Annotated in this window: 41 protein-coding genes; 27 read left to right on the top strand and 14 right to left on the bottom strand. The window is 74.6% G+C overall.

The genetic code is table 11. From position 1 onward, the window contains the following. Both AB0D08_RS24205 and AB0D08_RS24200 read left to right on the top strand, forming a co-directional pair. Positions 1–1,573: polymorphic toxin-type HINT domain-containing protein (locus AB0D08_RS24205; RefSeq protein WP_359891508.1), on the top strand; the 1,573-nt coding region annotated here is incomplete at its 5' end. Next, positions 1,573–1,968, top strand: coding sequence for a hypothetical protein (locus AB0D08_RS24200; RefSeq protein ID WP_359891505.1), 396 nt, complete (start codon positions 1,573–1,575; stop codon positions 1,966–1,968). The genes AB0D08_RS24205 and AB0D08_RS24200, both read left to right, overlap by 1 nt. A 241-nt stretch (positions 1,969–2,209) precedes the next feature. On the opposite strand, the gene AB0D08_RS24195 is transcribed toward AB0D08_RS24200, so the two are convergent. After that, on the bottom strand, positions 2,210–2,839 hold the full coding sequence (locus tag AB0D08_RS24195; protein WP_359891502.1) for a uridine kinase: 630 nt from the start codon (positions 2,837–2,839) through the stop codon (positions 2,210–2,212). A 146-nt stretch (positions 2,840–2,985) separates the two neighbouring features. Between AB0D08_RS24195 and AB0D08_RS24190 the strand changes: the two genes are divergently transcribed. The 6 genes from AB0D08_RS24190 to AB0D08_RS24165 all read left to right on the top strand — a co-directional run bounded on the left by AB0D08_RS24190 (position 2,986) and on the right by AB0D08_RS24165 (position 8,234). Further along, the gene (locus tag AB0D08_RS24190) at positions 2,986–3,492 is read left to right on the top strand and encodes a phosphohydrolase (RefSeq protein WP_359891510.1); all 507 of its coding nucleotides are present in this window, start codon (positions 2,986–2,988) and stop codon (positions 3,490–3,492) included. 152 nt (positions 3,493–3,644) lie between these two features. After that, positions 3,645–3,815 carry a hypothetical protein gene (locus tag AB0D08_RS24185; protein WP_158515678.1) on the top strand — a complete coding sequence of 57 codons (171 nt, stop codon included), beginning with the start codon at positions 3,645–3,647 and terminating at the stop codon, positions 3,813–3,815. After that, entirely contained in the window at positions 3,812–4,123 is a 312-nt protein-coding gene (locus tag AB0D08_RS24180; RefSeq protein ID WP_359891499.1) for a dsRBD fold-containing protein, read from the top strand. Before AB0D08_RS24185 ends, AB0D08_RS24180 begins: the two co-directional genes overlap by 4 nt. Before the next feature lie 173 nt (positions 4,124–4,296). Next, positions 4,297–6,102, top strand: coding sequence for a serine/threonine-protein kinase (locus tag AB0D08_RS24175; RefSeq protein WP_359891497.1), 1,806 nt, complete (start codon positions 4,297–4,299; stop codon positions 6,100–6,102). A 13-nt stretch (positions 6,103–6,115) separates the two neighbouring features. Then, positions 6,116–7,549, top strand: a complete 1,434-nt coding sequence (locus AB0D08_RS24170) for a hypothetical protein (protein ID WP_359891494.1) — start codon at positions 6,116–6,118, stop codon at positions 7,547–7,549. A 370-nt stretch (positions 7,550–7,919) separates the two neighbouring features. Continuing rightward, on the top strand, positions 7,920–8,234 hold the full coding sequence (locus AB0D08_RS24165) for a hypothetical protein (RefSeq protein ID WP_033826319.1): 315 nt from the start codon (positions 7,920–7,922) through the stop codon (positions 8,232–8,234). Between the two features lie 87 nt (positions 8,235–8,321). Here the strand turns inward: AB0D08_RS24165 and AB0D08_RS24160 are convergent, their stop codons facing one another. Next, positions 8,322–8,690: a hypothetical protein gene (locus AB0D08_RS24160; RefSeq protein ID WP_359891492.1), complete on the bottom strand. Its 369-nt coding sequence runs from the start codon at positions 8,688–8,690 to the stop codon at positions 8,322–8,324. Positions 8,691–9,416: 726 nt separating this feature from the next. Between AB0D08_RS24160 and AB0D08_RS24155 the strand changes: the two genes are divergently transcribed. Beyond that, entirely contained in the window at positions 9,417–9,944 is a 528-nt protein-coding gene (locus tag AB0D08_RS24155) for an EF-hand domain-containing protein (protein ID WP_033826317.1), read from the top strand. Positions 9,945–10,106: 162 nt separating this feature from the next. Here AB0D08_RS24155 and AB0D08_RS24150 read toward each other — a convergent pair whose 3' ends face one another. The 3 genes from AB0D08_RS24150 to AB0D08_RS24140 all read right to left on the bottom strand — a co-directional run bounded on the left by AB0D08_RS24150 (position 10,107) and on the right by AB0D08_RS24140 (position 13,295). Continuing rightward, positions 10,107–10,871 (bottom strand): hypothetical protein, encoded by a 765-nt coding sequence (locus AB0D08_RS24150; protein WP_051814510.1) that lies wholly within the window; start codon positions 10,869–10,871, stop codon positions 10,107–10,109. 116 nt (positions 10,872–10,987) lie between these two features. Then, complete coding sequence (gene dacB / locus AB0D08_RS24145) at positions 10,988–12,661, bottom strand: D-alanyl-D-alanine carboxypeptidase/D-alanyl-D-alanine-endopeptidase (protein ID WP_359891488.1); 1,674 nt, start codon at positions 12,659–12,661, stop codon at positions 10,988–10,990. 349 nt (positions 12,662–13,010) lie between these two features. Then, positions 13,011–13,295 (bottom strand): hypothetical protein, encoded by a 285-nt coding sequence (locus tag AB0D08_RS24140; RefSeq protein ID WP_033826316.1) that lies wholly within the window; start codon positions 13,293–13,295, stop codon positions 13,011–13,013. Between the two features lie 145 nt (positions 13,296–13,440). Between AB0D08_RS24140 and AB0D08_RS24135 the strand changes: the two genes are divergently transcribed. Genes AB0D08_RS24135 through AB0D08_RS24125 form a run of 3 tightly spaced genes read left to right on the top strand, consistent with a single transcriptional unit; the run spans position 13,441 to position 17,339 of the window. Next, entirely contained in the window at positions 13,441–15,792 is a 2,352-nt protein-coding gene (locus AB0D08_RS24135; protein ID WP_359891485.1) for an FHA domain-containing protein, read from the top strand. Between the two features lie 9 nt (positions 15,793–15,801). Further along, positions 15,802–16,326, top strand: a complete 525-nt coding sequence (locus AB0D08_RS24130) for a hypothetical protein (RefSeq protein ID WP_033823207.1) — start codon at positions 15,802–15,804, stop codon at positions 16,324–16,326. Continuing rightward, positions 16,323–17,339, top strand: a complete 1,017-nt coding sequence (locus tag AB0D08_RS24125) for a serine/threonine-protein kinase (RefSeq protein WP_359891483.1) — start codon at positions 16,323–16,325, stop codon at positions 17,337–17,339. Before AB0D08_RS24130 ends, AB0D08_RS24125 begins: the two co-directional genes overlap by 4 nt. Positions 17,340–17,346: 7 nt before the next feature. On the opposite strand, the gene AB0D08_RS24120 is transcribed toward AB0D08_RS24125, so the two are convergent. After that, the gene (locus AB0D08_RS24120) at positions 17,347–18,606 is read right to left on the bottom strand and encodes a streptophobe family protein (protein ID WP_033823209.1); all 1,260 of its coding nucleotides are present in this window, start codon (positions 18,604–18,606) and stop codon (positions 17,347–17,349) included. Positions 18,607–18,972: 366 nt separating this feature from the next. On the opposite strand from AB0D08_RS24120, the gene AB0D08_RS24115 reads away from it, so the two are divergent. After that, positions 18,973–20,097: a DUF6777 domain-containing protein gene (locus tag AB0D08_RS24115; protein WP_359891479.1), complete on the top strand. Its 1,125-nt coding sequence runs from the start codon at positions 18,973–18,975 to the stop codon at positions 20,095–20,097. Between the two features lie 55 nt (positions 20,098–20,152). Here the strand turns inward: AB0D08_RS24115 and AB0D08_RS24110 are convergent, their stop codons facing one another. Both AB0D08_RS24110 and AB0D08_RS24105 read right to left on the bottom strand, forming a co-directional pair. Beyond that, a complete protein-coding gene (locus AB0D08_RS24110) occupies positions 20,153–21,037 on the bottom strand; it encodes a lysophospholipid acyltransferase family protein (RefSeq protein ID WP_359891478.1) in 885 nt (294 codons plus the stop codon). Continuing rightward, on the bottom strand, positions 21,034–21,876 hold the full coding sequence (locus tag AB0D08_RS24105) for a GNAT family N-acyltransferase (RefSeq protein WP_359891475.1): 843 nt from the start codon (positions 21,874–21,876) through the stop codon (positions 21,034–21,036). Before AB0D08_RS24105 ends, AB0D08_RS24110 begins: the two co-directional genes overlap by 4 nt. A gap of 315 nt (positions 21,877–22,191) precedes the next feature. Between AB0D08_RS24105 and mptB the strand changes: the two genes are divergently transcribed. From mptB to AB0D08_RS24085, 4 genes are all read left to right on the top strand, one after another. Then, positions 22,192–23,625, top strand: a complete 1,434-nt coding sequence (gene mptB, locus AB0D08_RS24100; protein WP_359891473.1) for a polyprenol phosphomannose-dependent alpha 1,6 mannosyltransferase MptB — start codon at positions 22,192–22,194, stop codon at positions 23,623–23,625. Positions 23,626–23,753: 128 nt separating this feature from the next. Next, complete coding sequence (locus tag AB0D08_RS24095) at positions 23,754–25,055, top strand: glycosyltransferase 87 family protein (protein WP_359891470.1); 1,302 nt, start codon at positions 23,754–23,756, stop codon at positions 25,053–25,055. A 389-nt stretch (positions 25,056–25,444) separates the two neighbouring features. Then, positions 25,445–26,191 carry a peptidoglycan-binding protein gene (locus tag AB0D08_RS24090; RefSeq protein ID WP_359891467.1) on the top strand — a complete coding sequence of 249 codons (747 nt, stop codon included), beginning with the start codon at positions 25,445–25,447 and terminating at the stop codon, positions 26,189–26,191. A gap of 67 nt (positions 26,192–26,258) precedes the next feature. After that, positions 26,259–26,936, top strand: coding sequence for an SIMPL domain-containing protein (locus AB0D08_RS24085; RefSeq protein WP_033820047.1), 678 nt, complete (start codon positions 26,259–26,261; stop codon positions 26,934–26,936). 43 nt (positions 26,937–26,979) lie between these two features. Here the strand turns inward: AB0D08_RS24085 and AB0D08_RS24080 are convergent, their stop codons facing one another. After that, on the bottom strand, positions 26,980–27,639 hold the full coding sequence (locus tag AB0D08_RS24080) for a zinc ribbon domain-containing protein (protein WP_033820046.1): 660 nt from the start codon (positions 27,637–27,639) through the stop codon (positions 26,980–26,982). Between the two features lie 210 nt (positions 27,640–27,849). Here AB0D08_RS24080 and AB0D08_RS24075 point away from each other — a divergent pair, with 210 nt between their 5' ends. Then, on the top strand, positions 27,850–28,122 hold the full coding sequence (locus AB0D08_RS24075) for a hypothetical protein (protein WP_359891463.1): 273 nt from the start codon (positions 27,850–27,852) through the stop codon (positions 28,120–28,122). A 29-nt stretch (positions 28,123–28,151) separates the two neighbouring features. Here AB0D08_RS24075 and AB0D08_RS24070 read toward each other — a convergent pair whose 3' ends face one another. Continuing rightward, positions 28,152–28,883: an FCD domain-containing protein gene (locus AB0D08_RS24070; protein ID WP_199520316.1), complete on the bottom strand. Its 732-nt coding sequence runs from the start codon at positions 28,881–28,883 to the stop codon at positions 28,152–28,154. A gap of 262 nt (positions 28,884–29,145) precedes the next feature. Here AB0D08_RS24070 and AB0D08_RS24065 point away from each other — a divergent pair, with 262 nt between their 5' ends. From AB0D08_RS24065 to AB0D08_RS24045, 5 genes are read left to right on the top strand one after another with little or no spacing between them, the layout of a single operon-like run. Continuing rightward, positions 29,146–30,693 (top strand): amino acid permease, encoded by a 1,548-nt coding sequence (locus AB0D08_RS24065; protein ID WP_051812213.1) that lies wholly within the window; start codon positions 29,146–29,148, stop codon positions 30,691–30,693. Further along, on the top strand, positions 30,690–32,048 hold the full coding sequence (locus AB0D08_RS24060; protein ID WP_359891461.1) for a glutamine synthetase family protein: 1,359 nt from the start codon (positions 30,690–30,692) through the stop codon (positions 32,046–32,048). The genes AB0D08_RS24065 and AB0D08_RS24060 overlap by 4 nt, the downstream gene beginning before the upstream one ends. Further along, the gene (locus tag AB0D08_RS24055; RefSeq protein ID WP_359891458.1) at positions 32,045–32,746 is read left to right on the top strand and encodes a gamma-glutamyl-gamma-aminobutyrate hydrolase family protein; all 702 of its coding nucleotides are present in this window, start codon (positions 32,045–32,047) and stop codon (positions 32,744–32,746) included. The genes AB0D08_RS24060 and AB0D08_RS24055 overlap by 4 nt, the downstream gene beginning before the upstream one ends. Then, positions 32,743–34,116 carry an aldehyde dehydrogenase family protein gene (locus AB0D08_RS24050; protein ID WP_033820042.1) on the top strand — a complete coding sequence of 458 codons (1,374 nt, stop codon included), beginning with the start codon at positions 32,743–32,745 and terminating at the stop codon, positions 34,114–34,116. The genes AB0D08_RS24055 and AB0D08_RS24050 overlap by 4 nt, the downstream gene beginning before the upstream one ends. Next, complete coding sequence (locus AB0D08_RS24045; protein WP_033820041.1) at positions 34,113–34,889, top strand: 3-oxoacyl-ACP reductase; 777 nt, start codon at positions 34,113–34,115, stop codon at positions 34,887–34,889. The genes AB0D08_RS24050 and AB0D08_RS24045 overlap by 4 nt, the downstream gene beginning before the upstream one ends. 91 nt (positions 34,890–34,980) lie before the next feature. Here AB0D08_RS24045 and AB0D08_RS24040 read toward each other — a convergent pair whose 3' ends face one another. Both AB0D08_RS24040 and AB0D08_RS24035 read right to left on the bottom strand, forming a co-directional pair. Continuing rightward, entirely contained in the window at positions 34,981–35,346 is a 366-nt protein-coding gene (locus tag AB0D08_RS24040) for a hypothetical protein (RefSeq protein ID WP_033820040.1), read from the bottom strand. A gap of 150 nt (positions 35,347–35,496) precedes the next feature. Next, entirely contained in the window at positions 35,497–39,231 is a 3,735-nt protein-coding gene (locus AB0D08_RS24035; RefSeq protein ID WP_359891454.1) for a SpoIIE family protein phosphatase, read from the bottom strand. Between the two features lie 195 nt (positions 39,232–39,426). On the opposite strand from AB0D08_RS24035, the gene AB0D08_RS24030 reads away from it, so the two are divergent. Together AB0D08_RS24030 and AB0D08_RS24025 are read left to right on the top strand one after the other, a co-directional pair. Further along, on the top strand, positions 39,427–40,377 hold the full coding sequence (locus AB0D08_RS24030; protein ID WP_359891451.1) for a pseudouridine synthase: 951 nt from the start codon (positions 39,427–39,429) through the stop codon (positions 40,375–40,377). Positions 40,378–40,566: 189 nt separating this feature from the next. Next, positions 40,567–41,067: a DUF1877 family protein gene (locus AB0D08_RS24025; RefSeq protein ID WP_033820038.1), complete on the top strand. Its 501-nt coding sequence runs from the start codon at positions 40,567–40,569 to the stop codon at positions 41,065–41,067. Positions 41,068–41,083: 16 nt separating this feature from the next. Here the strand turns inward: AB0D08_RS24025 and AB0D08_RS24020 are convergent, their stop codons facing one another. After that, on the bottom strand, positions 41,084–42,673 hold the full coding sequence (locus AB0D08_RS24020) for an ATP-dependent DNA ligase (protein WP_359891449.1): 1,590 nt from the start codon (positions 42,671–42,673) through the stop codon (positions 41,084–41,086). 140 nt (positions 42,674–42,813) lie between these two features. Here AB0D08_RS24020 and AB0D08_RS24015 point away from each other — a divergent pair, with 140 nt between their 5' ends. Next, on the top strand, positions 42,814–43,026 hold the full coding sequence (locus tag AB0D08_RS24015; protein WP_033824128.1) for a DUF6480 family protein: 213 nt from the start codon (positions 42,814–42,816) through the stop codon (positions 43,024–43,026). An 88-nt stretch (positions 43,027–43,114) separates the two neighbouring features. After that, a complete protein-coding gene (locus tag AB0D08_RS24010; RefSeq protein ID WP_359891445.1) occupies positions 43,115–44,629 on the top strand; it encodes a M1 family metallopeptidase in 1,515 nt (504 codons plus the stop codon). Between the two features lie 25 nt (positions 44,630–44,654). Here the strand turns inward: AB0D08_RS24010 and AB0D08_RS24005 are convergent, their stop codons facing one another. After that, on the bottom strand, positions 44,655–45,860 hold the full coding sequence (locus AB0D08_RS24005; protein WP_359891442.1) for an NAD(P)/FAD-dependent oxidoreductase: 1,206 nt from the start codon (positions 45,858–45,860) through the stop codon (positions 44,655–44,657). Positions 45,861–45,927: the final 67 nt, after the last annotated feature.

Here is a 45,927-nt window from a genome sequence, read left to right as displayed (position 1 = left end):
CCTCAACCCCGACCCCCTCATGCTCGCCGACGACCCACAACAGTGGAACGGCTACGCCTACAGCAACAACAACCCCATCAACGCCTCCGACCCCACGGGTCTGGCGCTGGAGGAGTGCGCTTCGGGCTTCTACCGTTGCTCGCACGGCGGCACCCAGGTCGAAGGCCCGGGCAACGGCGGCGGTGGCGGTGGCGGGCTCCCGGGCGGGTGCAGCGCCTTCGCCTACACCTGCGGCACCGGGGCCATGGGCACCAGTGACTGCGCCACCAACTGGCACCCGCCGTGCGCGCCCATCACCAACGGCAACCTCGGTACGGTCGTCATCGTCAACGAGCGCCCCGGCAGCCACCACCCCAGCAAGAGCGGTGACGGCGGCGGTGGCGGCAGCGGCGGCGGTGGCGGGGGCGGCGGCAACGGCCGCGGCACCAAGAAGTGCGGCAGCTGGCTCTCCCTCGACGGCGCCGGATGCCACATCAGCAACGGCGCCAAGCGGACCCAGAACTTCACCACCGACCACCCGGCCGTCCGCGCCATCGTGGTCACCACCGTAGAGATCGCCGCAGGCACCATGTGCTACGCCGGCGGCGCCGCAGGCGCCCTCGAAACCGGCGGAGCCACCGCCGTCGCAGCCGTCGCAGGCTGCGGCGCAGCCGTCGGAGCCCTCGGCTCCGGCCTGGACAACATGCTCGACGGCAACGCCGACCACTCCCTGAAGGGCCAGGCGCTGGCCGAAGTCGGCGGGGCGATCTCCGGAGCCGAAGCAGCGCTCACCGACGGCCTGATGGGCCCGAAGGGCGTCCCGTGTAACAGCTTCCCGGCCGGGACCCAGGTCCTGCTCGGCGACGGCAGCACCAAGCCGATCGACCAGCTCACCACCGCCGACCAGGTCACCGCCACCGACCCGCAGACCGGAGCCACCGGCCCCAAGCAGGTCGTCGCCACCATCACCACCCCGGACGACCAGGAGTTCACCGACCTCACCATCTCAGCCTCGAACGGGGACCGGGCACCGCCCGCGACCCTGACGTCCACCCAGCACCACCCCGCCTGGGACCTCACCACCAACCGCTGGACGGACGCCGCCGATCTCACCACCGGTGACCAACTTCGCCAGCCCGACGGCACCACCGTCACGGTCGAATCGGTCCACAACTACCGCACCACCCCGAAGACGGCCTACAACCTCACCGTCGACGACGTTCATACCTACTACGTCCTGGCCGGCAACACGCCGGTCCTGGTGCACAATTGCCCCACGGGGCTGCCCGCGACGGTTGTGAATCTGCCTGAGGTCGCGGCTCCCAAGCCACTGAAGCCAGCCCAGGTGGAGCAGGCATGGAAGGACTTCCTGGGCGACGGGCCTTACACGAATATCCATCCTCGGACGGGCCAGCCGGACGCCAACCGGCTGGTATCTGCGGACGGTCGTCGCAGCATTCGGATGGGAGACCACGAGATGAACAGCAAGCCCACGAAGTTCCACTTCCATATGGAGACGTGGGACTGGATCTCCCCGCTGAACGAGTGGAGGGTCGGTAATACGATGGTCCGTGTTCCGCTGGGGTTGAAGTAATGAGAGTACAAATCACCAGGGTTCTGGAGGCTACGCCGGGCTTGGTCGAGTTCCGTTGTGAGCTCGGGAGAGCCGTGGGCGCCTGGATGGGGTCGACGGCTGCCCGCCACGGAGAGTTCGACGTCGAGATCGAAGTTCAGGAGGAGATCAGCACCTGGACTGTCCTGGACGCACCCTCTCCTGGCTCCATCGTCGGCGGTGCGGGAGACGCGTCGCAGATTTCCATCACAGGGACCGTTGTGGACATCGGTGAGGCAGACGATCCGGTCGTCGGGATCAGGCTCGGGCCCGACGTCCTCCTGATCGAGGCGCCGGATCGGAAATGGGAGGTCTCAAGAGGAACCGGGGTGCTGCTGAACGTCCATGCTGTTCAGCTTTACCCGATCGATCTCTGATCGTGACGGACCCAGAATGAGATGAACAATCCAGGAGACCTCTCCCTGCGCGGGGAGAGGTCTCCTGCTGTCCGGCGACGGGACAGCTGTGGTGCGGCAGCTGCACGGTGTCGTAGAGGTGACGCCGTCGCCGAAACTTCAAGTGCCGGTGGCGATGGTGCCGTCCGGCTCGGCGCAGCCGTCGGTGGTGTGGCTCTGGGAAGGCTCGGACCGGCAGCCGCCCCGGCGAAGGCCGTCGGGTTCAGCGCTCGACCAGCGCCGGGTGTCTCGGGTCGTCCACCCGGACGGTGAGGTCGGCCAGTTCGGCCGGGCCGGTCTCCTCCCGGTAGCGGGCGAAGGCGGGCAACGTCCACCGGTCCGCCTCCGGGGTGTGTCGGGCCAGTGCCGCGTCGCCCATCGCCAGATGCACCGTCAGCTCGAACGGCAGCCAGCGCCCCAGCAGCAGCGCGCCGTCAAGCACCAGCACCCCGCGCGGCGGCAGTTCCACGTAACCGGCCCTGGTCGCCCGGTCGTTGACCGCGTCCCAGAGCGAGGGCAGCACCTGGCCGGTGCCGCCCGGCTCCAAGGGGTCGAGCACCTCGCGCAGCAGCCCGCGGTCGTCCAGCCACAGGTCGTGGAAGGCGTCGGCGTCGTGGTGGCCGTACTCCAGCCGGATCGAGGCGGGCCGCAGGAAGTCCGCCGCCGACACCCGCAGGACCGGCCGCCCGAGCAGCCGCAACGGTTCCACCAGGGCGTCCGCCAGCGCGCCGGGCCGCGCGGCCGGTGCGCCGTCGACGGCCACCCGTACCCAGCTGCCGTCGTCGGGCAGCGCGTTGATGCGGTCGGTCAGCAGCCGGGCCAGCCGTTCGGGGGAGATCGGTGTCACCTGCACCCCGCCATCCTGCCCGATCGGGGATCCGGCCATCGGTCCGGATGCTCCGGCTATATTGCGGCCAGGCTGACAGCCGTTCATCCGATGGGGGAGTGCCCGTGTCCGTACCTGTGCCCGCGTCCCTGCCCGTACCGGTACCCGTACCCGTGCTCGACCTGGCCGGCGTCGAGCGGCTCGCGGCCGAGGCGCACGCCGGCCAGACCGACAAGATCGGTGTGCCGTACGTGGAGCACGTCCGGGCCGTGGCCGCGGGGGTGGCCGCGTTCGGGACCGGCCTGCAGATGGCCGCGCTGCTGCACGACGTGCTGGAGGACACCCCGCTGACCGCGGAGGACCTGCTGCGTGCGGGCGTGCCGTTCGGCGTGGTGGCGACCGTCCGCCGGGTCAGCCGGACCGCCGGGGTCGCCTACCACGCCATGCTCCAGCAGATCGTCACCGACCACTCGGCCACCCTGCTCAAGATCTCCGACAACGCGCACAACTCCCGGGCCGACCGCGCCGCCGGGCTGCCCGCCGCCGACCGGGAACGGCTCGCCGAACGCTACCGGGCCGCCCGCCGCGTCCTGTGGCCCGCCGCCGCCTCCGAGGACGTCCGCACCATCGTCTCGACCGTCAACCCCGACCTGCTGGCGGAGCTGGACGGGCGGGCCTGAGCGGCACCCCTGGTCCGACCCCGGCCAGCACTGGCCCGCCCGCACGGGCAGGAGCAGGCTGGAGGCAGGAACGCGCCCGGCCGGCCGCGGGCACCGTCACGGCGGCGGCCCCGCCGCGCAGGGCGCCCCGCACCCGGACCAGGGAGCCTGCGATGTCCGACATGCAAGACAGGATGAACGACAAGGCCGAGCGCGACACCGAGAACGTCCGCGCCGCCGACCCGGAGGAAGGCATCACCTCCTACCAGAACGCCCACGCGCAGGAGATGGCCCCGGCCGAGGGCGACCCGATGGAGGAGACGCAGGAAGGCGGCAGGTCGTGACGGCCGGCTCCGCCGCGGCCCCGGAGCCCCACACCGCCGACTGGCAGGTCCGGCTCACGGTCACCGAGACGGGCGACCACACCCGGGCGCACGCCGTCCTGGACACCGGTGGCCCCGGCGGGACCGGCGGTACCCGGCTGGAGGCGGACGCCGAGGCCCACCGCAGCCCGCACGACCCCGCCGCACCCGTGATCGGCGACGAACTCGCCGCCGGGCGCGCCCTGCTCGAGCTCGGCCACCGCCTGGTGCAGGCCGGCTCGGTCGCCGCGGAAGCCGCCGAATCGGCCCGCCGCCGCGACGGAGAGTGACCACGAAGCATCCTTGCCGCCGTAGCGCACCAGGGCGGTCGCATCGAAAAACAGTACGCGAAGCACTGGAATCGTGACCTATCATCGCCCGCGGGCCGGAACCCACCGGCCCGCGGCTGCGTCACCCTCGGTGTCCGCAAGCCCATGCGGACCAGACCTCCGGGGGTGGACAGGTGGACGAAGCGATAGGCGCGACCGGCCCGGCCGATGCGCAGCACGACGAGCCCCAGCGGCCCGACGGAACCGAGCCGAAGGACGGCACCGCCCCGCAGGACGGAACCGAGCCGCAGGCCGGGCCCGACCAGCAGTGGGAACTGCCGGACTACGAGCACCTGCGCGAACTCGGCGCGGGCGCCGCCGGCCGAGTCGTCCTCGCCCACCACCGGGCCACCGGCACGCCGGTCGCCGTCAAGTACCTCTCCGGCAGCAGCGCCGACCACCGGGGCTTCCGCGCCGAGGCCGAACTCCTGGGCGGCCTGCGCTCCCCGTACATCGCCCAGCTGTACGAGTACGTGGAGAGCCCGCAGGGCGCCGCCATCGTGATGGAGCTGGTCGACGGCATCTCGCTGCGCGACCTGCTGCGCGCCGAGGGCGCGACCGCCCCCGAGGCCGCCCTCACCGTCCTCAAGGGCTCGCTGCTCGGCCTGGCTGCGGCGCACGGCGCGGGCGTCATCCACCGCGACTACAAGCCCGCCAACGTCCTGGTCGCCGCCGACGGTTCCTCCAAGCTGGTCGACTTCGGCATCGCCGTGCGCAGCGGCGCCACCGGCGCCATCGCCGGTACCCCCGCGTACATGGCCCCCGAGCAGTGGGCGGGCGAGCCCGCCGCCCCGGCCACCGACGTGTACGCCGCCACCGCGACCTTCTTCGAGTGCCTCACCGGCGCCAAGCCGTACGCGGGCACCACCCTGATGGAACTCGCGGTCCAGCACACCGAGGCCCAGATCCCGGCCGAGCAGGCACCCGAGGCGCTGCGCCCGCTGATCCGTGCCGGACTCGCCAAGACCCCGCAGGAGCGGCCCGACGGCGCCGCCCTGCTGGTCGAGCAGCTGGAGGAGGTGGCCGGCGCCGCCTACGGCGAGGACTGGGAGGAGCGCGGCCGCCGGCAGCTCGCCGCCCTGGTCGCCCTGCTGCCACTGCTGCTGCCGTTCGGCGGCGTGCAGGCGGGCGGCGGGACCTCGTTCGCCTCCACCACGCTCGCCCCGCCCGGACCGGGCGGCCCCGCCGGGCCGAACGCGGCCGGGGTGGCCCGCTTCGGGCGCCGCGCCAAGCTCGCCAGCGCCGCGACCGGCGTCGTCCTGGTCGCGGGCGCGATGGCCGGGGTGGCCGTGGCCGGTGCCCAGGGCGCGGCCGGGACCACCGATGTGGCGGCCCCCCGGGCGACCACCACCCTCGGTGCGGCCACGCCCACCGGCGACCCGGGCCCCGTGACACCCGCGTCGGCCCCGCCGTCCGACTCGGCCTCACCGTCGGCGTCCACCTCCGCTTCGGCGTCCGCCTCGGCGAGCCCGTCGGCCACCCTCGCCGCACCGCCGTCGCCCGGCAGTCCGGCCACGCCCAAGGTCACGCCGACCCCGTCGGTCACCAAGCCGACCACGGCGCCCCCGGTCACGGTCACCCCGCCGCCGCCCACCAGCGCGACGCCGACCGTGACGGTCGCGCCGCTGCAGGTGTACTCCAGCACGATGAAGGCCTCCTGCAGCGGCCTGTACGCGGCGAGGGCCGACGGCACCGTGTCGACCAACGGCACCGGCCCGGGAACGGTCACCGTGACCTGGACGGACGCCAACGGGAAGGTGGTCGGCACCCAGTCGACGCCGCTGCCCGCCGGGAAGACCACCGTGGCCTTCTCGTCGACCCAGTCCTTCGGCACCGCGTCCACCCTGACCGCCAGGGTCGCCACCTCGCCGGCCGCCCCGCGGGGCAAGGGTGCCGCACCCGCCACGCTCTACTCCTTCAACTGCAACCCGCCCCGCTGAGAGCAGGACCGGCATGACCACCCAACCTCCGGCCGAGCCGGACCCGACCGCCCGTCCCGGCCGTCCGGGCGACGAGCGCCCCGCCGAGCCCGCGGCGGCGGCCTTCACCCTGGGCCCGGTCCGCCGCACCAAGCCCGCCAAGCCCGCCGAGCCCGCCGAGCCCGCCGAGTCGGCCGAGCCGGCCGCGCTGGCCGAGCCGGCCGCGCTGGCCGAGCCCGCGCAGCCGGCAGCACCGGCGGTACCGGCAGCGCCCCACGCACCTGAGGCGGCTGCCGACGTCCCGGACCACACGGTGCAGCTGGTGGTCCCCGCCGGCGCCCCGGACCACACGGTGCAGCTCGTGATGCCCGCAGCGGGGGAGCCGGCCGCGGCGGCCGCTCCGACCGGCGGGCCCGAGCACACGGTCCAACTGGTGATGCCGCCCTCCGGCCCGACCGGTCACCCCGTGCCGGCCTCCGCGCCCGCCACCGGTCCCGATGCCACGGTGCAACTGCGCACGGAGCAGACCGCAGGCCCGGCAGCGGATCCGGAGTCGACCGTCCGGCTTCCGCCGAAGTCGTTCGTCGCGGATCCGGAGTCGACCGTTCGCCTTCCCCCGAAGTCGATCGTCGCCGACCCGGAGTCGACCGTCCGGCTCCCGCCGAAGTCGTCGGCGGCGCCGGGCGCGGAGGAGCTGACGGTCCGTCTCGACGAGGCGGGCATCGCGTCCACCGTGCGCCTGCCCCAGCCTCCCCCGGGATCCCAGGCTCCCGGACCCGACCGTACGGTCCAGCTCAAGGCCCAGCCGCAGCCGCAGTTGGCGCCGGGCTCCACGCCGTCGCCGATGTCGGGGCCGATCCCCGCGGGCAGTGCCACCTTCCTCGACCCCGAGGTCTGGTCGACCCCCGCCACCGAGCGCACCACGCCCCAGCCCGCCGACCCGGTCGAACCCGGCCCGGGCCAGGACGGCGCCACCCCGCCGGACGGCCTGCGCCGCTTCGGCCCCGGTGTGCCGCCGCAGGCCGCCGCCGTCTGGCACGGCGAGACCCAGCCGCCGGCCGCCGAGCCGCCGCGCAAGCGCCGCCGCCGGTGGCTGCTGCTCCCGCTGCTGGTGATCCTCGCCGTGCTGGCGTACCTGGCCTGGCAGCGCTACGGCCACCCGGTGGTGGTGAAGGCCGTCTCCGTCCAGGCCGACGCGAGCGGACTGACCTGCGACGGCACCCAGGCGATCACCGGGACCCTGGAGACCGACGGCGGGAGCGGCGAGGTCACCTACCGCTGGCTGCGCAGCGACGGTACGGACTCCGGCGAGCTCACGCAGGAGGTGCCGAGCGGCCACCACTCGACCGAGGTGGTGCTGCGGTGGTCGTTCCACGGACAGGGCAGCATGGACGCGACCGCGACTCTTGAGGTTCTGTCACCGGGATCGCAGACCTCGGCCGCCTCCTTCACCTACACCTGCCGCTGACGGCCCACTCCCGGACCGCCCCGCTGTCACCCTGCGCCACGCAGGGTGGCCGGGGCGGTCCGCGGTTCGTGCGTGGTGGAGCGGTCGGCGTGATCCGCCGTCATCAGGGGAACCGCCGCAGGTGACGGAATGTGCACGGATTCGATCCGGGGCCCGTTCATCCGGTGATTCCAAGTCCTGGAGGCGCGTATTCCGGCGGCCTTCAGGAAGTGGCAATTCCGGTGCGGTCGATGAATGCGCAACAATTCCCGCCGGAATTTTCCGCCTGCTTGCCGTCGGGCCGGCCGCTCGCGTATGTACCATGAGAAGCAGGGTTGTTGGGCCCATGAACTCCTTGGACGATTACGGACGCAGGAGGAGTGTGGAATCAATGGCGATCTCACATCGGCAGTTCTTCCGCCAACTCAAGGGCAGAGTCCCGATCAACGTGAATCTGAGCGGATTCGACATCACTCGCAGATCCCCGATCCTGGTCACCGCTGCCCCGTGCAGTCTGGGCAGCGGCTTCTTCGACCCGGACATCAGGCTGAACGTGCACGGCCCGGAGATCCGCGTGACCAACGTCGTCCCGCACGGACCCGAGCCCGAGACCGGCGGTGTCGAGTTCATCCTCGACGTCGACGACCTGACGGATGTGGCCGTCACCATCACGGTGTTCGAACCGTGGAGCAGCTTCTCGATCTGACGAGCCCGGGAGGTCCACACCGCGTGGCTCGGTGAGCGGGCCCGGCCGGGCCCGGTACCGCGTCGCGCGGTCCTCCGGCCGTAGCCGTCAGGGCACCGGCCACTCGACGGCGCCGCGCCGCACCACCACCGGTCCGGCGAGGGTGCTCTCCAGCGACCGCAACTGCCCGACCACCACCGGGCCGGGGATGCCCGTGAGTTCGGCCAACCGGCACAGCAGGCCGCCCAACGCGTCGAACTCCCCGGCGCCCACGTCCCGGTGAGCCGTCATCGCCCAGCCGTCGGCCGCCGCTGTCAGCGCACCCCGGTCCGCCAGCAGCGCCGGTGGCCCACCGTGCGCCTCCTCCACCTCGAGCGCTTCGGCGAGACCCAAGCAGCCGCGCAGCTCGGCCAGTTCGCCGTCGCACAGAGTGCCCGGCAGGCGGATGGACAGCGTCAGCTCGTACGTGTCGCTCACGCACCGCAGCCTAGCGCCGCGCGACGGCCGCCCGCCGGGGAACGCCGGGACGATACTCGGCAGCGGATCAGGCGGTCAGTGGCTGCCCGACAGTTGGCACACGAGGCGGCCGGGTTGCTGCGGATCGGTCCCGGTGTGGCCGGGCCGGACCGGGACCGCGTTCGGCGCGGGCACGGCGGACCGGGTCAGGGCCCGGCACTGTGCCACCTCGGCGGGGGCGACGGTCGCCGCACCTGCGGGGTGAGCCCCGAGGGTGAGCCCGAATCCGCCGATCAGCAGGGCTGACAGGGCGGCAGTTCGGGCGCGGCGGGGACGGTGGGGGCGGTCGAGCGGCATGACACTCCTCGGTCCTGGCGGCCGGGCAGGGGCACCCGGCATCACTCACAGTTGCCATCGTGCGCGGTTCCGTTACTCAGCGCCACCAGTACGCGCCTGGTCGAGCGAATACGAACCATCCCGTCGGGGGGTGCCCTCTGGTCGGACTCGTCGGGGCGGGTGCCTCGATCCGGATGGTCGGATCAGCTGTCGATCGGACTACTCCGCCCTGTCGGTGGCGTTCCTTGACCGCATTGTTCGTGGCCGAAAGGATGGCGTCGGGCCGGAAGCGACAGCCGCTCCAGGGGCAGGTCCGGCCCCGCGGACCCACCCCGACTCCTCCTTCCGGGTGCCCGTACCCTCCGCGCACCGGGTGCCGACTCCCGACTCCCCTCGGAAAGGCGCAGGCCGATGGCAGGCAGCATCCAGGAGCGCAAGCTCCACCGTCAGTTCGAGCTGCTCGATCTGGACGGCAACGGCTTCATCGAGCAGAAGGACGTGGCGGAGTTCGTCGAGCGGATCACCGAGGCCGCGGGCGCCGAGGGCACCCCGCAGGGCGAGGCAATGCGCCAGGGCGCCGAGCGGCTCTGGCAGCAGTTGCAGCAGGCCCTGGACACCGACGGCGACCAGCGCATCAGCCGGGACGAGTTCGTCAGCTCGGCCGACCTGCACGCGGTGATGACCGAGGCGATCAAGCTCGGCGCAGCGGCCTTCGACGTCACCGACACCGACGGGGACGGCCGGATCAGCCTTCAGGAGTGGATCCGGATGGACCAGAAGATCGGGGTGCTGCGCGGCGACAGCGAACAGGGCTTCAACCGCCTCGACCTGGACGGAGACGGCTATGTCAGCCGGGCCGAATACGTGCAGGGCGTCGAGGAGTTCTACCGCAGCGACGATCCGTCCGCGCCCGGCAACTGGGCCTTCGGACGGTTCTAGCCGGCGTTGCCGGTTCACCGGTCCCGGGCTCCGTCACCGGACCGGCCCGCCGGCGCGGAGCGGCCCTTCCGCCCGGGAACGGACCGGGGCGCGGTCGAGTCAGACCGTGCCCCGGACCGCGCCGGGCCGTGCCGGGCCGTGCCGGGCCGTGCCGGGTCGCGCTCAGGCCTCCTGCTGGGTCTCCCGGGCGGACTCCGACGAGGCCTGCTGCGGCACCTCTGCCACCTGCTCCGGCCCGCCCTGGCCTGCGCCCGCCGACGTGGAGGCCGTCGGCGTCGGGGCGGCCGGTCCGGCCGGGGTCGGGGAGTCGTCCGCCGGTGCCGTCTCGGGCTCGCCCTCGGCCCGCGGCGCGGGCAGTCCGGCGACGCCCTCGCCGCGGACGGAGCTGTGGAGGTCGGACTCGTCGGCCTGGTGGCCGAAGTAGGTGATCCCCGCACGGCCGCGCCAGCCGGGGTCGGCGCAGACCAGGCCCTCGGGGTAGGCGGGGTAGCCGTAGGACTCGACGTAGTCGGAGTGGCGCTGGTAGGTGCGGCGGTAGACACCGTCGCCGTTGGCCGATCCGTTGTCGTTGGTGTTGCCGGAGACGACCGTGATGGTGGTGTCGGTGTAGGCGATGCAGAGGCCGGTGTGGGTGCCGCCGGGCCCGTCGGGGTTGCCGGGGGCGCCGAAGAACACCTGGGCGCCGATCGCCGGGTAGACGGAGAGCCGTCCGCGCTTCTTGAACCAGGCGCGTCCGACGGAGCAGGAGGCGGTGTTGGGGAAGCAGGCGGCGTTGCCGGTCTCCTTGGCGACGGCTGCCACGAAGTCCGCACACCAGCTCTCGGCGGGCCGCCCCATCTCCTGGGAGAAGCGGTTCCGGTTTCCGGGCCCTTCCCGGTAGCCGATCCAGGTCTTGGCCTTGTCGATCATCGCGCGTGCGCCGGGCATGATTCCTCCAAACGGCCGGGCCCTGCCAACGACGGTCGGCAGGGCCCGGTCACGGGAGTGGTGCGCGGACGACCGTTACTCCGGACGGAGGACGGCCGGCCCGCACCCGGCGGTGCTCAGCAGCGGCCGAACAACTCGCAGTCCTCCCAACGGGTACCGCCCGGAACCTCGCTCGCGGGGGCCTCGGTCGCGGCGGGGGTCGCAGCGGAGCGCGCGGCCGGCGCACCGAAGGACTTCACGCCGGGGGTGCTCGCCGGGGCGCTCGCGGGCGCGCTGCTGGGCGCCGCGGTCGGCGTGCTGCCGGCCGGGGCGGGGTGGCCGCCGGCGAGCCGGACGGCGATCGCGTCGATCACCGGGCGGGGGCTGGTCCCGGCGAAGTTGTTCAGCATGACGGTGAACGCCAGCCGACGGCCGTCCGGGGCGGTGGCGTAGCCACTGAGGTTGTCCACGCCGCTCATCGAGCCGCTCTTGGCGTGCACGTTGTCGGCGGCGGCGGTGCCGCGCATCCGGTTGGCCAGCGTGCCGCCGACCATCCGCTCGGGGTTGCCCGCCACCGGCATCGCGTCGTACCAGGCCTTGAACCACGGCTTGTCCTGGGCGACCTTCAGCAGCCCGGTCATCTTCGCCGGGGTGATCAGGTCGTAGCGGGACAGGCCGGAGCCGTCGACCTGGCGGCCGGCCGGGGTCTCCAGGCCGTTGGCCTTGAGGAAGCCCTTGACCTGGGCGATCCCGGCGGCCCAGGTGCCCTGGCCGCCCTTGACCTTGCCGAGCTCCTTGGTGAGGTGCTCGGCCAGGCCGTTGTTGCTGATCTTGAGCATCGGGACGATCAGCTCGCCGATCGGCTTGGAGTCGTGGCTGGCCAGCGGCTGCGAGGCCTCGCTCCCGCTGGCGGCGGCGACCGGGCGCACGACCCGCACCCCGTGGCGGGCGAGCGCGCCCGCGAACACCTTCCCGGCGTAGTCGGCCGGGTTCTCCACGGTGGTCAGGAACGAGGCGGGCGCCGCGCCGACGGCTATGCTGCCGGACAGGGCCAGCTCGTTGACGCCGCGGCGGCGCTCGACGCCCGCGCTGGTGCCGCTGCCGGCCGCGCCGGTGGTGATCTTCCCGACCGGCTTGACCGGCGCCTCGGCCGGGAACAGCGTGATGGTGGCGTCGTCACCGGCCGCCGCGCCGGGGGTGACGGTGACCTTGACGGTGTCCATCGTGTACTCGGTGTCGGTGGCGACCGTCAGACCCGAGATCTGCGGGCTGTAGGAGTACGCCTCGTCGTCCCAGGCCCAGCCGGGGCCGAGCGGGGTGGAGTCGTACCGGCTGCCGTCGGCCAGCACGCGGCCGGTGACGGTGGTGATCCCGGCGGCCGAGACCTGGGCGGCCAGGTCGTCCAGGTCCTGCGGGAGCAGGCTCGGGTCGCCGCCGCCGCGCAGGACGACGTCCCCGACCAGGGTGCTGCCGTGCTTGGTGCCGGTGGTGCGGACCTCGGTGGTGAACCGGTGGTCGGCGCCGAGCAGGTCGAGCGCGGCGGCCGAGGTGACCGTCTTCATCGTGGAGGCCGGGGTCAGCAGCGCGTCCGCCTGGTGCTGGTAGACCACCTGGCCGGTGGTGGTGTCCACGACCTGCACGCCCGCCTGGGCGCCCGCGAGGCGGGCGTCGGCGAGGATCGCGTCCAGGTCGGCGACCAGCGTCGGGTCGGCCGGGGCCGGGGTGTCGGCGGCGGCGGAGCCGACCAGCAGGGAGGCAGCGATGGCGGCCGCGGCCAGAGGCAGGGCACGGCGCTTCAGCTGAGAGGGCAAGTCTGCTCCAGGTTCCGGAGTGGCGAGGGGAGCGCAACACTCCGCGCCGTGCGCCGGGACCCCGGGCACGGGTCGGCAGCTGCCCCCCGTTTGGCGTGTGCCGGACAGATCATATCCTGACAAACCATCAGAAGATCCCGGCCGGCCGACCCTCTCACCAGCTACCACGCGCCGGGCGGCCAATACGTTGCACGCCCGGCCGTCACAACCGTGGCGGCCGCACCGTCATGCTCGGGCAGGCCCGTAGCGCCCCGGTATCGGCGTCCGGCGGGCGCCGCTGCACGCGGCACCCGCCGGAACCCCCGTCCGCTCGCGCTGGCCCCCGCCCGCGGCGCAGCCGTTCGGCCGCTCAGGCCGCCGCCTGCGGGGCCACCGCCTCGCTGTCCGCCTTCACGGCCTCCACCAGCCGCTGGTGCAGCTCCCGCGCGGTCGCCTCGTCCGGCGCCGCGACCGGACTGCCCGCCACGGTGAACCAGTCCAGTGCCCCGCTGTACTGCACGGTGAGCCGCGCCTTGCCCTCGATCCACATGGTGTGCACCGTGAGATCGCCCTTGATCACCCCGATCTCCACCGTCCGCACCCCGCCATGGCCCGCCAGAATCCCCTGCGTCGTCCAGGTCGCCCAGGTGTTCACCAGCCCACTCCCATCCGGTGCCGACGCACCGCCTCGCCCTGCCCCCACAGGTACCCACCCTGCGCCGACGGGAGCCCCCTGTCACCCGGACGGTCGCATCGCGCCCCTCGGGCGGGTGGCCCGGGCCCGGACTAGCATCGTCCTTATGGCAGAGCGACAGTTCGCGCTCACCGCGCCGCAGCTGGTACTCGACGCCGACGGTGACACCCGGGTGATGAATCCGGGCCGCACGTACCACGTCGGCCGCGACCCAGCGAGCGAGATCGTCCTCAGTGATCCCCGGGTTTCCTGGCACCACGCCGTCCTGCACGTCGGGGACGGCCACTGGATGCTGGACGACGTCGGATCGACCAACGGCACCTACACCGGCGGCCACCGGGTGGCGCACCTGGATGTGGGGCCCGGCAGCGAGCTGCGCTTCGGCAGCCCCGCCGACGGCCCGCGCTGCACCCTCCAGGCGCTGCCCCCGCCGGCCCCCGCCCGCCCCCGCCCGTCCGCCCTGACCTCGATCACCGGCTCCTACCGGCCCCCGACCACGGTCCGGCCGCTGCCCGCCAAGGTGATCAGGATCGGCCGCGCCCCCGACAACGACCTGACCATCGCCGACCTCTCGGTCTCCCGCTACCACGCCGAGCTGCGCGCCCGGCCGGACGGCGCCTACGAGATCGCCGACCTCGGCAGCCACAACGGCACGTACCTCAACGGCCAGCCCGTCCAGCAGCAGATCGTCGGCGAGCAGGATCTGATCGGCATCGGCCACGCGGTGTTCTGCCTGGTCGGCGACGAACTCCAGGAGTTCGTCGACACCGGCGACATCGACCTCGACGTGGAGGGCCTGACCGTCACCGTCGGGGAGGGCCGCAAACTGATCGACGGGATCAGCTTCCCGGTCGGCCAGAAGACCCTGCTCGCCGTCGCCGGACCCAGCGGCGCCGGCAAGTCCACCTTGCTGAACGCCCTCACCGGACTGCGCCCCGCCGACCTCGGCACCGTCCGCTACGACGGCCGGGACCTCTACCGCGACTACGCCGAGCTGCGCCGGCGCATCGGCCTGGTCCCGCAGGACGACATCCTGCACACCCAGCTGCCGGTCCGCCGCGCCCTGCGCTACGCCGCCGAACTGCGCTTCCCCGGTGACACCGAGCCCGCCGAACGGGCGGCCCGGGTCGAGGAGGTGATCGGCGAGCTCGGCCTCGGCAAACGCGCCGACCAGGTGATCTCCAGCCTCTCCGGCGGCCAGCGCAAGCGGGTCAGCGTCGCGCTCGAGCTGCTCACCAAACCCTCCCTGCTCTTCCTGGACGAGCCCACCAGCGGCCTCGACCCGGGCATGGACCGCTCGGTGATGCAGATGCTGCGCGGTCTCGCCGACGACGGCCGCACGGTCGTCGTGGTCACCCACAGCGTGCTCAGCCTCGACCTGTGCGACCGGCTGCTGCTGCTCGCCCCGGGCGGCCGGATCGCGTACTACGGGCCGCCCGGCGAGAGCCTGGAGTACTTCGGCTTCACCCAGTGGCCGGAGGCCTTCGAGGCGTTCGAGAACGAGACCGAACGGGACTGGGCCGGCCAGTACCGCTCCTCCACCCCCTACCGCCGCTACATCGCCTCCGCGATGCAGCGCCCCGGCGGCCAGGAGCAGCCCGGCCCCGAGGCCCCGCCCGCCGTTCACCCGGCGCCGCCACCGCCCCAGCGCTGGCACCGCCAGGTCGGCACCCTGGTCCGCCGCTACGCCAGCGCGCTGACCGCCGACCGGACCTTCCTCGCCGTGATGATCGCGCTGCCGTTCGTGATGGGCGTGATGGCCCGCGCCCTGGCCGGCAGCGCCCTGACCGTCGACACCGCGCTCAACGCGCTGCTCATCCTGTGCGTCGGTGGCGTGCTCACCGGCGCCGCCAACGCGGTCCGCGAACTGGTCAAGGAACGGACCATCTACCAGCGCGAGAGAGCCGTCGGCCTGTCCAGATCGGCGTACCTCTGCTCGAAGATCATCGTGCTCGGCACCATCACCGTGGTGCAGGCCGTGGTGCTGACCATGGTCGCCCTGGTCGGGGTCAAGCTCAGACCCGACGGCGGAGGCGGCGTGCTGATGCCGCCACTGGTGGAGATCACCCTCGCCGTCGCGCTGCTCTCGCTCACCGCGATGATGCTCGGCCTGGTCATCTCGGCGCTGGTGAAGAAGGAAGAGGTGACCATGCCGCTGCTGGTCCTGGTCGCCATCGTCCAGGTGGTCTTCTGCGGCGCGCTGCTCCAGCTGAACGGCGTCCCGGGCCTGCAGCAGCTGTCCTGGCTGATCCCCTCGCGCTGGGCGCTGGCCGCGATGGCCTCCACCGTCGACCTGCACGCGATCGTCCCCGGCGACATCACCTCCGACCCGCTCTTCGCCCACCAGGCCTCCACCTGGCTGATCAACATGGGTGCGCTGGCCGGGCTGGCCGTGGTCTACGGCGTGATCGTGGCCCGGCTGCTGCGCCGCCACGAGCCCGCCGTGATGCGGCGATAGGCGGCGGCGATGGGGAGCCCGTACGAGTTCCGTCCCACCCACGTCGCACCCGCCGACGGACTGCAGACCTGGGCCTCGCCGGACCCCTCGCGGCCCAGCATCCGCCTCGATGCGCTGCTGCCCGTCCGGCTCGCCGGCACCGAGGGCAACTGGGCCCGGATCATCTGCTCCAACGGCTGGTCCGCCTGGGTGGACGGCCGGATGCTGGTCGCCCTGCCGCACCGCCCGCCCGGCACCGGGCAGCCGATCGGCACCACCGAGGACCCGCGCCCGCTGCTGGCCGCCCTGGAGCACGCCCTCGCCGAGTACCGGCAGCTGGTCGACGAGTTCGCCGACGGCCGGATCGACCTGGAGGCCTACCGCGCCCGCAGCCGCGGTCTGCGACTGGGCGCCGTCCTGGACGGCACCCAGGCCTGGCTGCTCGACCTCGACCACAGCCGCTGGTACTACTGCGACAGCGCCCAGCTGCAGACCCTCGCCACCGTGGACCCGGGCGGCGCCGCCGACCCGGCCGAGCCCGGGAACACCCCGTGACCACCGCCGCCACGGCCGACCTCACCGGCCACCAGCTGGCCGGCTACCGGCTGGAGAAGCTGATCGGCCGCGGCGGCATGGCCGTCGTCTACCGGGCCGAGGACCTGCGGCTCGGCCGGATCGTCGCGGTCAAACTGCTCGCCCCCGAGCTGGCCCGCAACGACGTCTTCCGCCGGCGCTTCGCCCACGAGTCCAAGGTCGCCGCCGCCATCGACCACCCGCACATCGTCCCGGTCTACGAGGCCGGCGAGGCGGACGGCCTGCTCTACATCGCGATGCGCTACGTCCGCGGCCGGGACCTGCGCGCCCTGCTGGACCGCGAGGGCCCGCTCGACGTCGAGCAGACCGTCCGGATCGGCAGCCAGGTCGCCTCCGCGCTGGACGCCGCCCACGCCCACGACCTGGTCCACCGGGACGTCAAACCCGGCAACATCCTGGTCGCCGAGGGCACCGACCACGACCACCCCGAACACGCCTACCTGACCGACTTCGGACTCACCAAGAAGTCTCTGTCGCTCACCGGCCTGACCAGCGTCGGCCAGTTCGTCGGCACCCTCGACTACGTCGCCCCCGAGCAGATCTCCGGCAAGCCGGTGGACGGCCGCTGCGACGTGTACGGCTTCGGCTGCGTCGTGTACGAGATGCTCTCCGGCGGGCCTCCGTTCACCCGGGACGACGACCTCGCCCTGCTCTGGGCCCACCTGCACGACGAGCCGCCGCACCTCAGCGAGCACCGCCCCGACCTGCCGAAAGCACTCGACGAGGTGCTGGGCCGGGCCCTCGCCAAGGCGCCCGAGGAACGCTACGAGGGCTGCCTGCCCTTCATCGCCGCCCTGCGCGACGTGTCGCGCGCCCCCCGGGCGGCCGAAGCCCCGGCCGCCCCCGCCCCGGCCCCCACCGCGGTCGTCTCGCAGCTGATCCCGCCCGAGGCGGTCCCCTCCGCCGGGCCGGACCGGCCGGCGCCCGCGCCGCCGCTCTGGGCCTGGCCGGTCTTCGGCGTCCCCGAGCGGTAGCCGGACCCTACGGGGTGCCGGGCCGCCGGACGCGGGTGGCGACCAGGCCGCCGAGGAATCCGCCCACGGCGCCCCAGCCGACCCCCAGCGCCACCAGGACCAGCAGGTTCGGCCACAGCTCGGTGGCGCCCCGGCCGCCCATGCCCAGCAGCGCCAGGCCGAACGCCGCCGAGATCCGGGTGACCAGCCCGACCAGCAGCATCGCCACCGCCAGCGCCACCGCGAGGTGCAGGGCGTGCCGCCAGGGCGCCGTCCCCGGCCTGGTGTGCAACGCCATGCCGACCCCGGTCAGCAGCACGGCCACCGCCGCCAGCGGCAGCAGCAGCCAGGCATGGCCGTCCTGCTCGGCCAGCGAGCCCAGGTCGAGGGTGACGTCCTGGTTGGAACGCAGCACCGCGGCCAGCGGCTCGGGCATCGGCAGCCCGATGGTGTCCGTCACATGGCCGTGCCAGGACCCGCCGAGGCCGACGCCTAGCGCGATCCAGGCCAGGTTCGGCAGCGCCAGCGTGATCACCGCCAGCGTCTCGCGCGGGCTGCCGTGGACGAAGACCGCCAGCACCCCGATCACCAGGGCCAGCACCACGTACGCCAGCAGCAGGGTCAGCACGGCGTGCGCGGCGGGCCGCACGGCCGAATGGAAGCGCAGCAGCCGGGCCGGCAGCGGGGTCCGCCGGGACACCGCCAGCGCCAGGGCGAGCACCACCAGCAGCCAGACCAGCCCGAGCCCGGCCGCGGCGCCCGGCTCGACCTTGAAGCCGACCTCGGGTGCGCCGCCGATCAGCCCGCCGATCTCGTCCAGCAGGTCCTCGCCGGTGGAGACGGTGAAGCTGTGCTGCGCGCCCAGGGACACCAGCACCACGGCGACCACCCAGAGCGCCGCGGTCCGCAGGACCCGCCCGGCCAGGTCCCTGCCGCCGACCACGGCGTGCAGCCGCAGCGGACGCAGGAACACCGCCCCGGCGGTCAGCGCGCCGACCAGGGTGACCGACAGCGGCAGCGCCGTGATCCCGCCCTGCGCGGTGGCGACGAAGACCGCGCTGCCCTCCAGCTGGGTGGGCACACCGAGCGCCATCAGCACCGTCGCGGCCACCACCGCCCCGAAGCCGCCGCCCGGCAGGCCGTTGGCGCCCGCCAGCCACAGCCCCAGCGCGGCCACCACGGCCATCGCGGCGAGGGCCGCGACCACCGTCGCCAGCGCGGCCAGCCAGCGGTGCAGCTCGCCGGCGGCGGTGACGGAAGGAGCGCTCCGGTGGTCAGTCCGTTGCATGCCGACTCCTGGCAGGCCTGCCCCCCACCGCCCCGGCCGGGACCGGCCGGACCTCTCCAGCTTCGGGCCTGCCGCGGGTAACGGCGAACCGGTGACCGGGAAGTCGCGGAGTGCAGCGGTCGCACCCAGAATGAGGCGGCGGGGGGCCGCCGCTTTGACCCGCAGTGATCCGGAGGAGACCCGGTGAGTTCCCAGCCGCCGCCCGACCCGCCGCCCGAGCAGCCGTCAGACCCGGGTGCGGGCCCGTCCTCGCCGGGCTCGGGCCCCGGCTCCGGCCCGCCGGCCGGTCCGCCGTCCGGCCCGCTCTCCGGCCCCGGACAGGGGCCGGGCTCCGGATCCGACCGGACCCCTGGCGGGCACCCGCCGGTGGGTGCTGATTCCGGTCCGCTGACCGAGCCCATCGGCAAGATCCCCGACTCGCCGGTGCCGCCGGTGCCGCCGTCCGGCCCACCGTCGCGGCCGCTGGCCCCGAGCTCCGGCGGCGACGGGAAGCGCCCCTGGTGGCGCGGACGGCGCGGGGTCCTGGTGCTGGCGGGCGCGCTCGTCGCGGCCTGCGTCGCGCTGGTCCTGGTCCTCACCAACAAGCCGTCCAGCGTCGTCGACGTGGCCCTCACCCCGGCCGCCGACGTCGGCCCCGACCCGTTCACCGGCTCGGTCGCCGCCGCGGCCGTGGTCTCGCCCCCACCGGGCGCCTCGGCGTCGGCCGGCGGCACCCGCAGCGGCTCCGACCCGGGCCTGTACGGCGGCAGCAAGTCGGTGGCCAGCTGCGACGTCCCCCAGCTGGACCACTACCTGAACGAGAACCCGGACAAGGCCGCGGCCTGGGCCACGGTCGAGGGCATCCAGCCGTCCGACATCTCCGGCTACCTGGGCGGGCTGACCTCCGTCGTGCTGCGCGAGGACACCCGGGTCACCAACCACGGCTTCAGCAACGGCCAGGCCACCCCCTACCAGGCGGTGCTGCAGGCAGGTACCGCCGTGCTGGTGGACTCCCAGGGCGTGCCCCGGGTGCGGTGCGCCTGTGGCAACCCGCTGCTGCCGCCGAAGCACCAGGGATCGTCGGTGAAGTACAGCGGCATCCCCTGGCCGAGCTTCCACAGCGACGCCGTCGTGGTGGTCAGTCCGGCGCCCTCGCCGGTGCCCAGCCTGGCGGTGGTGGACCCGAACGGCGCAACGGTCACCAAACCGGTCGGCAGCGGCTCGGCCTCGGCCTCCGCCCCACCCTCCGGCCACGGGTCGGCGTCCGCCTCGAAGTCCGGCCCATCGGGCGGCTCCTCGCCCCCGGTCTCCGGGCCCTCCACGGCCGCCTCCTCACCACCGGCCCCGGGCCACTCCTCGGCCGCGTCGCCCGCGCCGGTCTCGCCCAACAGCCCCGCGGTGGGGCCGTCGTCGGGCGGCGCCTCGGTCCAGTCGCAGAGCGCGCCCGTTTCCAGCGCCGGGAGCGTCGCGCCGAACAGCCCCGCGGTGGTGGGGTCGTCGCCGGCGCAGTAGCGGGGCGCGCCCGTCCCCGGTACGGCCCGTGCCCGGCCGTGGGCCGACCGGGCGGTCAGCCCCACCGGCTGCCCCGGCCGGCCACGGCCGGCCGGGGGGTCCGCGCCGCCGGGTGGGCGTGCGCGTGGGGCGGCCGGCCGGCCGCGACCGCGTCGCCGACCGCCGCCTGGGCGGCGCCCGCCAGCGCCCGGCGGCCCGGATGGGCGCCCGGGACGATCGGCGGCAGCAGGGTCACCTCGCCGACCAGGCCGCGGGCGGACACCACCCGGCGGACCGACGCCACCAGGCCGTCGTCCCCGACGAACGCCGACACGGTGGTCGGCTCGCCCCGCCCCGTGCGGTAGCGGATCGTCACCGGCTGGACCGGCACACCCGCGTCGATCGCCGCCTGGAACAGCGCGGGCCGGAAGCGCCCGCCGCCGCGCCCGCACCAGGTGCTGCCCTCCGGGAACACCACCACCCGCTCACCCTGGCGCAGCGCCGCCGCGATCTGCCCGACCGTGTCCGGCAGCGACCGCAGCCGGTCCCGCTCGATGAACAGGGTGCCGCTGCGCGCGACGAAACCGCCGAGCACCGGCCAGGCGCCGACCTCGGACTTCGCCAGCATCCGGCCCGGCCGGACCGCCGCGATCAGCGCGATGTCCAGCCAGGACACGTGGTTGGCCACCAGCAGCGCGCCGCCGCGGCCGCCGCCGCGCTCCCCGGTGGAGCGGATCCGCACCCCGAAGCCGGCCGCCACCGCCCGCGACCACACCCGGACCAGCCACTCCCGCTGGGTCCGCGGCAGGCGCCGCACCAGCGGACCCACCGCGATCCCGGCCACCAGCACCGTCAGGCCCACCACGCAGCGCAGGACCCGGCGCGGGACGGAGACCGTCGCGGCCGGGGGCGCCACGCACTCCTGCGGGGTGCACGGCGCCGTCGGCAGCCAGGCGCTCACGACGCGGGGCCCGCTGGGGCGCTCTGCCCGGCCGACAGGAAGTGCCGCAGGTAGCGCGGGTCGGTGCGCTCCAGCGACAGCAGCACGTACAGGTCGGCGACGCCGAAGTCGGGGTCGTAGGCGGGCTCGCCGCAGACCCAGGCGCCCAGGCGCAGGTAGCCGCGGAGCAGCGCCGGGACGGGCGTGCGCTCGGGGCGGGTGATGCCGCTCGGGTCCCACGGGCGGTGCGGGCGGACCCGGTACTCCTCGGGGGCGAGGTGACGGGCGGCCATCGCGTCCCAGACGCCGGCCGCGGTGCCGCCGCCGTCGGTGAGCGGCACGGAGCAGCAGCCGGCGATCCAGGTGTTGCCGGCGTCGACCAGGTAGCGGGCGATGCCGCCCCACATCAGGTTGATCACCGCGCCGTTGCCGCGGTGCTCGGCGGCGATGCAGGACCGGCCGACCTCGACCATGTCGCCGCGGATGCCGGCCAGCTTCGACAGGTCGAACTCGCTGTCCGAGTACAGCCGTCCGGCGCGCTCGGCCTGGGCCGGGCGCAGCAGCCGGTAGGTGCCGACCACCTCGCCGGTGGAGTCGTCGCGCACCAGCAGGTGGTCGCAGAAGTCGTCGAACGGGTCGACGTCGAAGCCGGGCAGCGGGGTGTCGAGCACCGCGCCGAGCTCCTCGGCGAACACCTGGTGGCGCAGGCGCTGGGAGGCCCGCAGGTCGGCCTCGTCGCGGGCCAGCGCGACCGTGTAGGACGGCGCGGCGGCGGGCTTGGCCCGGCGGGAGGCGGGCACCGACGGTCGCGCGGCGCCGTCGGCGGTGGCCGGCAGCGTGAGAGTGGTAACAGCGGTCATGGCGAACTCTCCGTGGATTCGCGGACGGTGACGGGTGCGCGATGAGCCGGGCACCCGCGAGGTCCGGGACGACCGTCACGCGTTTGGCGTGGCACCCGTATGTCTCCCCGAGCGGGCTGGCGTCGCGGTGGCCATTCGGCGGAGCGCAGATGTGCACCGGCTGAAGGCCTGGCTGCGGCCCCCGGAGGGCCGGCCGGCGGCCCCGGGAGGCCGCCGGGCCCCGGGCCTGCGGGTGCCGGAACCGGACAGGCGCCGGTCACCTGTTGGTCGATGAGGCGTCAACGACCGGCCACCGGCCCCTGACAGCTTGTCCGCATGCCGATCCGGGGTGTGGCCACTGACCCGTACTGGTGCCGGACGCTCGGGTTCGCGGGCACGGCGGCCCTCGCGGTCGGTGGCCTGGCCGCGGGGGCGCTTCCGACCGGGGTGTCGTACGGGCCCCTGCACGGCCACCCCCGACTCGGGCTGCTGGTGGTGTACTTCGGGCTGGTTCTGCTGATCGCGGGCTGGCTCAGACTGGGCCAGGTGGTCCGCGGGCCCCACGCGCCCGGCCCGCGCTCGCTGATGCTGACCCTGGCGCTGTGGGCCGCGCCGCTGGTGGCCGGTCCGCCGCTGTTCAGCCGCGACGTGTACAGCTACCTGGCGCAGGGTGCGATGGTCGACGGCGGTCTGGACGTGTACACCCACGGCCCCGCCGACCTGGGCGGCCCGCTGGCCGAACAGGTGCCCGCGATATGGCAGTTCACCCCGGCGCCGTACGGCCCGGTGTTCCTGTCGCTGTCCGGCGCGGTGGCCGGGGCGAGCGGCCGGCACGTCTACTTCGGGGTGCTGGGCCTGCGGCTGGTGGCACTGCTCGGGGTGGCGCTGCTGGTGGCCCTCGTCCCGCGGCTGGCCCGCCGCTGCGGGGTCGACCCCGGCGTGGCGCTCTGGCTCGGCGTGCTCAACCCGCTGGTCCTGCTGCACCTGGTGGCCGGCGCCCACAACGACGCCGTGATGCTCGGACTGCTGGTCGCCGGGCTGGTCCTGGCACTCGCCCGCCGTCCGCTCTGGGCGGCCGGACTGGTGTGCCTGGCGGCCCTGGTCAAGGCACCGGCCGCGCTCGGCCTGCTACCGGTCGCCGCACTGTGGTCGCAGCGGCTGAAGGGCCGGGCCCGGCTGCTGCGGGCCGGGTCCGCCGTCGCGGCCGCCGCCCTGGGAACAGCCGCCGCCGCCACCGCCGCGACCGGCACGGGCTACGGCTGGATCCACGCGCTCGGCACCCCGGTGTCGGCCGGCAACTGGTCGCTGACCAGCGCACTGGGCCGGGCCACCCGGGGGCTGGCGGTGCTGCTGGGCGCCGGGCCCGCGGAGGGCGCGACAGCGCTGTGGCGGTGGCTCGGCCTGGCCGCGGCGGCCGCCGTCCTGCTGTACCTGTGGGCCCGGCGCCCGGTGGCCTCACCCGTCCACCTGCTCGGCCTGAGCCTCACCGCGCTGGTGGTGCTCGGCCCGGCGCTGCGCCCCTGGTACGCGCTGTGGGGCGTGGTGCTGCTGGCCGCCGCCGCGACCCACGGCCGAATACGCCGCTGGGCGGCGCCCGCCAGCGGTGTGCTCGCCCTGGCGGTGCTGCCCAGCGGGTTCACCCCCGATATCCCGGAACTGGCCGCGGCGGTCACCGGCGGCCTGCTGGCGGTCGCGGCGCTGTACGGGCTGCGGCTGCTGCCCGGCGACCGGCCGCTGGTGATCGAGGCCCAGGAGCGGGCGCTGTGGTGAGCGGGCCGGACGGTGGACGGATGACAACAGGGCGAGCGGGTACGGGCCGATCGGTGGCGGGACGCGTGGTGACAGGACGAGTGGTGGCGGGGCGAGTGGTGACAGGGCAGGGGACGGCCGGGAACAGGGTGAGCGGCCGGGCGGCGGCCGGCGGGCCGGGCACCGCCCGGCGGGTGCTGGTCCTGGCCGGGCTGGCGCTGGCGGTCGGCGTCTTCATCGCCGTGATCCCGGGCCACCGCGGCTGGTTCGACGTCGGGGTCTACTACGGGACCGTCCACCACTGGACCGGCGGCGGCGCGCTGTACGACTACGTGCACCCCAACAGCACGATGGGCTTCACCTACCCGCCGTTCGCGGCGGTCTGCATGCTGCCGATGGCCCTGGTGGGCTGGCACACGGCGGTGGCGATCAGCGTGGTGCTGAGCGCCCTGGCCGCCGCCGCGCTGCTGTACTGGCTGGTCGATCCGGTCGCCCGGCGGCTGGGGTGGAACCGGTGGTTCACCTTCGGGGTGGCCGGCTGCCTGCTCGGGCTGCTCGAACCGGTCCGCGACACCTTCAGCTTCGGGCAGGTCAACCTGCTGTTGGTGGCGCTGGTGCTCGCCGACTGGAAGCTGCTGACCGGCGCCCCGCAGCGCTGCCGGTACGCGGGCATCGGGATCGGTCTGGCGGCCGCGTTCAAGCTGACGCCGGCCGTGTTCATCCTCTACCTGGCCGTCACCCGGCGCCGCCGTGCCACCCTGGTCGCGGCCGGTACGGCGGTCGGCGCCACCCTGATCGGCCGGCTGGCGGCGCCCGAGGCCTCGCACGCGTTCTGGACCGACCTGCTGTGGAACACCAACCGGGTCGGTTCGCTCGGCTACGTCTCCAACCAGTCCCTTCAGGGCATGATCGCCCGGCTGGCACCGGACGTCCCCGGGCGCGCCGCCTGGGCGCTCGCCGTGATCGGGGTGCTCGCGCTGTGGGCGTACCGGGTGCACCGGGCCGCCGCCGCGGGCGACGAGCTGACCGGCTTCGCGCTGACCGGGCTGACCTCCTGTCTGATCAGCCCGATCACCTGGATCCACCACCTGGTCTGGGTCCTGCCGGCCCTGGTCCTGCTGGCCGACGCCGGCCTGCGCGAACCCGTCGGCTCGGCCCGGCGCGGCCGGCTGCTGGCCGCGGCGGCCGCCGGGTACGTGGTGCTGTGCAGCAGCGTGGTCTGGCTCTGGCGGTTCGACACCGCGGGGGTCGGCGGACTGATCGGCGGCAGCACCTACCTGTGGATCACCCTCGGGCTGCTGATCGCGCTGCCGGTCCGCCCGGCGGCGGCCGCCCGCAGCGGACGGCTGCTCCCGGGCGGCCTGCCGGCGGCGCCGGCCGACCTCGCGGGGGCGGGGGCGGGGGCGGGGGCGATGGTGCGGGCCGGCCTCGGCGTGGGCCGGGTCCGCTGAGGCCGGGCGCGTTCCGGCGGCGGCCCACGGTCGGAACCGGGCACGCACCGCAACCGATCCATCGGGCCCGGGGGCTTTTGCGGACATCGCCGGTCGAGAGGGAAGGCGCCGAGGCGCCCGTTCCGGCGCCCGGTGCAGGGGAGGCACTCCGATCCCCGGCGCCCGCACCGCCGGGCGGACGCGTGGCGTCGAGCGAGGTGGGAGCGGTTCGCGGCCGTCAGCAAGGGGGCGCCACGCCCGCCTTCGGCGGAACGGCCGGAGTGCCCCGGTGCTGCGGCCGGGCTGGAGCCGGTCGCCCGGGAGCGGATACCCTCGGCCTCGATTTCGCGCACCGCCGACGGGGTTCCACCGCTCCGGCGGCCCGCCGTACCCACCCTCGACGAGGACCAGTGACAGAGCACCCCACCACCGCCCGGCCGGGACCCGTGGCCGGCGACAGCCTGGTCCGGCCGTACATGCCGCCCGTCCTCGACCTGCCCGAGCCGCCCGGCCCGGTCGAGCGGCCCGTCCCGGTCCAGGCGCCGGCGCCGCTGCTTGCGCCGACGCCGCCCGTGGCGCGGCCGGCGGCCCGGCAGGAGCCCGCCGGGCGCGGGGGAGGGGCGGTGTCGCGGGCCACCCTGAGCCTTGCCGCCGCCGTCTGCCTGCTGCTCGGTGGCGCGGTGTACTTCGTCACCCGGTCTGCCCCGCCACCCGCGCACCCGGTCACCGCACCGACCCCGCCGGCCGTCCTGCCCGGTGCCGCCTCCGGTACCGCGCCCGGTTCCGCTCCGGCCACCGCCGCACCGGCCACCACCGCAGCGGCCACCACCGCACCGGTCCCGGAGCCGGTACCGTCGGCCAGCCAGGCGCCGCCCTCGCCCGCGGCCACCCCGTCCGCGGCCGCCTCCGGTCCCCGGACCACCGGCGCCGCCGCGCCGTCCGGCCCGCGCGTCCTCACCGTCGGCGACACCGGCCCGGACGTGACGGCCCTCCAGGACCTGCTCTTCGGGCAGGGTTTCACCTATGTGACCCGTACCGGCCGCTTCGACGAGGCCACCCGGCGCGGTACGGCCCAGTTGCAGAGCGACCGCGGTATCACCGGTGACCCGTCAGGTGTGTACGGCCCGAACACCCGGGCGGCCCTGGAAGGCCGCTGACCGGCGCGGGACCGCTCCGGGACCGCCTTGGGGCCCGCGTCCGCCCGCCGGATGGAAGACTGCGGCCATGGACTCCCCACAGCAGCCGACCGTCGCCGTACGCGGCGAGGCCGAGCTCGACGTCGAACCGGACCTGGCCGTCGTCCACCTGACGGTCCAGGCGCAGGACAAGGACCGCGGGCGCACCGTGCGGCTGCTGGCGCAGCGGCTGGACGCCGCCCGCGCGCTGCTGGCCGGATACGGCGACGCGGTGGAACGCACCGAGAGCGGCGCGGTCTGGGTCAACCCCGAACGGCCCGGTTCCAAGCGGGCCGTGGAGAAGGTCACCAGCTACCGTGGCAGTGCGCAACTGCACGTCACCGTGGTCGACTTCGAGGTGCTGGGCGAGCTGGTGGGCGCACTTGCCGGGCTGGAGCAGGCCACCGTCGCGGGCCCGCGGTGGGAGCTGCGCCGGGACAACCCCGCGTACCGGCAGGCCCGTACCGAGGCGGTCGAGGCCGCGGTCGAGCGGGCCCGCCAGTACGCCGCCGCGCTCGGCTCCGGGCTCACCGGCCTGCTGTCGCTGGCCGACCAGGGGCTGGGCGGGGCGGACCCGTACCCGGCGCCCGGGGGCGCGCAGACCCGTGGCGCGGTCGTGTACGGCTACGCCCAGGAGAGCCCCGAACTGGACCTTCAGCCGGCCCGGCAGACCGTCCGGGCGACGGTCGAGGCGCGTTTCACGCTGCGCCCGCCCGACCTGTCCTGACGGGCCGCCGACGCTTGGGGTGCCGGAGCGCCGGGCCGCCGGCTCAGCGCCTGGTGCCGCAGGCGGGGCAGAAGGCGGCGCCGTCCGGCAGCTGGGCGTGGCAGCCGGTGCACTGTGCGGTCTGTGCCAGCCGGTTGCCGCAGCCCGGGCAGAACGGTGTGCCGTGGGTCTCGGCGCGGCAGTGCGGGCAGACCAACTGCCTTGGCGCGGTGACGTCGTAGGCCTGGCCGGTCTGCTGGCCGTACGCGTAGGCCTGCTGCGAGACCATGTCGTTGAGCCCGCGCTGCTGGGCCGCGACCGCCTCGGCGGCGGTGTCGGGGGAGCAGCGCAGGCACAGGCCCTGGGCGGTGTTCCAGCAGCGGCCGCAGACGTAGTCGGTGCAGCGGCCGCAGCGGTTGAAGTGGTGCTGGGCGTTGGCGATGGCGCGCTGGAAGGCGGAGTCCCGGGAGCTGCCCCAGTTCGCCCCGGCCAGGCCGTCGGCGGCGCCGGTGATCCCGTTGGTCGCGCTGCCGCCGATCAGGTTCCAGGCGGCGCCGACGCCCTTGTTCAGCCAGCCCGCCACCTGTCCTGAGGTGAACGCCTCGAACGGCGAGCGCCAGGTGTCGTGGCACCGCTGGCAGGAGAACTCGAACTGGAAGCCGGCGCCGGTGCCGTGCTGCTCGCTGAGGTCGCGGTAGTTGTGGCTGAAGTAGATCTCGGTCATGGCGTCCCCCCACAGAGGTCGTCTCGTCCTGCGCGGCCGTTCGGGCGGCTGCCCGGTGCCCTCCCGGCACAGCGGCCCGTCCCGGCGGGTGGAACACCGCGGGAAGGGAGCACGCTGACCTCTACATCACTGTAGAGTCAGCTGGCGGGGCAGCACAAAGGCCCCTCGATCAACAGTCGGGTAACGATCACCCGGCCCTGGGGGAGAGCGATGGCAGACCGTCAGCGACCGGCCGGCCGGACGGCCCGGGCGGCCGCCGAGGCCGGCTGGCGGCCGCCGGAGGCCGAGGTCACAGCGGTGTACCAGCCCGTCGAGGTGCTGGCCGAGGACGGCACCTGGGCGCTCGGGCGGATCAACGCCTGGTGGCGGCCACAGGACGGGCCGGCCTGGTGCCGGGTACGGATTCTGCGGGCCCGCACGGCCCCGCGGTGGATACCGTTCGATCCTGAGCGGCTGGTCCTGCTGCCGGTCGGCGGGGTCTGAGCGCCACCCGCCGGTGAGCCCCGGCGGGCTCAGCCGAGGAAGGCGCGCAGCAGCGCGGCGGTGGCCTCCAGGTGCTCCTCGGTGGCCCGGCGGGCGGCGGCCGGGTCCCCGGCCAGGATGGCGCGGGCCATCGCGCCGTGCTGCTCGGAGGCGTGGTCGATGTTGCGGCCGAGCATCGGGATGGCGTTGAGCAGATCGTTGAGGCGGATCCGGGCCTCGGTGATGCTGGCGGCCAGCGAGGGGGAGCCGGTGAGTTCCCCGATGGCGAGGTGGAAGCGCGAGTCGCACTGCCGGTACTCCTCGGGGCTGGCCCCGTCCGCGTCGGCGAGGCGCTGGAGCAGGTAGCGGCGCTGCTCCTCGCCGAGGTCGCGCCGGGCGGCCTGCTCGGCGGCGCCGGTCTCCAGGACCAGGCGGAAGGTCAGCGCGTCCTCGAGTTCGGCGCCCAGGTCCTCGGCGGCGCGGCGCAGTTCGCCGACGTCGGGGGCGGGCAGCCGGTAGGTGACGAAGGTGCCGCCGTAGCGGCCGCGGCGGGACTCGACGTACCCGGCCTGCTGGAGCGAGCGCAGGGCGTCGCGCAGGGTCTCGCGGCTGACGCCGAGGCGGGTCGCGAGGTCGCGCTCGGCGGGCAGCCGGTCGCCGTGGCCGATCACGCCGAGCTTGATCGCCTGGAGGATCCGTTCGACCGTCTCCTCGAAGGCGTTGCCGGTGCGCACCGGCCGGAAGACGGTGCCTAGCTGGGGGTCCAACACTGCCTCCTCCACGCGGGAATCGTACTCAGCCGCGGGCCGGATCCAAGGGGGGATCCCCCTTGACGCCGAGGTTGCCGGGGGTGAACGATGCTCCGCACAGCCCAATGGTCTGCTTCCAGGCCATTGAGCGCAAGGAGGGCGCACCACGAAGACGTGGGCGCGCGTGTCGGTCCCGCCTCAATCCCCAGGGGTGCGCATGACTTCCGAACACCAGGCCGGTCCCCACTCGGCCGAGCAGACTGCCAGACCGGTGTTTCCGGCCGGTACCACCACTGTGTCCGACCCCGCCGAGCTGTCCGAGGACGAACGCCGGCTGCGCGAACTCGGCTACACCCAGGAGCTCGCCCGCTCGATGTCGGGCTTCTCCAACTTCGCCGTCTCCTTCTCGATCGTCTCCATCCTCTCCGGCTGCCTCACCCTGTACGGGATGGGCATGAACACCGGCGGACCCGCCATGATCACCTGGGGCTGGCCGCTGGTCGGCCTGATGACGCTCTGCGTCGGCCTCGCCATGGCGGAGATCTGTTCCGCGTACCCGACCGCCGGCGGGCTCTACTACTGGGCCGCCAAGCTGGCCAGGACCAAGGGCCCCGCAGCCTCCTGGTTCACCGGCTGGTTCAACTTCATGGGCCAGGTGGCTGTCACCGCCGGCGTCGACTACGGCGCGGCCTTCTTCACCAACGCCTTCCTCGACCTGCAGTTCGGCTTCGCCGCCAGCACCGGCCACACCGTCGAGATCTTCGTGGTGATCCTGCTGCTGCACGGCCTGCTGAACACCCGCGGCGTCAAACTGGTGGCCCTGCTCAACAGCGTCAGCGTCTGGTGGCACCTGGTCGGCGTCGCCGTCATCGTCGGCGCGCTCGCCCTGCTGCCCAGCCACCACGCCTCCGCCTCCTTCGTGTTCACCGAGTTCGTGAACAAGACCGGCTTCTCCAACGGCTTCTACGTCGGCATGCTCGGCCTGCTGCTGGCCCAGTACACCCTCACCGGCTACGACGCCTCGGCCCACATGACCGAGGAGACCCACGACGCGGCCCGCTCCGGACCCCGCGGCATCGTCAACGCCATCGTGGTCTCCCTGGTGGCCGGCTGGATCCTGCTGCTCGGCATCACCTTCGCCATCCAGGACTACGACGGCGAGATCGCCAGCTCCACCGGTGTCCCGCCCGCCCAGATCTTCATCGACGCGATCGGCACCACCGGCGCCAAGCTGCTGCTGCTGATCGTGATCGGCGCCCAGTTCTTCTGCGGCATGGCCTCGGTCACCGCCAACTCCCGCATGATCTACGCCTTCTCGCGGGACGGCGCGCTGCCCGGCGCCCGGCTCTGGCACCGGATCAACCCCCGCACCCAGACGCCCACCAGCGCGGTCTGGCTGGCCACCGGCGGCGCCCTGATCCTTGCCCTGCCGGTGCTGTGGAACACCACCGCGTACGCCGCCGTCACCTCGATCTCGGTGATCGGCCTCTACATCTCCTACGTGATCCCGGTCTACCTGCGGCTGCGCCAGGGCGACGCCTTCCCGCGTGGTCCCTGGCATCTGGGCCGCTGGAGCAGGATCATCGGCTGCGTCGCGGTCGGCTGGACGGCCGTGATCACCGTGCTGTTCATGCTGCCCACCGTCAGCCCCGTCACCGCCCTCAGCTTCAACTACACCCCCGTCGCGGTCGGTGTGGTGCTCGGGTTCGCCGGCCTGTGGTGGCTGGTGTCGGCCCGGCACTGGTTCACCGGCCCCCGCATCCAGGACGCCCCCGCCCCCGGCAGCCAGGAACTCCCGGACCACCACGGCGCCCCGGCCGACGAATTGGAGACCCCCCGATGACCGCCGCCCGGCTTACCCTCGACCGCCTGCAGGCCATGGTCGCGCAGGGCGAGATCGACACCGTCGTGCTCGCCATGACCGACATGCAGGGCCGCCTCCAGGGCAAGCGGGTCGCCGCCGAGTACTTCCTCAGCGACGTGGTCCCCAACGCCGCCGAGGGCTGCGGCTACCTGCTCGCCGTCGACATCGACATGAACACCGTCGACGGCTACCAGATCTCCTCCTGGGACAGCGGCTACGGCGACCTCGTCCTCACCCCCGACCTCGACACCCTGCGGCCGGTGCCCTGGCACCCCGCCACCGTCATGGTCCAGTGCGACGTCCACCACCACGACGGCCGCCCCGTCAGCGTCTCCCCGCGGCAGATCCTGCGCCGCCAGCTGGAGCGGCTCGCGGCCTACGGCTGGAGCGCGTACGTCGGCACCGAGCTCGAGTTCATCGTCTTCCGGGACAGCTACGAGCAGGCCTGGGACAAGGCGTACCACGGCCTCACCCCGGTCAACCAGTACAACGTCGACTACTCCATCCTCGGGACCTCCCGGGTCGAGCCGCTGCTGCGCCGGCTGCGCAACAGCATGGCCGGCGCCGGGCTCACCGTGGAGTCCGCCAAGGGCGAGTGCAACCTCGGCCAGCACGAGATCGCCTTCAAGTACGCCGATGCGCTCACCACCTGCGACGACCACGCGGTGTACAAGACGGGCGCCAAGGAGATCGCCGCGCAGGAGGGCGTCAGCCTCACCTTCATGGCGAAGTACAACGAGCGCGAGGGCAACTCCTGTCACATCCACCTCAGCCTGCGCGACGAGCAGGGCCGACCGGTGATGGCCGGTGACGGCCCGAACGGCTTCTCCCGCACCATGGAGCACTTCCTGGCCGGGCAGCTCGCCTGCCTCGCCGACTTCTCCCTGCTGCTCGCCCCCACCGTCAACTCCTACAAGCGGTACGTACCAGGCAGCTTCGCCCCCACCGCCGTCGCCTGGGGCCGGGACAACCGGACCTGCGCGCTGCGGGTGGTCGGCCACGGCCCGTCGCTGCGCTTCGAGAACCGGGTCCCCGGCGGCGACGTCAACCCGTACCTGGCGACCGCCGCGCTGATCGCCGCCGGCCTGTACGGCATCGAGCACCAGCTGCCGCTGGAACCGGAGTTCACCGGAAACGCGTACGCCTCCGACGCCCCCCGGGTACCGTCCACGCTGCGCGACGCGGTGGACGCCTTCGAGCGCAGCGAGGCCGCCGCCGAGGCCTTCGGCAAGGACGTCGTCGGCCACTACACCCACGCCGGCCGCACCGAACTGGCCGCCTACGACGCGGCGGTGACCGACTGGGAGCGGCGCCGCGGATTCGAGCGGCTGTGACCGTGCGACCCCTGATCGGCATCACCAGCTACCTCGACGAGGCCGCCTGGAGCGTCTGGCGCCAGCGCGCCGCGGTCCTGCCGCAGACCTACCTGGACGCCGTCTCCCGGGCCGGGGGCACCCCCGTCCTGCTCCCGCCCCAGGGCGGCGGCGTCGAGCGGCTGATCGGCGCACTCGACGGCCTGCTGCTGGCCGGCGGCTCCGACGTCGACCCGGCCAGGTACGGCGCCGAGCCGCACCCGCGTACCGGCCCGCCCCACCGGGCCCGGGACGAATGGGAGTTGGAGCTACTGTCGGCCGCGCTCGAGCGCGACCTGCCGGTGCTCGGCATCTGCCGCGGCCTGCAACTGCTGAACGTCGCGCTCGGCGGCGACCTGGTCCAGCACCTGCCGGACGAGACCCACCAGCGGCTGCCCGCCGAGTTCGTCCGCCAGGGCGTCCTGGTCCGCCCGGAGAGCCGGCTCGGCGAGATCCTCGGCCCCACCGCCCAGGTCAACTGCTACCACCACCAGGCCGTCGGCCGCCTCGGCACCGGACTGCGGGCCACCGCCTGGAGCGCCGACGAGAGCGTCGAGGCGCTCGAACTGCCCGACCGCGCCTTCGCGGTGGCCGTGCAGTGGCACCCCGAGACCGACCCGGACGACCCGCGACTGTTCGACGCGTTCACCGCGGCCAGCTGCAAGGAGGCAGCCCGATGACCGAACCCGACCGCTACCACGTGCTCAACCCGGCCACCGAGGAGGTGATCACCACCCTCGAACTGGCCGGGCTCGCCGAGACCGACGCGGCGATCGCACGGGCCAAGGCGGCCTTCGACGGCTGGCGCAAGGTCGCCCCCGCCGACCGGGCCCGGCTGCTGCGCGCCTTCGCCGCCGCCGTCGACGCCGACCGCGAGCGGCTCGCCGCCACCGAGGTCGCCAACGCCGGGCACACCATCGGCAACGCCCGCTGGGAGGCCGGCAACGCCCGCGACGTGATCGAGTACTACGCGGCCGCCCCCGAGCGGCTGTTCGGCCGGCAGATCCCGGTCGCCGGCGGCCTGGACGTCACCTTCCAGGAGCCGCTCGGCGTGGTCGGCGTCATCGTGCCGTGGAACTTCCCGATGCCGATCGCCGCGTGGGGCCTGGCCCCGGCCCTCGCCGCCGGCAACACCGTCATCGTCAAGCCCGCCGAGCTCACCCCGCTCACCGCGCTGCGCCTGGGCGAACTCGCCCTGCAGGCCGGCATCCCCGAGGGCGTGCTGCAGATCCTGCCCGGCCGCGGGCCGGTGGTCGGACAGCGCTTCGTCACCCACCCGGACGTCCGCAAGGTGGTGTTCACCGGCTCCACCGCCGTCGGCAAGTCCATCATGGCGGGCTGCGCGGAGCAGGTGAAGCCGGTCACCCTGGAACTCGGCGGCAAGAGCGCCAACATCGTCTTCGCCGACGCCGACCTCGCCAAGGCCGCCGCCACCGCGCCCTACGCGGTCTTCGACAACGCCGGGCAGGACTGCTGCGCCCGCTCGCGGATCCTGGTCGAGGAGTCCGTCTACGACGACTTCATGGCACTGCTGGAGCCGGCCGTGCACGGCGTGCGGGTGGGCGACCCGGCCGACGAGAAGACCGAGATGGGTCCGCTGATCTCGGCCGCGCACCGGGCCAGGGTGGCCGGCTACGTCCCCGACGGCGCCCCGGTCGCGTTCCGCGGCAGCGCACCCGAGGGCCCCGGCTTCTGGTTCCCGCCGACCGTGCTGGCGCCGGTGGGCCACGACGACCGGGCGTTCACCGAGGAGATCTTCGGCCCGGTGGTCACCGTGGTGCCGTTCCGCGGCGAGGACGACGCGCTGCGGATCGCCAACTCCACCGAGTACGGCCTGTCCGGCTCGATCTGGACCAGTGACGTCGGCCGCGCGCTGCGGGTGGCCCGCGGGGTGGAGGCGGGCAACCTGTCCGTCAACTCGCACTCCTCGGTGCGCTACTCGACGCCGTTCGGCGGCTTCAAGCAGTCGGGCCTCGGCCGGGAGCTCGGCCCGGACGCCCTCAACGCCTTCACCGAAACCAAGAACGTCTTCATCTCCACGGAGGAATGATCACCATGACGAAGCGACTCGACGGCCGGGTGGCGGTCATCACCGGCGCGGGCAGCGGCATCGGCCTGGCCACCGCCAAGCGGTTCGCCGCCGAGGGGGCCAAGGTGGTCTGCGTCGACCTCGACGAGGAGCGCGGCGCCAAGGCCGCCAACGAGGTCGGCGGCCTGTTCATCCAGGCCGACGTCACCGACGAGGCGGCGGTCGAGGCGATGTACCAGCAGGCCGTCGACCACTACGGCAGTCTGGACATCGCGTTCAACAACGCCGGCATCTCCCCGCCCGACGACGACTCCATCCTGACCACCGGCCTGGAGGCCTGGAAGCGGGTCCAGGAGGTCAACCTGACCAGCGTCTACCTGTGCTGCAAGTACGCCATCGGGCACATGCAGCGCCAGGGCAAGGGCTCGATCATCAACACCGCCTCGTTCGTCGCGGTGATGGGCGCGGCCACCTCGCAGATCTCCTACAGCGCCTCCAAGGGCGGCGTGCTGGCGATGTCCCGCGAGCTGGGCGTGCAGTTCGCCCGCGAGGGCATCCGGGTCAACGCGCTGTGCCCCGGGCCGGTCAACACCCCGCTGCTGCAGGAGCTGTTCGCCAAGGACCCGGAGCGCGCCGCCCGCCGCCTGGTGCACATCCCGCTCGGCCGGTTCGCCGAGCCGGAGGAGATCGCCGCCGCCGTCGCCTTCCTGGCCAGCGACGACTCCTCGTTCATGACCGCCAACACCTTCCTGGTGGACGGCGGCATCTCCGGGGCGTACGTCACCCCCGAGTAGACCCGCCCGAGCGGACCGGCCGGACCGGCCGGACACGACCGCGGCCGGGCCCCCGCGAGGGGAGCCCGGCCGCAGCCGTACGGTCGGTGACTCAGGCCGCCGAACCCGCGTCACCGCCGACCGCGAGGGCACTGCCGCCGACCGAGCCGGCGTCACCGCCCACAGCCAGGGCGTTGCCGCCGACCGCGGCGGCGTCGCCACCCACCGCGGCGGCCCAGCCGCCGACGGCGGCCGCGTCGCCGCCCACAGCGCCGGCGTTGCCGCCGACCGCGGCGGCGTCACCGCCCACCGCCCCAGCGCTGCCGCCCACGGCGGCGGCGTCGCCACCGACCGCGAACGCGCCGTGCGGATGGTCGGCGTCGGCGTCCATGTGTGCGGCGGCCGTGCCGGCCCCGCCGATCAGCGCGAGCCCGGCGAGGAAGGCGGCGGTGGTGACCTTGGCAATGCTGGAACGCATCGAGTCCTCCTGGTTGGGAAAGGGACGGGACCGATGATCCGGCAGCCGGGGCCGATGGCGTGCGAACCACCCCGCCACCTCACCCGTCCGGCGTAGCGCCGCCGCTGTACCGGCCCAACGCGCCGCGCGCACCCGCCCGGTGGCGGAGGATCAGCGCCGGGCGGCCGAGGGGATCTCCAGCTCGAACCAGACCACCTTGCCCTCGTGGGTGGCCCGGCTGCCCCAGCGGTGCGCCAGGTCGTTCACCAGGTGCATGCCCCGGCCGCCCTCGTCCTGCTCGCGGGCCCGGCGCAGCCGCGGCTCGTGGCTGTCGACGTCGGACACCTCGACGGTGAGCAGCTGGTTGCGGAACAGCCGCAGCTGCACCGGCGCCCCCGCGTGCACCAGCGCGTTGGTGATCAGCTCGCTGGTCAGCAGCTCGGCGTGGTCGCTGAGCGCGCCGAGCCCCCAGTGCTCCAGGGTCCGCCGGGTGAAGCGGCGGGCGTGCCGGACCATCGAGTGATCGCCCGCCAGCGACAGCATCGCCAGCCGGTCGCCGCCGATCGGCCGGGCGTGCGCCATGATCACCGCGACGTCGTCCTGCCCGTTGTGCGCGCCCAGCCGGTCGATCACCTGGTCGCAGGCCTCCTCCAGGGTGCCTCGGCGCGCCGCGACGGTCCGGCACAGCAGGTCCATGCCCTCGTCCAGGTCCTGCCCGCGCCGCTCCACCAGCCCGTCGGTGTACAGCACCAGCAGCCCGTCCTCGGGCAGCGTGAACGCCATGTTCTCGAACGGCACCCCGCCCACCCCGAGCGGCGCCCCCGGCGGCGGGTCCAGCAGCCGGGTGGTCCCGTCGGGGGCGGAGAGCACCGGCGGCAGGTGCCCGGCGCTGGCGGCCGTGCACACCCGGTCCACCGGGTCGAAGACCACGCACACGCAGGTCGCGAACTGGCCCTCGCCGATCGCCGCGGTCGCGTCGTCCAGCCGGCGCAGCACCCGGGCCGGGTCGATGTCCAGGGTGATCAGCGTCCGGGCGACGGTCCGCAGCTGGCCCATGGTGGCCGCGGCCCGGATGCCGTGCCCCATCACGTCCCCGACGATCAGCGCCACCCGGCCGCCCGACAGCGGCACCACGTCGAACCAGTCGCCGCCCACCTCGCTGATCACACTGCTCGGCAGGTACCGGTAGGCGATCTCCAGCCCCGGCGTGTGGTGCACGTCCTGCGGCAGCAGGTTGCGCTGCAGGGTCAGCGCGGTGTCCCGCTCCCGCCGGTACAGCCGGGCGTTGTCGATGCACACCGCGGCCCGGGCCGCCAGCTCCTCCGCCAGCGCCACGTCCGCCGCCGTGAACGGCTCAGGATTGCGGGTCCGGATGAACTCCGCCCCGCCCAGCACCGTCCCGCGCGCCAGCAACGGCACCATCAGGTACGAGTGCACACCCGCCTGGAGGCTCGGCTCCACCCGGTCCGGGTGCGCCACGATCCGCCGCAGCGCCGCCTCGTCCACGTGCGGCACCAGGATCGACCGGCCGCTGCGCAGGCTCTGCGCGTACAGCATCGCCGAGCGGGACGCCTCGCCGACCGCGTCGGCGGCCTTCGCCATCCGCCCGTCCTCGTCCACCTCGCCGACCGCGATGGCCCGCATCAGCACCGAACCGTCCCGGGGCACCGGATCCGCCTCGTCGCCCTGCAGCACCGACTCCAGCACGTCCACCGTGGTGAAGTCGGCGAACCGCGGCACCACCACCTCCACCAGCTCCTGCGCGGTGCGGTGCAGGTCGAGAGTGGTGCCGATCCGGGTGCTCGCCTCGTTCAGCAGCGCCAGGCGCTGCTGCGCCGCGCCCGCAGCCTCCAGCGCCCGCTGGCGCTGCTGGGCCGCGTCCCGCTCCCGGGTGTACAGCAGCGCGTTGTCGATCGACACCGCCGCCCGGGCGGCCAGCTCCGCCGCCAGCGTCAGGTCCTCCTCGTCGTACGCCCGGTCGGTGACGCTGCGGTAGAAGGTCGCCACCCCGACCGCCGCGCCGCGGGCGATCAGCGGCACCACCATCAGCGAGCGCACACCCTGCTCGCGGACCGCGACGGCCCGCTCCCGGTCGTCGTTGAACCAGTTCAGCGCCCGGTCGTCCATCTTCGGCAGGAACACCGGCCGCCGGTGCGCCAGCACCCAGGCGTTCGGCGTGGACGGGTGGAAGCGGTGCACCGAGCCCACCGGCGTCACCGGCGACATCCCGCTGCCCTGCACCGTGTGGTACGCCAGCCTGCGCAGCACCGCCGAACGGTCCGCCCGGCCCGGCCCCGGCCCGGTCGCCCCGCGCACCAGCGCGTCCAGCACCTCCACCACCACCGTGTCGGCCAGCCGGGGCGTGGCCATCTCGGCCAGCTCCCGGGCGGTCTGCCCGAGGTCCAGGGTGGTGCCGATCCGGGCGGTCGCCGTGTTCACCAGCGCCAGCCGGTCCTGCGCCGCCCTCGCCTCGCGCAGCGCCTGCTCCCGGGCCGCGGCGGTCTGCTGCTGGCGCTGGTAGAGCCTGGCGTTGTCGATCGCCACCGCCGCCCGGGCCGCCAGCTCGTCGCCGAGCGTCAGATCCGACTCCCCGAACGGGTCCCGCCCGGCCCGCCGCGAGTACACCACCATGCCCAGCACCGTGCCCCGCGCCACCAGCGGCGTGATCACCACCGGCCGCGGCACGTCACCCAGGTACCCCTTCAACCGCTCCGGCGGCACCTGGTCGGCCAGCAGCGGCAGGTCCCAGGTCGGCATGGTCACCGTCCGGCCGGTGGCCAGCGCCTCGGCGTACGCCGACTCGGGCGGCACCCGGTGCACCGACTCGGTCGGCAGGTCCTGCACCGGGTGGTCCGGGTCGACGGTCGCCACCGCCAGGCGCCGCACCCGCAGCACGTCCGGCGCCGAGGGGTGCAGATCGTTGCCGGTCACCAGGTGCTCCAGCGCGAACACCCCGACCGTGTCGGTCAGCCGCGGCACCAGCGCCTCCGCCAGCTCCCGGGCGGTGCGCCGCAGGTCGAGGGTGGTGCCGATGGACGCGCTGGCATCGGCCAGCACCGCCAGCCGGTCCTGCGCCCGGGCCGCCACCAGCTCGGCGGTGTGCCGCTCGGTGACGTCCACGATGGTGGAGCTGACGCCCAGCACCCGTCCGTCCGGCCGCTGCAGCCGGAAGTAGGAGGCCGACCAGGCGTGGTCGTGCGCCGGATCGCCGGGCGTGCGGCCGTGCGAGCGGGTGTCCACCACCGCGTCGCCGCCCGCCAGCACCTCCCGCATCACCGCCTCGATCTCCTCACCGTTGAGGCCCGGCAGCACCTCGGTGACGGTCCGGCCCAGGTGCTGCTCCACCGGCAGGCCGTTGATCCGCGCCAGCGCGTCGTTGAGCCGGACGAACCGCAGGTCGGTGTCGTACACCGCCATCCCGACCGGCGACTGGGTGAAGAACCCGTCCAGCACCGCGAGGTCGGACTGCAGCCGCCGCACCGCCGTCACGTCCGAGGCCACCGCCAGCACCAGCGGCTGCCCGCCCGGACCCGCGATCGGATGGGTACGGAACTCCAGGATCACGTCATGGCCCGACCGGTGCCGCACCGGGAACACCCCGGACCAGGCCCGGCCCGCGAGGATGTCCGCGAACAGCGCCGTCACCTCCGGCCGCTGCTCGGCCGGCACCAGCAGCTGCGCGGCGGGCGCCCCCACCGCCTGCGCCGCGCTGTATCCGAGCAGCGCCTCCGCGTCCGGGCTCCAGTGCAGGATCCGGCCGTTCTGCGCGATCAGCGCCGTGGCGATCGGGACCGCCAGCAGGCTGTCGGCAGCCTGCCCGCCGCGCCCGGGCCCGCCCGGCTCGGGCGGGACGAGGGAGCGGCGGGTCGGGGGGACGATCCTGTGCTGCTGCTCATTGGTGTCCATCGAGGCACCCGTCCGGAAGTCGGCGTTCCGCCCTGCCATCGTCGCACGGCCGCCGCGGCCCGGCCCAGCCCGGGCCCGGCGCATTCCCCGCCGGGCCCGGGCCGCCGGCCGGCGGCCCGCACGGATTGGGTCCCGGTCCGCCGGGATGGTTGGCTGGGGGCCGGTGCAACGAAGCAGACGGAGGTCGTCCGGCCGATGAGGCGCAAGTCCGGGGTACCCGCGAGCCCCCTCCCGCAACGCCGGGGAGTCGACCCGGTCCGGCTGCGGCTGCCCGCCGACGGCACCTGGCCGACCGCCCTCGCGTACCTGCTGGAGCGCTACGGCGCCGCCGTCGGCGCCGAACGGCTGGCGGCGATGATGGACGGCGGCGAGTTCGTCGCGCTCGACGGCCCGGTCACCGCGCACCGCCCGTACCGGCCCGGCGAGTACCTGTGGTTCCACCGCGAGCTGCCCGCCGAGACCCCCGTCCCGTTCGCCGTCGAGGTGCTCCACCGGGACGAGCGGCTGGTGGTCGCCGACAAGCCGCACTTCCTGGCCACCACCCCGCGCGGGCGGCACGTCACCGAGACCGCCCTCGCCCGGCTGCGCCGTGACCTCGGCCTGCCCCGGCTCAGCCCGGCGCACCGGCTCGACCGGCTCACCGCCGGCCTGGTGATGTTCGTCGCCGACCCCCGGCACCGCGGCGCCTACCAGGGACTGTTCGAACACCGGCTGGTCCGCAAGGAGTACGAGGCGGTGGCCCGCTTCGACCCCGCCCTCCCGCTGCCGCACACCGCCCGCAGCCGGATCGTCAAGGAACGCGGCGAACTCGCCTCCCGCGAGGTCCCCGGCGAGGCCAACGCCGAGAGCCGGATCGAGCTGATCGACCACCGGGCCGGCCTGGCCCGCTACCGGCTGCTGCCGCACACCGGCCGCACCCACCAGCTGCGCCTGCACATGTCCGCCGCCGGGCTGCCCATCCTCGGAGACCCGCTCTACCCCGAGGTGCTCGCCGAACCCGCCCCGGACGACTTCCGCCGCCCGCTCCAGCTGCTCGCCAGGCGGCTGGAGTTCACCGACCCGGTGACCGGCGAGGCACGGCGGTTCGAGAGCCGCCGCCAACTGGCGGCCTGGACCGACCCGCAGGCCTGGACGGCCGGCGTCTGACGGCCGGGGGCCGCCCCCCACGTGCCCTTACCCGGCCTCCGGCCGCGAGGCGCCCCCACCCGGACGCACCGGCGAATCGCCCGAGTGCGGCCCGGTACGAGGGCGCTTCGCCCGGCACACCCCGCCGGGCGCCCACCGCCGCGCGCCGATCCGACGCGAACTGTCGGATACCGCCCCTAGGCTCCGCCCATGGGCATGATCGGCAGGTATCTCCGGCTCGGCGCAGCGGAGTTGGAACGCGCCGCGGACGAGCCGGGCTGGGCCCGGGCGTTCGTGGCCGAGCTGGACGGCGGTGCGGACGGCGCCCGGGCCGGCGGCTGGGCACGTCTGCACGACACCGGGAAGGCCTGGCAGGCGCTCGACTTCCTGCTGCGCCGCCACGGGTTCCCGGTCGACCTCGTGCACGGCGAGGAGGAGCTCCCCGGCGCGGGGGACTGGGGGTACGGGCCGCCGCGCCGGCTCGCCCCGGACCGGGTCCGGACGGCCGCCGACGCCGCCGCGGCGATCTCCCCCGGACAGCTGACCGACGGGGTACGGGCCGCCGACCTCGCCGCGGCCGGGCTCTACCCGCCGAGCCTGTGGACCTCCGAGGACTGCCTGTACCTGCTGAGCGCCGAGTACCGCGCACTGGCCGACTTCCTCAGGGCGGTGGCGGCTCGCCGGCACGGTCTCCTGGTCTGGATCGACTGATGGACCGACCGGGCCCTCAGGCCGGCAGCCCGGTCGCCAGCGCGCGGACCGCGGCCACCGTGTCCGCCTCCTCGGCCAGCTTGTCGTCCCGGTAGCGGACCACCCGGGCGAAGCGCAGCGCCAGGCCCGCCGGGTAGCGCGGGCTGCGCTGGATCCCGTCGAAGGCGATCTCCACCACCAGCTCCGGGCGCACCAGCACGGCGTGCCCGTCCCGGCCGCTCTCGCGGGCCAGCAGCTCGCGGGTCTGCCAGACCAGCAGCTCGTCCGTCAGCCCCTTGAAGGTCTTGCCGAGCATCACCCACGGCGGCAGCCCCGGCTCACCGGCCGCCCGGGCACCCAGGTGCAGGTTGCTCAGGAAGCCGCGGCGCCGGCCCGACCCCCACTCCGCGGCCAGCACCACCAGGTCCAGCGTGTGGTGCGGTTTCACCTTGATCCAGCCGGCGCCGCGCCGCCCTGCCGCGTACGGCGCCTGCGCGTCCTTGACCAGCACCCCTTCGTGGCCGCGGCCCAGCGTCTCGCGCAGGAAGGCCTCGGCCCGCGCCGGGTCCGCGGTCCGCACCGCGGGCACCCGCAGCTCCGCCGGGACGACCCGGGCCAGTTCGGCCCAGCGGCGCTCGGCGGGCAGGTCCAGCAGATCGGTGCCGTCCAGGTGCAGCAGGTCGAAGAAGTACGGCGTCAGCGGTGTCTCGGCGCGCAGCCGGGCCGGGTCCTGCCGGGAGGCCGTGCGGGCGCCGGTGACCTGGAACGGCCGCGGCCGTCCGTCCGGGCCGAGCGCGATGGCCTCGCCGTCCAGGACGGCCGCGCGGACCGGCAGCGCCAGCGCCGCCTCGACCAGTTCGGGAACCCGGGCGGTGATGTCGTCCAGGCCGCGGGTGAAGACCGCCACCTCGGGCCCGTCCCGGTGGACCTGGACCCGGACACCGTCCAGCTTCCACTCCAGGGCGGCCGGACCCTCGATCCGCGCGAGGGCGGCCGCGGTGTCCGGTGCGGCCGCCGCCAGCATCGGCCGCACCGCCCGGCCCACCTCCAGGGTGAAGGCGCGCAGCGCCGGGGTGCCGCCGCCGAGCGCCGCCTCGGCGACCGCCCTGGCCGAGCCGCGCAGCATCAGCGCCCGGCGGACCGCCGCCGCGGGCACCCCGGCGGCCTTGGCGACGGCGTCACCCAGCAGCGCGTCCAGCGCGCCCTGGCGCAGGTCGCCGGCCAGGACCCCGGCGAGGAGTTCCTGCTCGGGGCCGGTCGCCCGGTCGAACAGCTGGTCCAGCTGCCGGCGCCGCCCGGCCTGCGCGCCGGGCCCGTGCACCGCGGCGATCGCGGCCAGCGCCGCCTCCGTCTCCAGCACCCCGAGCGAGGGTGCCGCGGCGGGCGGGGGCAGGTCGCGCAGGGCCGCCGGGCCCACCCCGATCCGCCCGCGCCTCGACTCGCCGGACAGCAGGGCGACCGCCGCCGCGCCCTCGGCCGGTCCGAGCGCGCCCAGCAGTCCGGCCAGCAGCCCGATCTTGGCGTTGCGGGCCGGCTCGGCGGCGACGGCGCGGGACGTCTCGGCGACCAGGTGCAGCACGGCGGCCTCCTCGGGCTGGTCCGGCGGGTCCCCCGGCCGTACGCGCATGCCGGGCATCCCATGCTGGCCGGTCGTCGACTCCCGCGCCTGCCGACGCCCGCGGGTGGCCCCGGCCGCGGGTGCGCGGGAAGCTGGTCGGGAGGCCGCGGCCCGAGCGCCGGGCCGCCGAGCGAGGGCCGGAGGACACCATGACCACTGCCGCACACCCCGCCCGGCCCGTGCCGCGAGGTCCCCGGCCGGCCGAGACGCCGGAAGGCGAGTCGAGCACCAGCCACGAGATCTCCACCCCCGAGGCGCCCGAGCTGCACAACGCCTGGCCGGGCTGGGCCCCGCTGGCGCTGATCTCGCTGGTGGTGCTGGCCTGCGTGCTGTTCATGGTCGGCCGGATCTTCTCGATCTGAGCCGGTCCCCGGGCCGTCCCGTGCTGCCGGTACCCGGCCCGGGAGCCGTCACCCCTGCCGATTACCATGTGTGACGTTCCGACTGCACATGGAAGTGGTGGTTGCGCTGAAATCCTTACGCCTGCTCCCGGCCGTCGCCCTCGCCGCGGCGCTGGTCTGCTCCGCCGCCGGCCCCGCAGCGCCGCTCGACGCCGGGCGGGGACCGGCCGACCCGGTGTACCCGGCGCTCGGCAACGCCGGGTACGACGTGCAGTGGTACGACCTCGCCTTCACCTACCGGGCCGACACCCGGCGGGTGGACGCCACCGCCACCGTCACCGCGCTGACCCTGCGGCGGCTGCCCCGCTTCGAACTGGACGCCGCCGGGCTGGACGTGCGCGCCGTACGGGTCCAGGGCACACCGGCCGCGTTCCGCGCGCACGGCGAGAAGCTCGAGGTGGTGCCGGCCCGCCCGGTGGCGCCCGGCACCCCGATGGCGGTGACCGTCGACTACACGGCCGACCCGCACGCCGCCGGGCCGCACACCGGCTGGGTGCCCACCGAGGACGGGTTCGCCGTCGCCGGCCAGCCGGACGCCGCGCACACCGTCTTCCCGTGCAACGACCGTCCGAGCGACAAGGCCGGGTTCACGGTCAGCGTCACCGCCCCCGACGCCCTGTTCGGCGTCGCCAACGGCTCGCTCGCCGCGACCGTCTCCCAGGGCGGCCTCACCCGCCGCACCTACGTCTCGCGCGACCCGATGGCCTCCGAGCTGCTGCAGGTGTCAGTCGGCGACTACACGGTGGTGCGGCGCACCGGGCCGGGCGGCCTGCCGCTGCGCGACGTGGTGCCCACCCGCCGCGCCGCCGCCACCGAGCCGGCGCTCGCGCTGACGGCCGGCCAGCTCGACTGGCTGGAGCAGCGGCTCGGCCCGTTCCCGCTGGAGACCTACGGGCTGATGCCGGCCGACACCGACGATCCGGCGGCCTTCGACTTCACGGGCCTGGAGACGCAGACCCTCACCGTCTACAAGCCCGCCTTCCTGCTCCAGCCGGAGCAGAAGATCGGCGCGCACATGATGCACGAGCTGGTGCACTCCTGGTTCGGGAACAGCGTCACCCCCACCACCTGGGCCGACCTGTGGCTCAACGAGGGCCACGCCGACTTCTACGGGCTGCTCTACCGCTACGACCGCGGCTGGCCCGACAGCGGAGGCCTCACCACCCTGGACGCCCGGATGAAGGAGACGTACCGCCACGGCGACCAGTGGCGCCACGACTCCGGACCGGTCGCCGCGCCCACCGCCGCGAACCTCTACGACACCCAGCGCTACCTCGGCGGCGCCCTGGTCCTGTACGCCCTGCGGCAGGAGGTCGGCGAGCAGGTCTTCGACCGGATCGAGCGGGAGTACCTGCGCCGCTACCGGGGTGCCGACGCGGGCACCCGCGACTTCGTCGCGACCGCCTCCAGGGTGGCCGGCCGCGACCTCGGCCCGTTCCTGGACGCCTGGCTCTACGGCGACCGCACCCCGCCGATGCCCGGCCACCCGGACTGGGCCACCGGCCCGGCCACCGGGCGGCAGCGGGCCTTTGCCGCGGTCCCCCGCGGCAGCGGCACACTCTGAGGGCGGCACCCGGCGGGCCGCCCGCTCACCGGCCCAGGTCGGCCAGCACCTCCCGGGCCGCCCGCGCGCCGGAGGCGAGCGCGCCCTGCACCGACCCGGTCGCCCGGTGGTCCCCGCAGACGTAGCGGCCCGGCCCGAACCGGGTGGTCCGGCTGAGCAGCAGCGGCACCGGCATCGCCGGCAGCGCCGCCGGGATCCGGTACGTCGCCAGGTGCTCCCAGCCACCCGGGTCGCAGCCGTACAGCTCGCCCAGCCGGGCCCGGACGGCCGGCTCGTCCACCTCGGTGCCCAGCACCGAGGTGGACACCAGCGCCCGGCCGTCGCCGGACAGCCCGGGTGCCACCTGGGAGAGCACCACCGTGTTCAGCACCGGCCCGTCCCGGTCCACCACCAGCGTCGGCTCGGCCAGCGGCGGGCGGGCGGCGGCGTGGTACAGCGTGCTGACCGCCCGCATCGGCGGCACCGCGAGCCCAGGCAGCAGCTGCGCCGCGGTCGCCGGGTCGGTCGCCACCACCACCGCGGGGGCGGCGACCTCGCCGCCGTCGGCGAGCAGCACCCCGTCCCCGGTGAGCTCCGCGACCGGACACTCCGGCCGGACCGGCAGACCGGCCGCCAGCTGCTCGGGCACCGCGCCGATCCCGGTCTGCGGCAGGCACAGGCTGCCGCGCAGCAGGCTGCGCCAGACCAGGTGGAAGAAGCGCCCGGAGGTCTCCAGGCCGTCCTCCAGGAACACCCCCGCCAGGAACGGCCGCAGCAGCGTCTCCACCCCGTGCGCGGAGATCCCGGCCGACCGCAGCGCCGCGTAGGTCGGCGCCTCGCCCGCGCGGCGCAGCAGCGCGGCGGGCAGCGCCGCGTCCCGGGCCCCGAGCAGCCCGAGCGCCGCCAGGTCGCGGGCCGAGGCCAGCTGCCGCAGGCCGGCGGCGTCGCGCGGACGCCTGGTCGGGTCGGCGAACAGCCCGCGCCCGTCCGGCCCGGCCACCAGGAAACCCGGGGTGAACGGGTGCAGCCGCAGCGCGCGCAGCGTCATCCGGCGCCGGACCTGCGGGTAGGAGGTGTTGAACACCTGGAAGCCGCGGTCCAGCCGGAACCCGTGGACCAGATCGGTGCGCATCCGCCCGCCGACCCGGTCCGAACCCTCCAGTACCAGGACCCGCAGGCCGCCCGCCACCAGGTCCTGCGCACAGGCCAGGCCCGCCAGGCCGGCCCCGACCACCACGGCGTCGACGGTCACGGCCGCGCACCTCCTCCGCTCGCCCGGCGGGCCTACCCGCCGCGGTGGGCCGCGCCGCCCGCGGCCC

This window comes from Kitasatospora sp. NPDC048540, assembly GCF_040651175.1.
Lineage (GTDB): Bacteria > Actinomycetota > Actinomycetes > Streptomycetales > Streptomycetaceae > Kitasatospora.
Note: the sequence above shows the minus strand (reverse complement) of the source record. Positions and strands in the feature narration are given on the sequence as shown.

What these genes read in the sequence shown, in the direction of transcription:
- AB0D08_RS24200 (WP_359891505.1), top strand. Translation starts at nt 1,573, where the DNA reads ATGAGAGTACAAATCACCAGGGTTCTGGAGGCTACGCCGGGCTTGGTC.
- AB0D08_RS24185 (WP_158515678.1), top strand. Translation starts at nt 3,645, where the DNA reads ATGTCCGACATGCAAGACAGGATGAACGACAAGGCCGAGCGCGACACC.
- AB0D08_RS24170 (WP_359891494.1), top strand. Translation starts at nt 6,116, where the DNA reads ATGACCACCCAACCTCCGGCCGAGCCGGACCCGACCGCCCGTCCCGGC.
- AB0D08_RS24165 (WP_033826319.1), top strand. Translation starts at nt 7,920, where the DNA reads ATGGCGATCTCACATCGGCAGTTCTTCCGCCAACTCAAGGGCAGAGTC.
- AB0D08_RS24155 (WP_033826317.1), top strand. Translation starts at nt 9,417, where the DNA reads ATGGCAGGCAGCATCCAGGAGCGCAAGCTCCACCGTCAGTTCGAGCTG.
- AB0D08_RS24150 (WP_051814510.1), bottom strand. Translation starts at nt 10,871, where the DNA reads ATGCCCGGCGCACGCGCGATGATCGACAAGGCCAAGACCTGGATCGGC.
- AB0D08_RS24135 (WP_359891485.1), top strand. Translation starts at nt 13,441, where the DNA reads ATGGCAGAGCGACAGTTCGCGCTCACCGCGCCGCAGCTGGTACTCGAC.
- AB0D08_RS24130 (WP_033823207.1), top strand. Translation starts at nt 15,802, where the DNA reads ATGGGGAGCCCGTACGAGTTCCGTCCCACCCACGTCGCACCCGCCGAC.
- AB0D08_RS24120 (WP_033823209.1), bottom strand. Translation starts at nt 18,606, where the DNA reads ATGCAACGGACTGACCACCGGAGCGCTCCTTCCGTCACCGCCGCCGGC.
- AB0D08_RS24105 (WP_359891475.1), bottom strand. Translation starts at nt 21,876, where the DNA reads ATGACCGCTGTTACCACTCTCACGCTGCCGGCCACCGCCGACGGCGCC.
- mptB (WP_359891473.1), top strand. Translation starts at nt 22,192, where the DNA reads ATGCCGATCCGGGGTGTGGCCACTGACCCGTACTGGTGCCGGACGCTC.
- AB0D08_RS24085 (WP_033820047.1), top strand. Translation starts at nt 26,259, where the DNA reads ATGGACTCCCCACAGCAGCCGACCGTCGCCGTACGCGGCGAGGCCGAG.
- AB0D08_RS24080 (WP_033820046.1), bottom strand. Translation starts at nt 27,639, where the DNA reads ATGACCGAGATCTACTTCAGCCACAACTACCGCGACCTCAGCGAGCAG.
- AB0D08_RS24075 (WP_359891463.1), top strand. Translation starts at nt 27,850, where the DNA reads ATGGCAGACCGTCAGCGACCGGCCGGCCGGACGGCCCGGGCGGCCGCC.
- AB0D08_RS24060 (WP_359891461.1), top strand. Translation starts at nt 30,690, where the DNA reads ATGACCGCCGCCCGGCTTACCCTCGACCGCCTGCAGGCCATGGTCGCG.
- AB0D08_RS24050 (WP_033820042.1), top strand. Translation starts at nt 32,743, where the DNA reads ATGACCGAACCCGACCGCTACCACGTGCTCAACCCGGCCACCGAGGAG.
- AB0D08_RS24045 (WP_033820041.1), top strand. Translation starts at nt 34,113, where the DNA reads ATGATCACCATGACGAAGCGACTCGACGGCCGGGTGGCGGTCATCACC.
- AB0D08_RS24040 (WP_033820040.1), bottom strand. Translation starts at nt 35,346, where the DNA reads ATGCGTTCCAGCATTGCCAAGGTCACCACCGCCGCCTTCCTCGCCGGG.
- AB0D08_RS24035 (WP_359891454.1), bottom strand. Translation starts at nt 39,231, where the DNA reads ATGGACACCAATGAGCAGCAGCACAGGATCGTCCCCCCGACCCGCCGC.
- AB0D08_RS24030 (WP_359891451.1), top strand. Translation starts at nt 39,427, where the DNA reads ATGAGGCGCAAGTCCGGGGTACCCGCGAGCCCCCTCCCGCAACGCCGG.
- AB0D08_RS24025 (WP_033820038.1), top strand. Translation starts at nt 40,567, where the DNA reads ATGGGCATGATCGGCAGGTATCTCCGGCTCGGCGCAGCGGAGTTGGAA.
- AB0D08_RS24020 (WP_359891449.1), bottom strand. Translation starts at nt 42,673, where the DNA reads ATGCGCGTACGGCCGGGGGACCCGCCGGACCAGCCCGAGGAGGCCGCC.
- AB0D08_RS24015 (WP_033824128.1), top strand. Translation starts at nt 42,814, where the DNA reads ATGACCACTGCCGCACACCCCGCCCGGCCCGTGCCGCGAGGTCCCCGG.
- AB0D08_RS24010 (WP_359891445.1), top strand. Translation starts at nt 43,115, where the DNA reads ATGGAAGTGGTGGTTGCGCTGAAATCCTTACGCCTGCTCCCGGCCGTC.